This is a genomic window from Flavobacterium sp. CF136, from assembly GCF_000282055.1.
In the GTDB taxonomy this organism is placed as follows: Bacteria; Bacteroidota; Bacteroidia; order Flavobacteriales; family Flavobacteriaceae; genus Flavobacterium.
In genome coordinates this window covers 1-56,428 of sequence record NZ_AKJZ01000056.1, presented here as the reverse complement: position 1 = coordinate 56,428, position 56,428 = coordinate 1, and the positions used below count along the sequence as shown (strand labels likewise).

57 protein-coding genes and 1 tRNA gene are annotated in these 56,428 nt (G+C 33.5%); 29 read left to right on the top strand and 29 right to left on the bottom strand.

What is annotated here, in order from left to right:
• Positions 1–282 precede the first annotated feature (282 nt).
• Both purB and PMI10_RS16315 read left to right on the top strand, forming a co-directional pair.
• Positions 283–1,629, top strand: coding sequence for an adenylosuccinate lyase (purB, locus tag PMI10_RS16320; RefSeq protein ID WP_007810021.1), 1,347 nt, complete (start codon positions 283–285; stop codon positions 1,627–1,629).
• A 166-nt stretch (positions 1,630–1,795) separates the two neighbouring features.
• Positions 1,796–4,033, top strand: coding sequence for a cation:proton antiporter domain-containing protein (locus PMI10_RS16315; RefSeq protein WP_007810020.1), 2,238 nt, complete (start codon positions 1,796–1,798; stop codon positions 4,031–4,033).
• Between the two features lie 89 nt (positions 4,034–4,122).
• Here PMI10_RS16315 and PMI10_RS16310 read toward each other — a convergent pair whose 3' ends face one another.
• From PMI10_RS16310 to PMI10_RS16300, 3 genes are all read right to left on the bottom strand, one after another.
• Positions 4,123–4,761: a peroxiredoxin gene (locus PMI10_RS16310; protein ID WP_007810018.1), complete on the bottom strand. Its 639-nt coding sequence runs from the start codon at positions 4,759–4,761 to the stop codon at positions 4,123–4,125.
• Positions 4,762–4,848: 87 nt separating this feature from the next.
• The gene (locus PMI10_RS16305) at positions 4,849–6,072 is read right to left on the bottom strand and encodes an MFS transporter (protein ID WP_007810016.1); all 1,224 of its coding nucleotides are present in this window, start codon (positions 6,070–6,072) and stop codon (positions 4,849–4,851) included.
• Between the two features lie 28 nt (positions 6,073–6,100).
• Entirely contained in the window at positions 6,101–7,012 is a 912-nt protein-coding gene (locus tag PMI10_RS16300; protein ID WP_007810013.1) for an AEC family transporter, read from the bottom strand.
• A gap of 117 nt (positions 7,013–7,129) precedes the next feature.
• Here PMI10_RS16300 and PMI10_RS16295 point away from each other — a divergent pair, with 117 nt between their 5' ends.
• The 3 genes from PMI10_RS16295 to meaB all read left to right on the top strand — a co-directional run bounded on the left by PMI10_RS16295 (position 7,130) and on the right by meaB (position 9,428).
• Positions 7,130–7,537, top strand: a complete 408-nt coding sequence (locus PMI10_RS16295; protein ID WP_007810010.1) for an Rrf2 family transcriptional regulator — start codon at positions 7,130–7,132, stop codon at positions 7,535–7,537.
• A gap of 55 nt (positions 7,538–7,592) precedes the next feature.
• Positions 7,593–8,234, top strand: coding sequence for an NAD(P)-dependent oxidoreductase (locus PMI10_RS16290; protein ID WP_007810008.1), 642 nt, complete (start codon positions 7,593–7,595; stop codon positions 8,232–8,234).
• Positions 8,235–8,339: 105 nt separating this feature from the next.
• Positions 8,340–9,428, top strand: coding sequence for a methylmalonyl Co-A mutase-associated GTPase MeaB (gene meaB, locus PMI10_RS16285; RefSeq protein ID WP_007810006.1), 1,089 nt, complete (start codon positions 8,340–8,342; stop codon positions 9,426–9,428).
• A 32-nt stretch (positions 9,429–9,460) separates the two neighbouring features.
• Here the strand turns inward: meaB and PMI10_RS16280 are convergent, their stop codons facing one another.
• From PMI10_RS16280 to PMI10_RS16260, 5 genes are all read right to left on the bottom strand, one after another.
• The gene (locus PMI10_RS16280) at positions 9,461–9,691 is read right to left on the bottom strand and encodes a hypothetical protein (protein ID WP_007810004.1); all 231 of its coding nucleotides are present in this window, start codon (positions 9,689–9,691) and stop codon (positions 9,461–9,463) included.
• A 286-nt stretch (positions 9,692–9,977) separates the two neighbouring features.
• Entirely contained in the window at positions 9,978–10,769 is a 792-nt protein-coding gene (locus PMI10_RS16275) for a hypothetical protein (protein ID WP_007810000.1), read from the bottom strand.
• 270 nt (positions 10,770–11,039) lie between these two features.
• Positions 11,040–12,974 (bottom strand): LTA synthase family protein, encoded by a 1,935-nt coding sequence (locus PMI10_RS16270; RefSeq protein ID WP_007809999.1) that lies wholly within the window; start codon positions 12,972–12,974, stop codon positions 11,040–11,042.
• A gap of 51 nt (positions 12,975–13,025) precedes the next feature.
• The gene (locus PMI10_RS16265) at positions 13,026–13,253 is read right to left on the bottom strand and encodes a hypothetical protein (RefSeq protein ID WP_007809997.1); all 228 of its coding nucleotides are present in this window, start codon (positions 13,251–13,253) and stop codon (positions 13,026–13,028) included.
• A gap of 129 nt (positions 13,254–13,382) precedes the next feature.
• Positions 13,383–14,768, bottom strand: a complete 1,386-nt coding sequence (locus tag PMI10_RS16260; RefSeq protein WP_007809995.1) for an MATE family efflux transporter — start codon at positions 14,766–14,768, stop codon at positions 13,383–13,385.
• A gap of 190 nt (positions 14,769–14,958) precedes the next feature.
• Here PMI10_RS16260 and PMI10_RS16255 point away from each other — a divergent pair, with 190 nt between their 5' ends.
• A complete protein-coding gene (locus tag PMI10_RS16255) occupies positions 14,959–15,474 on the top strand; it encodes a hypothetical protein (protein ID WP_007809993.1) in 516 nt (171 codons plus the stop codon).
• Positions 15,475–15,555: 81 nt separating this feature from the next.
• Here PMI10_RS16255 and PMI10_RS16250 read toward each other — a convergent pair whose 3' ends face one another.
• Complete coding sequence (locus PMI10_RS16250; RefSeq protein WP_007809991.1) at positions 15,556–16,431, bottom strand: PPK2 family polyphosphate kinase; 876 nt, start codon at positions 16,429–16,431, stop codon at positions 15,556–15,558.
• A 209-nt stretch (positions 16,432–16,640) separates the two neighbouring features.
• On the opposite strand from PMI10_RS16250, the gene PMI10_RS16245 reads away from it, so the two are divergent.
• The 7 genes from PMI10_RS16245 (at position 16,641) to PMI10_RS16215 (ending at position 21,733) form a co-directional block, all read left to right on the top strand.
• A complete protein-coding gene (locus tag PMI10_RS16245; RefSeq protein ID WP_007809990.1) occupies positions 16,641–17,477 on the top strand; it encodes a DUF6929 family protein in 837 nt (278 codons plus the stop codon).
• A gap of 255 nt (positions 17,478–17,732) precedes the next feature.
• A complete protein-coding gene (locus PMI10_RS16240) occupies positions 17,733–18,233 on the top strand; it encodes an RNA polymerase sigma factor (protein ID WP_007809988.1) in 501 nt (166 codons plus the stop codon).
• A gap of 2 nt (positions 18,234–18,235) precedes the next feature.
• Complete coding sequence (locus tag PMI10_RS16235; protein ID WP_007809985.1) at positions 18,236–19,198, top strand: hypothetical protein; 963 nt, start codon at positions 18,236–18,238, stop codon at positions 19,196–19,198.
• A 29-nt stretch (positions 19,199–19,227) separates the two neighbouring features.
• Positions 19,228–19,593 (top strand): TonB-dependent receptor plug domain-containing protein, encoded by a 366-nt coding sequence (locus PMI10_RS16230; protein ID WP_007809982.1) that lies wholly within the window; start codon positions 19,228–19,230, stop codon positions 19,591–19,593.
• A gap of 193 nt (positions 19,594–19,786) precedes the next feature.
• On the top strand, positions 19,787–20,374 hold the full coding sequence (locus PMI10_RS16225; protein WP_007809980.1) for a phospholipid scramblase-related protein: 588 nt from the start codon (positions 19,787–19,789) through the stop codon (positions 20,372–20,374).
• A gap of 110 nt (positions 20,375–20,484) precedes the next feature.
• Positions 20,485–21,201 (top strand): 3-ketoacyl-ACP reductase, encoded by a 717-nt coding sequence (locus PMI10_RS16220; RefSeq protein WP_007809978.1) that lies wholly within the window; start codon positions 20,485–20,487, stop codon positions 21,199–21,201.
• A gap of 22 nt (positions 21,202–21,223) precedes the next feature.
• The gene (locus PMI10_RS16215; protein ID WP_007809976.1) at positions 21,224–21,733 is read left to right on the top strand and encodes a hypothetical protein; all 510 of its coding nucleotides are present in this window, start codon (positions 21,224–21,226) and stop codon (positions 21,731–21,733) included.
• Positions 21,734–21,888: 155 nt separating this feature from the next.
• Here the strand turns inward: PMI10_RS16215 and mtaB are convergent, their stop codons facing one another.
• Positions 21,889–23,223 (bottom strand): tRNA (N(6)-L-threonylcarbamoyladenosine(37)-C(2))-methylthiotransferase MtaB, encoded by a 1,335-nt coding sequence (gene mtaB, locus PMI10_RS16210; protein WP_007809974.1) that lies wholly within the window; start codon positions 23,221–23,223, stop codon positions 21,889–21,891.
• A gap of 483 nt (positions 23,224–23,706) precedes the next feature.
• Between mtaB and PMI10_RS16205 the strand changes: the two genes are divergently transcribed.
• Positions 23,707–24,225, top strand: a complete 519-nt coding sequence (locus PMI10_RS16205) for a hypothetical protein (protein ID WP_007809972.1) — start codon at positions 23,707–23,709, stop codon at positions 24,223–24,225.
• Positions 24,226–24,342: 117 nt separating this feature from the next.
• Here PMI10_RS16205 and PMI10_RS16200 read toward each other — a convergent pair whose 3' ends face one another.
• From PMI10_RS16200 to hisS, 11 genes are all read right to left on the bottom strand, one after another.
• The gene (locus tag PMI10_RS16200) at positions 24,343–25,146 is read right to left on the bottom strand and encodes a Cof-type HAD-IIB family hydrolase (protein WP_007809970.1); all 804 of its coding nucleotides are present in this window, start codon (positions 25,144–25,146) and stop codon (positions 24,343–24,345) included.
• 63 nt (positions 25,147–25,209) lie between these two features.
• Entirely contained in the window at positions 25,210–25,428 is a 219-nt protein-coding gene (locus tag PMI10_RS16195; protein WP_007809969.1) for a putative signal transducing protein, read from the bottom strand.
• 47 nt (positions 25,429–25,475) lie between these two features.
• A complete protein-coding gene (locus PMI10_RS16190; RefSeq protein WP_007809968.1) occupies positions 25,476–26,291 on the bottom strand; it encodes an alpha/beta hydrolase in 816 nt (271 codons plus the stop codon).
• 25 nt (positions 26,292–26,316) lie between these two features.
• A complete protein-coding gene (locus PMI10_RS16185; RefSeq protein WP_007809967.1) occupies positions 26,317–26,982 on the bottom strand; it encodes a DEAD/DEAH box helicase in 666 nt (221 codons plus the stop codon).
• A 101-nt stretch (positions 26,983–27,083) separates the two neighbouring features.
• Positions 27,084–28,247, bottom strand: a complete 1,164-nt coding sequence (locus tag PMI10_RS16180) for a sigma-54-dependent transcriptional regulator (protein WP_007809966.1) — start codon at positions 28,245–28,247, stop codon at positions 27,084–27,086.
• 105 nt (positions 28,248–28,352) lie between these two features.
• Complete coding sequence (locus PMI10_RS16175; protein ID WP_007809965.1) at positions 28,353–29,669, bottom strand: ABC transporter permease; 1,317 nt, start codon at positions 29,667–29,669, stop codon at positions 28,353–28,355.
• Positions 29,670–29,738: 69 nt separating this feature from the next.
• Positions 29,739–30,668 carry an ABC transporter ATP-binding protein gene (locus PMI10_RS16170; RefSeq protein ID WP_007809964.1) on the bottom strand — a complete coding sequence of 310 codons (930 nt, stop codon included), beginning with the start codon at positions 30,666–30,668 and terminating at the stop codon, positions 29,739–29,741.
• Positions 30,669–30,831: 163 nt separating this feature from the next.
• The gene (gene dnaJ, locus PMI10_RS16165; RefSeq protein WP_007809963.1) at positions 30,832–31,941 is read right to left on the bottom strand and encodes a molecular chaperone DnaJ; all 1,110 of its coding nucleotides are present in this window, start codon (positions 31,939–31,941) and stop codon (positions 30,832–30,834) included.
• 79 nt (positions 31,942–32,020) lie between these two features.
• The gene (locus PMI10_RS16160) at positions 32,021–32,599 is read right to left on the bottom strand and encodes a nucleotide exchange factor GrpE (RefSeq protein ID WP_035632003.1); all 579 of its coding nucleotides are present in this window, start codon (positions 32,597–32,599) and stop codon (positions 32,021–32,023) included.
• Between the two features lie 344 nt (positions 32,600–32,943).
• A tRNA-Trp gene (locus PMI10_RS16155) sits at positions 32,944–33,014 on the bottom strand.
• A gap of 119 nt (positions 33,015–33,133) precedes the next feature.
• Positions 33,134–34,561, bottom strand: coding sequence for a histidine--tRNA ligase (gene hisS, locus PMI10_RS16150; RefSeq protein ID WP_007809961.1), 1,428 nt, complete (start codon positions 34,559–34,561; stop codon positions 33,134–33,136).
• Positions 34,562–34,747: 186 nt separating this feature from the next.
• Between hisS and PMI10_RS16145 the strand changes: the two genes are divergently transcribed.
• Positions 34,748–35,992, top strand: coding sequence for an ABC transporter permease (locus PMI10_RS16145; protein WP_007809960.1), 1,245 nt, complete (start codon positions 34,748–34,750; stop codon positions 35,990–35,992).
• Between the two features lie 57 nt (positions 35,993–36,049).
• Here PMI10_RS16145 and prmC read toward each other — a convergent pair whose 3' ends face one another.
• Together prmC and PMI10_RS16135 are read right to left on the bottom strand one after the other, a co-directional pair.
• Positions 36,050–36,904 carry a peptide chain release factor N(5)-glutamine methyltransferase gene (gene prmC, locus PMI10_RS16140; protein WP_007809959.1) on the bottom strand — a complete coding sequence of 285 codons (855 nt, stop codon included), beginning with the start codon at positions 36,902–36,904 and terminating at the stop codon, positions 36,050–36,052.
• A 78-nt stretch (positions 36,905–36,982) separates the two neighbouring features.
• On the bottom strand, positions 36,983–37,480 hold the full coding sequence (locus PMI10_RS16135; protein ID WP_007809958.1) for a GNAT family N-acetyltransferase: 498 nt from the start codon (positions 37,478–37,480) through the stop codon (positions 36,983–36,985).
• Between the two features lie 97 nt (positions 37,481–37,577).
• On the opposite strand from PMI10_RS16135, the gene ribD reads away from it, so the two are divergent.
• The 3 genes from ribD to PMI10_RS16120 are packed head-to-tail and all read left to right on the top strand — an operon-like array spanning position 37,578 to position 39,867.
• Positions 37,578–38,630: a bifunctional diaminohydroxyphosphoribosylaminopyrimidine deaminase/5-amino-6-(5-phosphoribosylamino)uracil reductase RibD gene (gene ribD, locus PMI10_RS16130; protein ID WP_007809956.1), complete on the top strand. Its 1,053-nt coding sequence runs from the start codon at positions 37,578–37,580 to the stop codon at positions 38,628–38,630.
• A complete protein-coding gene (locus PMI10_RS16125) occupies positions 38,623–39,225 on the top strand; it encodes an HAD family hydrolase (protein WP_007809954.1) in 603 nt (200 codons plus the stop codon). The genes ribD and PMI10_RS16125 overlap by 8 nt, the downstream gene beginning before the upstream one ends.
• Before the next feature lie 9 nt (positions 39,226–39,234).
• On the top strand, positions 39,235–39,867 hold the full coding sequence (locus PMI10_RS16120) for an IMPACT family protein (protein ID WP_007809952.1): 633 nt from the start codon (positions 39,235–39,237) through the stop codon (positions 39,865–39,867).
• A 31-nt stretch (positions 39,868–39,898) separates the two neighbouring features.
• Here PMI10_RS16120 and PMI10_RS16115 read toward each other — a convergent pair whose 3' ends face one another.
• Entirely contained in the window at positions 39,899–40,303 is a 405-nt protein-coding gene (locus PMI10_RS16115) for an acyl-CoA thioesterase (protein ID WP_007809950.1), read from the bottom strand.
• Positions 40,304–40,490: 187 nt separating this feature from the next.
• On the opposite strand from PMI10_RS16115, the gene dnaA reads away from it, so the two are divergent.
• The 10 genes from dnaA to scpA all read left to right on the top strand — a co-directional run bounded on the left by dnaA (position 40,491) and on the right by scpA (position 50,655).
• The gene (dnaA, locus tag PMI10_RS16110; RefSeq protein ID WP_007809948.1) at positions 40,491–41,918 is read left to right on the top strand and encodes a chromosomal replication initiator protein DnaA; all 1,428 of its coding nucleotides are present in this window, start codon (positions 40,491–40,493) and stop codon (positions 41,916–41,918) included.
• Between the two features lie 7 nt (positions 41,919–41,925).
• Entirely contained in the window at positions 41,926–42,393 is a 468-nt protein-coding gene (locus tag PMI10_RS16105) for a low molecular weight protein-tyrosine-phosphatase (protein ID WP_007809946.1), read from the top strand.
• A gap of 75 nt (positions 42,394–42,468) precedes the next feature.
• Entirely contained in the window at positions 42,469–43,182 is a 714-nt protein-coding gene (locus tag PMI10_RS16100; RefSeq protein WP_007809944.1) for an SAM-dependent methyltransferase, read from the top strand.
• A gap of 23 nt (positions 43,183–43,205) precedes the next feature.
• Complete coding sequence (locus PMI10_RS16095) at positions 43,206–43,592, top strand: hypothetical protein (RefSeq protein WP_007809942.1); 387 nt, start codon at positions 43,206–43,208, stop codon at positions 43,590–43,592.
• Positions 43,593–43,669: 77 nt separating this feature from the next.
• A complete protein-coding gene (locus tag PMI10_RS16090; RefSeq protein WP_007809940.1) occupies positions 43,670–44,797 on the top strand; it encodes a methionine aminotransferase in 1,128 nt (375 codons plus the stop codon).
• Between the two features lie 75 nt (positions 44,798–44,872).
• Entirely contained in the window at positions 44,873–45,754 is an 882-nt protein-coding gene (locus tag PMI10_RS16085; RefSeq protein ID WP_007809938.1) for an SDR family oxidoreductase, read from the top strand.
• Positions 45,755–46,001: 247 nt separating this feature from the next.
• Entirely contained in the window at positions 46,002–46,610 is a 609-nt protein-coding gene (gene udk, locus PMI10_RS16080) for a uridine kinase (protein WP_007809936.1), read from the top strand.
• A 157-nt stretch (positions 46,611–46,767) separates the two neighbouring features.
• Positions 46,768–47,094, top strand: a complete 327-nt coding sequence (locus PMI10_RS16075; protein WP_007809933.1) for an FtsB family cell division protein — start codon at positions 46,768–46,770, stop codon at positions 47,092–47,094.
• A 17-nt stretch (positions 47,095–47,111) separates the two neighbouring features.
• The gene (locus PMI10_RS16070; RefSeq protein ID WP_007809931.1) at positions 47,112–48,476 is read left to right on the top strand and encodes a methylmalonyl-CoA mutase subunit beta; all 1,365 of its coding nucleotides are present in this window, start codon (positions 47,112–47,114) and stop codon (positions 48,474–48,476) included.
• A gap of 43 nt (positions 48,477–48,519) precedes the next feature.
• On the top strand, positions 48,520–50,655 hold the full coding sequence (gene scpA, locus PMI10_RS16065; RefSeq protein WP_007809929.1) for a methylmalonyl-CoA mutase: 2,136 nt from the start codon (positions 48,520–48,522) through the stop codon (positions 50,653–50,655).
• Positions 50,656–50,706: 51 nt separating this feature from the next.
• Here the strand turns inward: scpA and PMI10_RS16060 are convergent, their stop codons facing one another.
• From PMI10_RS16060 to dapF, 5 genes are all read right to left on the bottom strand, one after another.
• Entirely contained in the window at positions 50,707–51,354 is a 648-nt protein-coding gene (locus PMI10_RS16060) for a hypothetical protein (protein ID WP_007809927.1), read from the bottom strand.
• Between the two features lie 99 nt (positions 51,355–51,453).
• Positions 51,454–52,332 carry a DUF2279 domain-containing protein gene (locus PMI10_RS16055; protein ID WP_238539476.1) on the bottom strand — a complete coding sequence of 293 codons (879 nt, stop codon included), beginning with the start codon at positions 52,330–52,332 and terminating at the stop codon, positions 51,454–51,456.
• 44 nt (positions 52,333–52,376) lie between these two features.
• Positions 52,377–53,417, bottom strand: coding sequence for an endolytic transglycosylase MltG (gene mltG, locus PMI10_RS16050; RefSeq protein WP_007809922.1), 1,041 nt, complete (start codon positions 53,415–53,417; stop codon positions 52,377–52,379).
• A 12-nt stretch (positions 53,418–53,429) separates the two neighbouring features.
• Entirely contained in the window at positions 53,430–53,963 is a 534-nt protein-coding gene (locus tag PMI10_RS16045; protein ID WP_007809919.1) for a GNAT family N-acetyltransferase, read from the bottom strand.
• A 41-nt stretch (positions 53,964–54,004) separates the two neighbouring features.
• Positions 54,005–54,787: a diaminopimelate epimerase gene (dapF, locus tag PMI10_RS16040; protein ID WP_035631999.1), complete on the bottom strand. Its 783-nt coding sequence runs from the start codon at positions 54,785–54,787 to the stop codon at positions 54,005–54,007.
• Positions 54,788–54,922: 135 nt separating this feature from the next.
• Here dapF and PMI10_RS16035 point away from each other — a divergent pair, with 135 nt between their 5' ends.
• Positions 54,923–56,323 carry a trypsin-like peptidase domain-containing protein gene (locus PMI10_RS16035; RefSeq protein WP_007809914.1) on the top strand — a complete coding sequence of 467 codons (1,401 nt, stop codon included), beginning with the start codon at positions 54,923–54,925 and terminating at the stop codon, positions 56,321–56,323.
• The last annotated feature ends 105 nt before the right edge of the window (positions 56,324–56,428 follow it).

Below are 56,428 nucleotides of genomic sequence, written 5' to 3'. Positions count from 1 at the left end.
TTAAAATTATCTTTTATAAACATTTAAAATCTATGCTTCTATGTGTTAAATTAACTTTTTTGCTAATTACACCCAACTGGTTAATTATATTAAAATTGAATGCTTTTCATCGTCACGATGTTCATTTTAAATATAAATAGAAGATTAATTCATTCAAATCTATTTCACAGTATCAGAACTGAATTTTTTCGTAACAATTAGTGAAATTAGTGTTTGATCTTTTGTCTATTTTAATCCGCAAATTCTGTTTATATTTGCACCTTTCGAACAAACAACAGAACAATGACTACTTTAAACGAATTGAATGCTATCTCTCCAATCGACGGAAGATATAGAAATAAAACCCTTTCATTAGCACCTTTTTTCTCTGAAGAAGCTTTAATCAGATACCGTGTATTGGTTGAAATTGAATACTTTATTGCCTTGTGCGAAGTGCCATTACCACAACTAAAAGACGTAAGTCCGGATTTATTTGACAGCTTGCGTAACATCTATAAAAACTTTTCTACCAAAGACGCCCTTTGGATCAAGGAAACAGAAAAAGTTACAAATCATGATGTAAAAGCGGTTGAGTATTTTATTAAAGATGCTTTTGAAAAACTGGGTTTATCTCAATATAAAGAGTTCATTCACTTCGGATTAACATCTCAGGATATTAACAATACTGCCATTCCGCTTTCTACAAAAGAAGCTTTTGAGCAGGTTTATATGCCTTCCTTGATTTCTTTAATTTCTAAATTAAAAGAATTAAGTGTTGAATGGAAGGACATTCCAATGTTGGCACGTACGCACGGACAACCGGCTTCTCCTACTCGTTTAGGAAAAGAAATCCTGGTTTTCGTTGAACGTATAGAAGAGCAGATGCGTTTATTGTTCAATATTCCGTTTGCAGCTAAATTTGGTGGTGCAACAGGAAATTACAACGCACATCACGTAGCATATCCGCAAATCGACTGGAAAAAATTTGGAAATAAATTTGTTGAAGCTGATCTTGGCTTACATCATTCATTTCCAACAACTCAAATTGAACATTACGATCATTTTGCAGCATTCTTTGATGCTTTAAAAAGAATCAACAATATCATTATCGATTTAGATCGTGATATCTGGACATATGTTTCAATGGATTATTTTAAACAAAAAATCAAAGCAGGCGAAATTGGTTCATCTGCAATGCCACATAAAGTTAACCCGATTGATTTTGAAAATTCTGAAGGAAACTTAGGGATCGCAAATGCTATTTTTGAGCATTTATCTGCAAAATTACCGGTTTCGAGATTACAGCGTGATTTAACTGACAGTACTGTTTTACGTAATATTGGGGTTCCGATCGGGCATACCATTATTGCTTTTGAAGCTTCATTAAAAGGTCTCAACAAATTGCTTTTAAACGAAGCTAAATTTGCTGAGGATTTAGAGAAAAACTGGGCAGTTGTAGCAGAAGCAATTCAAACAATTTTACGTCGTGAGGCATATCCGAATCCTTACGAAGCTTTGAAAGGTCTGACAAGAACGAATGAAGCGATTGATAAAAAGGCAATTCATAATTTTATTGCGACATTAGAAGTTTCTGATGCTGTAAGAGCAGAATTAATGCAAATAACTCCTGCTAACTTTACAGGAATTTAAAGAAAGCCTAAAATATTTTACCAGAAAAAGCTATCTTTAACGATAGCTTTTTTTATTTAATCCGATTGGAAATTAACCCAGATTACTTAACTTTTATTTTAATGAGCTCAGTGAATTTTATTTGAAATGAAAGCTGGATTAAGCTCCTGAAAAATTACACCTTTTTATGATTGCCTTAAATGCCGTTGCAGAAACTACACACCACCTGAAACCATTAATCAGCGATCTGGGACTTATCCTGATGACCGCCGGAATTGCTGTATTATTATTTAAAAAAATGAAACAGCCACTGGTTTTAGGATATTTGATTGCAGGATTTTTAGCGGGTAATCATTTTGATTTTTTTCCTTCTATTACGGAAATGAAAAGTGTTGAAGTCTGGGCTGAAATTGGAGTAATCATCCTGCTCTTTAGTCTGGGGCTTGAATTTAGTTTTAAAAAATTAATGAAAGTTGGCGGAACAGCCTCAATTACAGCCATTACGCAAATAATTACAATGGTTATAATTGGTTATTTGGTCGGACGATGGATGGGTTGGTCACAAATGGACAGCATTTTTCTGGGAGTAATATTATCTATATCTTCAACAACGATCATCTTAAAAACCTTTGATGAGCTTGGAGTCAAGGCTCAGAAATTTGCCGGAATAGTTATCGGTTCCCTTATTGTACAGGACATTGTGGCTATTTTGATGATGGTTTTATTATCAACAATTGCTGTGAGTCAGCAATTTTCCGGAAGTGAATTAATGATGTCGGTTTTAAAACTGGTTTTTTTCCTCACAGCATGGTTTATAGGCGGTATCTTTTTTATTCCGACACTCCTTAAAAAAGCAAAACACTTATTGACAGATGAGATGTTATTGATTATTTCACTTGCATTATGTCTGACTATGGTCAGTTTTGCTGCAAATGTGGGCTTTTCCCCTGCTCTTGGAGCGTTTATTATGGGTTCTATAATTGCCGAAACTACTCAGGCGGAACATATTGAACATTTGGTAAAGCCCGTTAAGGATTTATTTGGCGCCATCTTTTTCGTATCGGTCGGAATGTTAATTGATCCTAAAATGCTCTATGAACATGCGCTTCCGGTAGCTGTTTTAACACTAGTAACTATTGTGGGGCAATCTGTAAGTTCTACAATTGGTGCATTATTATCAGGACAACCCCTTAAACAATCTGTTCAGACAGGTATGAGTTTATCGCAAATTGGTGAATTCTCTTTTATTATTGCCACATTGGGAATGACCCTAAATGTTACCAGTTCATTTTTATATCCGATTGTAGTAGCCGTTTCAGCCGTTACTACTTTTACCACTCCTTTTATGGTAAAATATGCAGTTCCTTTCTCTGAATTACTGGAACGGAAAATGCCTAAAAAATGGGTTAAAAACATCAACCGTTATAGTGTCAATGCACAAGCGATAAAATCTGTTAGTACGTGGCAAAAAGTACTGCATGCTTATGTTATTCAAATTATATTACACACTATTATTGTTGCGGCAGTTATTCTATTATCATCAAAATTTGTGGCTCCGTTAGTAGCAGATACCCGATTCGGAAACACTTTGGCCGCACTGATAACTTTAATCATAATTGCTCCGTTCTTATGGGCGCTTTCGCTGCGACGTGTTGCCATTGAAGAAGTTGAGATGTTATGGGAAGAACGTAAATACAGAGGTGCTCTTTTAATGATGATTTTAATCAGAATGAGTCTAGGGGTATTTTTTATTGGATTTTTATTAAACATTTTCTTCTCGCCTCTGGTTGCTTTTATCGCTTTGATTATTGCCATTGCTGCTTATCAAATATTCCCTAAGAAACTAAATGAGCAATATCATAAAATCGAAAGTCACTTTTTAAAGAATTTAAACGACCGGGAAAACAAAAAAATTGACAGGCGTTATGCTAATTTAATGCCCTGGGATGGACATATGTCGTTTTTTGACATTGGAAAAGAATCAAATTTGGCCGGAAAAACACTGGAAGAATTAAGCATTCGTGAACAAATGGGAATCAACATTGCTTATATAAAAAGAGGTGATGTTATGATTTCTATTCCAACTAAAAATGAACGTTTATTTCCCGGCGACGAAATTTGTGTTATTGGTACAGATGCTCAGGTCACTGAATTTGGAAAATATTTGAATCAGAATGAAATTGAAAACCCTAAAGTTGTCGAAGAATCTGAAATTGTTTTGCGACAGCTGGAAGTTTCTGATGAAGAATTCATTCAGAAAAGCATCGGTCAATTCAGGTCTAAAACCAATGGTATGGTTGTTGGAATTGAGCGAAACGGAAAACGGATTCTAAATCCTGAATCCAGCTTGACCTTAGAAAAAAATGATATTATTTGGGTTGTTGGAGATAAAAAACGAATGAGCCAATTAATAAAAAAAGCCTGATAATTGCTAAGCTACTAACTTTCTAAGTTAATACAAAGAGTTTTAAATTCTTTGTAGCTTAGAAACTTAGTAGCTTAGACACTACAAATTTATTTATTAGGCTGCGGAGTCATACGCAGATACGGTTTTATCGGTGTATGCCCTTTTGGGAATTTTGCAGGAATATCACTATCCGGAACTGCCGGTGTAATCACAACATCTTCTCCGTCTTTCCAATTCGCCGGGGTTGCCACACTGTAATTTGCCGTTAGCTGTAAACTGTCAATAACACGTAGCAATTCGTCAAAATTTCTTCCTGTTGAGGCTGGATATGTTAATGTCAATTTGATTTTTTTATCAGCGCCAATTATAAAAACGGAACGTACTGTAAATTTATCACTGGCATTTGGATGAAGCATATCATATAAAGTAGCTACTTTTTTATCCTCATCAGCAATGATTGGAAAATTTACTGTTGTATTTTGAGTTTCATTGATGTCTTTGATCCATTCTAAATGCGACTCTAGACCATCGACACTTAAAGCAATAACCTTTGTATTTCTTTTTGTAAATTCCGGAAGATAATTTGCAACTGTTCCTAATTCGGTTGTACAAACCGGAGTAAAATCTGAAGGGTGTGAAAATAAAACTCCCCATGAGTCCCCTAACCATTCATGAAAATGAATTGGCCCTTCGGTCGTTTCTGCATAAAAATCCGGAGCTATATCGCCTAATCTTAATGTTGACATAATTATATTTTTTTAGTTCCTCTAAAATTACTTAAAAAAATAATTAAAAAAAACTAAACTCTACTTTTTCTATCTATTTTAAGAAAATTATATTGTTTTTTTCTTTTGAATATTTGGCAGGAAATACGCGAGAACTCCAATTAATGGCAGATAAGAACTTATCGTGTAAACATATTCGATACTGGTTTTATCTGCAATATATCCTAAAACGGCAGAACCTAAACCTCCCATTCCAAAAGCAAAACCAAAAAACAAACCTGAAATCATTCCGACTTTTCCAGGTTTCAGTTCCTGGGCGTAAACTAAAATAGCCGAAAATGCCGAAGCTATTACAACTCCAATAATTACTGCTAAAACAGCAGTCCAAAATAAATTAGCATATGGTAAAAGCAATGTAAACGGAGCGGCTCCCAAAATCGAAAACCAAATAATATATTTTCTACCAAAATGATCTCCCAAAGGTCCTCCTATTAAAGTTCCTGCTGCAACGGAAGCCATAAAAAGAAACAAATAAAACTGCGAATCCTGAACACTTAATCCAAATTTACTAATTAAATAAAAAGTGAAATAACTTGACATGCTTGCCATATAAAAGAATTTGGAAAATATCAGCAACAATAAAACAATGATAGAAATCGTAATTTTTCTATTTGACAATTGCATCTTATCTTCCTCTAAACCGGCTTTCCCCAATGTTCTTAAACTCATATGATTAGCATACCAAACCGCAATTCTTGACAAAATCATAATTCCTAAAACTCCTGCAAGTACGAACCAGATAACATACGATTGCCCGTGTGGAGCTACTACCAATGCGACCAATAAAGGCCCGATGGCGCTTCCGGCATTTCCACCTAATTGAAATATGGATTGAGCCAGACCTCGCTTTCCTCCTGAACCTAAAAAAGCAACACGGGAAGCTTCGGGATGAAAAATTGAAGAGCCGACTCCTACCAAAGCCACTGAAACTAACAACATCCAGAATGAACTGGAAACGGACAATAATGCTAATCCGGAAATGGTAAAAATCATAGCTGCTACAAGTGAATAAGGTTTTGGTTTTTTATCTGTATAAAATCCAACGAAAGGCTGTAATAAAGAAGCCGTGACCTGAAAAACAAAGGTAATCAGTCCGACCTGAGTAAAACTTAAATTGAAATTTTGCTTTAAAATTGGATATGTCGAAGGTATTACAGATTGCATCAAGTCGTTTAATAAATGTGCAAATGCAATTGAAAATAATACCGAATAAACTGTTTTTTGAGCTAAAGTACTGCTGTCGATTGCAACAGTTTTTGTAGATGTATTCATATTCCAGAGGAAAAATTATTAATCAGATTTATATAAAACTAGTGACAAAATACCAAACAGCAAGGGTTGCGAATGAAATTGGTATTCCGAAACCAATCATCATACTGCTCAATTTTGGTTTTAATCCGTAAGTCGAAGCTAAAATGGCACCTGTAATCATTGGAGCCATAGCTGTTTCCATTATTGTAATTTTTATTGGTTCAGAATGCTGCTTGAAAATAAATACGTATAAAACTAAAATCACAAACGGAACCAGAATAAGTTTAAAAAAAAGTCCGAGTCGTAAAAATCTCCAATGCTGACTTTTTTTATCAAAATTCAGCTGTAATCCGACCGACAATAAGGCAAGCGGCGTTACCAAACTTCCGATTTTTAGCAATACAGATTGAATGTCCAAATCCAAATCATAGTCATATACATTCATTAAGCAAGCTAACACAAACATTATAAACGGCGGAAATAATATTATTTTCTTAATAATACTAAAAGTGTTCGGACTACCTTTCGAATAGAAAGCTGCTACAAAAACTCCCAATGTAGAAACTACAACAAATGTTCCGGGCTGATCGACCAAAACTGCCGTTTCTAATCCTTTTTTTCCGAACAAAGCTTCAATTATAGGATAACCAAGAAAAGAAGAATTACTCAATCCTGCCGTAAGGATTAAACAGCCAATAAGTTTATTGGACCATCCTAATCGTTTTCCTAAAAAATGAAAAAATACAAAAGCCAGTATAAACGTAAGCCAGCCCGCTCCTATTGGGAATAACAACTCATTATCCCATTTTATTTTCGGTATGTGGTATAAAGTAATAGCCGGCAGACAAAAATAAATTACAACTTTGTTTAGAAACTTGTAAATATGGGTTGGAAACCAGTTTACCCTTTGCAAAAGCAAGCCTAAAAATAAAAAGAAGAATATTAAAATAAAGTTGTTCATATGGCAGTATCATTACAAAAATAGGAATTTATAAAACATTAAGGAGTATAAAATTTTAGTTAAAATTATTTTTAATTCAATAAAAACAATTACATTTGTAACATATTTTATTACAGTATGATTTCAGGTAAGTTTGCCATAACGATTCACATTCTGACTTTACTCTCTAAATTCCCGAATGATTTTTTATCATCTGAATTTATTGCAGGAAGCATGAACCTTAACCCTGTTCTGGTCCGAAAAGAAATTGCCAATCTAAAAGCCCATCATATTGTAGAAAGTAAAGAAGGTAAAAATGGTGGCACGAAATTGTCTAAAGCGGCAACAAATATTACATTAAAAGAAATATTCGAGATGACTTTTGACAATATCAATTTAGGATATGCTAAAAATCAGCCTAATCCTGATTGTCCGGTTGGAAAAAAAATCAATCAGAATTTAGCCAAACTATACGCCGACATGAACGAAAAAGTTAGTTTGCAACTGACAAATATCACATTAGAAGATTTTTCCAATCAATTCTAACCTTTTTTTATACAAAACTGTAACATTTTTTATTACTAATTAAATTAATATATTTATGAAAATCGCAATTATTGGAGCAACAGGATTCGTCGGTTCAGCAATTTTAAATGAATTGGCAGACAGAAAACACAACATTACAGCTATCGCCAGAAACCCAAAAGACACATCAAATGTAAATTGGGTCGCTATAGATATTTTTAATACTGATGCTTTGGCAGAAACTTTAAAAGGAAATGACGTAGTAATCAGTGCCTATAACTCAGGATGGACAAATCCAAATATCTATGATGATTTTATTGCCGGTTCAAAAGCAATTCAGGAAGCAGTAAAAAAATCAGGTGTAAAACGTTATATCACTATAGGTGGCGGAGGAAGTTTGTTTGTTGCACCAGGTCTACAAGCGGTTGACACTCCTGATTTTCCAAAAGAATATTATGTAGCTGCAAGTGCTGCAAGGGATTATTTAAACATTATTAAAGAAGAAAAAGAATTGGATTGGGCATTTTTCAGCCCCGCTTTTGAGATGCATCCGGGAATCACAACAGGAAGAACAGGAAAATACCGTTTAGGCTTAGAAAATCCGGTTTTTAATGACGAACAGAGAAGTATTTTATCTGTAGAAGATTTAGCCGTAGTTATTGCAGATGAAGCAGAAACTCCAAAACACCATCAGGTTCGTTTTACGGCAGGATATTAATTATTACAGCCCAAATAAATTCACAAAAAACAGTTTCGAAAGCAATTTTCTACTTTTGAAACTGTTTTTGTTTTCAGTACTTTTACAGTACCAAAAAAAAGTATTTTGTCAAGTTTAAAAAAACAGTCGAGCAGTTTACATGAAAAAGTCGGAATTTCTTCCCCTGAAATTACCAATGTTACAGCCATCAGTCAAATACAGCAAAGAAGAAGACAGCTTCCTACTTCAAATGAATTAATTACCGGAATTTTAAATAGTAATAGAACTGCTTTAAGCCGTGCCATTACTTTAGTCGAAAGTACAAATCCTCAACATACAGAAAAAGCTAACGAAGTCATTAAAGGTTGTCTGCCTCATTCAGGCAAATCAATCCGAATTGGGATTACAGGCGTTCCCGGTGTTGGAAAAAGTACTTTTATTGAAGCTTTTGGAAAACATTTAACTTCATTAGGGAAAAAAGTTGCCGTATTGGCAGTTGATCCAAGCAGCTCTCTTTCACATGGAAGTATTTTAGGAGACAAAACCCGAATGGAAGAATTGGTTAAGGATGAAAATGCTTTTATCAGGCCAAGTGCTTCCGGAGATACTTTGGGAGGCGTAGCCAGAAAAACACGTGAATCAATTATTTTGTGTGAAGCTGCAGGTTTTGACACTATTATTATTGAAACTGTTGGTGTCGGACAAAGTGAAACTGCTGTCCACGGCATGGTAGACTTTTTTTTATTACTAAAAATTGCCGGTGCCGGCGATGAACTTCAGGGAATTAAACGTGGTATTATGGAAATGGCAGATGTTGTTGTCATTAATAAAGCAGATGGAGATAATATCAAAAAAGCAGATTTGGCTAAAGTTGAATTCAATAGAGCTTTGCATTTATTTCCTCCAAAAAAATCAGCATGGCAGCCAAAAGTTACAACCTGCAGCGCCATTACCAAAGAAGGAATTTCTGAAATTTGGGAAACGATTTCGGGTTATTTCAAAATGACAAATGAAACCGGTTATTTTCAGGAAAAAAGAAAAGAACAAAATCAATTCTGGATGATGGAAACTATTAATGAACAATTAAAAAATCATTTCTACAATCAGCCAGGTATCATGCAACTATTGGATAAAACCCAAAAAGCGGTACAAAGTAGTGAAATGTCACCTTTTGCAGCCGCTCAGTTATTATTAGAAAAGTATTTTAAAACGTAATTTAAACTTGACTATTCAACCATACAAAAATTTTAACGAATATTTCCTATTGAATTTTTAGCGGTATCATGTTTGGTTTTTAAACGTCTTTTTTCTACTGCAGACTCTATACTGGTTTGCGTTTGTAATGTAGTTTTCAAATCTGAAGCAGAATTTGATTTAACCGCTTTTTCTTTTACAATTTTACTGTCCTGGGCTTTTACATTTGTTAAGCCGCACAACACTAATGTTACTGTAAAAATTGCTGTTTTAAGGTTTTTCATATCGATTTAGTTTTAATGATTTATAGTAGATAAACAAAAGCTGTTTTTTGTTACCTCCTTTTCGGCTTTTAAATTAAAAATACTGTATAGAAATTCAAAATCAAACCATTAATATTAAACTATTTCATTTGGTAATTGATTTAAATTTTCGGCAACTTTAAAAAAATATACTCTTAAAAACAAAAAGCTGCTAAAAAATGAAATATCATCTTTTGCAGCCATTCAGTTATTATTAGAAAAATATCTTAAAGGTGATCTAAATCCATCAATTCTATCAAACAAGAATTTAACGAATATTGCCTACTGAATTTTTAGCAGTATCATGTTTTGTTTTTAAAACTCCTTTTTCTACTGTAAATCCCATACGAACCTGTGTTTTTAAGGTATCTTTCAAGCCTGAAGTTGCTTTCTCAACGATAACAAATGCTAATTCATATTCTCCGTCAGCCAGGTCTAATACAGCTTCATTTTCATTATCCTGAATTTTTAAAATATTTTTTTCAGAATCAGGTTTTGCCATTTTTCCGGTAGCGGCATAGGAAGCAGCGGCAGCCCCTCCTCCTCCTCCGGCTAAATTTCCCACACTGGAAACCGCAGCAGAAATAATAGCTCCGCCTGGCAAAGCACCTCCCAATAAAGACGAACCCTGTGACAAAGCGCCACCAGCTGCATGTAAACCCTGATTGACTTTTTCGCCAAAAGCAGCGCATTCATTTTTGCTCAATTCCTTAATGCTTTTGTCAGTGGTATTGATTCTGTACCCTTCATTAGAAGGAAACAAAACGATACATCCGCCTTCAACTAATGTTACATTTATTTTTCCGGCATTTACTTTTTCTCCAAAAGTTGCCCCTTGTGTCTGCTTTGCAATAGTAACATTCATAGAAATTCTGTTTGGCATTCCATTATTTATACCATTTATATTGCTTTTTTGAGCAGGACCATCTAAAGTGCTTTCTGAACCAGAAGTAGATTTAATCGTTTTTTCTTTTACAATTTTACCATCTTGTGCTTTTACATTTGTTAAGCAAAACACTACTAATACTGCAGTAAAAATTGTTGTTTTAAGATTTTTCATGTCGATTTAATTTTAATAGTTTATAAATAGATAAACAAAGTTTGTTTTTTGTTACCTCCTTTTTTTTTAAAAACAAATACCCCCTAAAATTTTAAAAATCAGAACATTAAAGTTACGACTATTTCATTTGACTGCTGATTTTAATTTTCGTCTGCTTTTAAAACCTGATTAAAACAAAAAAGCTGCTAAAGATGAAATTTTATCTTTAGCAGCTTTTTAATGCTTGTCGAAGGAAGTGATTAAAAACTTTAAATCTTTATGTCTTTGAACCTATTTTTTCCTAAGTTTATACTTATTCTCTCTATATAAATTCCCGGCTGTAATAACATGTGCCAAAGCATCCTTTGCTAATTCTTCGTTTAATTTTACAGGAATTAAAGTGGTGTCATTTTTAATTTCGAATTGAAGCGGTTTCAAATTTGGCTGCATAATTACAACCTGATTCTCTATTCTAAACGCATTGATATCATTAAACTGCATAATTGACCTTCCCTGAACTGTTGGATTCAATTTGTTTAAATTTCTTCCAACCATTGGTGTTTCAAACGGAACTCCTAAATAACTTAATAATGTTGGCGGAATATCAATCTGGCTTGCCAGTTTATTGTAAACAGCTCCTTTTTGAACTCCCGGTCCCATAATTAAAGCCGGAATATGAAATTTATTGATTGGCACTAAATTCTTTCCGTACGTTCTCGTATTGTGATCGGCAATAACAATAAAAATAGTATTTTTAAAATATGCCTCTTTTTTAGCCATTTCGAAGAATTTACCAATGGAGAAATCGGCATATTTCATGGCATTATTTACTGTTGCAGGCTTTTGGTCATAAGGTTTTATTCTTCCGGCAGGATATTCAAAAGGTTCGTGATTTGATGTCGAAAACATTAAAGAAAAGAAAGGTTTATCTCCTTTTGCTTTAAAATAATTATTTGCCTTAGTTACTAAATCTTCATCTGAATAACCCCAGGTTCCTTTGAAAGCATATTTATTCCCATCAGAATCAAAATCATCCTGATCTACAATATCCTGAAAACCATTTCCGTTGAAAAACGAAGCCATATTATCAAAATTCGCCATTCCTCCATAGATAAAACTGGTGTCATATCCTTTTTGTTTCAAGGCATCAGCCAAAGTAAAAAAACCTTGCTGTGAATTTCCTAATTTAACCACGCTCTCTGATGGCGATGGCAAAAATCCGGTTACAACAGCTTCTATTCCACGCACACTTCGGGTTCCTGTACAATATAAATTGGTAAATAATAACCCTTCTTTCGATAATTTATCAAATTCAGGCGTTAATGGTTTTCCTCCTAAAATCCCAACATATTCAGCACCTAAACTTTCCTGTAAAAAAATCACCAGATTATAACGCTTTTTTACAACTGAATCCGGCTGCTGTACATGAAGAAACGGAATTTCAGCATCAGTAAAATCATTTGGTCCGGCAATCATGTATTTTTTTACACGGGCAATTGCTTCGGCTTCATCCATTTTACCATACATTTTGGTGTTCCCTTCATTTTTAATTGAATATGCAGCAAAAGCAACGGTGTAAAATGAATTCAAACCTAAAGTATTTGTTAGCTGATCAGTTGAAAAAACAGCATTACTGGCATTAATTGGTCTCTTTGAAGTCAGGCTTGAACGTGCCCCAAAAAACAATAAAAAAGCAACTAACGGAAAAAGTATCAGTTTAAATTTATATTCGGTATTTGTCGTGTGGAAATACTTTTTTCCCTTTTTGAAAGCAAAATACAAGACAACTCCAAGAATCAGAAAAGTAACAATTATAGAAGTCAGATAACTTTTTAAAAGCATTCCGACAACTTCTTTTGGGTAAATCAGATAATCTAAGAAAATCTTGTTTGGACGTGTGTCGTATTGTTTTACAAAATCGGGTGAAGCCAATTCTACAAAAAGAATCAGAAACAGGAATAAAAAGCTATAAATAACCAAAAAGCTATTTGTGAATTTTATCCATTTACCAGGAAGAAATGTAATCAAAACTGCGGGAAGGAAAGACAAATAACACAGTAAAATCAAATCCATTCGCAAACCGATTGGAAAAATATACCAGAAATTGGGTGTCTCGATGACTCTGTCTTTAAATAGAAAAAATAAAAAGATTCTGCTTAAAGTTGTGATTAGCAATCCAATTGCTATGAAATTAAAAACGGGTTTTAAAAAACTTAATTTTTTCATTAGATGATTTTTAATTGAGGCAGATGCGTAGAAGTGCACAGCAGTGCGTCTCTACTCTTCGTAACGTTTTATTTCTCTGTCGTAAAATTCATTAGCCAGAACAATCAAACCTTCCATTTCGGCATTTAATTCTGCTTCATCAAGATCTTCGGCCTCTTCCATAAACTCAACCTCATCATCTTTTAAATTGATTATAAATCTCGGGTAATCAAGGTGAACGATAAAAATATCATCTGGAAAATCAGTATTATCTCCAAGTAAAAATTTAGGTAATTCCATTTTTATTATTTTTTTGTTTATTTTTTTGCCACAGATTCTCCAAATTCTCCAGATTAAAAAGTAATTAGATTTAACTTGTCAGAAATCTGTGAAATCTGTGGCTTATTTTTATTTTTTTATGCTTCAAATTTAGTTATTTGAAAATGAATTATTGATTAATTTTTTGGTTAAGTAATGAAACCGAATATACAGGAATATTGCTGCCGCAGTTAAACCTGCCAAAAGCCCGATCCAGACTCCTTCTGCTTTCCATGAGGTGTATTCTCCCAAATAATACGAAATCGGAAAACCAATTATCCAATACGCAGTAAAAGTGATATACATAGGTACTTTTACATCCTGTAATCCGCGTAAAGCGCCTAAAACAACTACCTGAATTCCATCAGAAATCTGAAAAACTGCAGCAATCAGTAATAATTTCGACGCAATTTCTATTACTTCAGTATTATCCGTAAGCTGTAGTGTGTTTTCCATATTCAAAAAGATATAAGGCAAAACATTATGAAAAGCAATGAATATTGCTGCAAAAACAACTTCAAGAATAATCGAAAGCAAAAAGATGGAACGCGCTACGACAACCAGCTTTTTATAATCCATTAATCCTTTTTGGTTACTGACACGAATCATCGAAACTACACTTAATCCCATAGCAACCATAAAAGTCATTGAGGCAAGACTTAAAGCAATTTGATTGGCTGCCTGACTTGTTTTACCAATATTACCGCAAAGCCATATCGATGCTGTAAAGAGTACTACTTCAAAAAGCATTTGCATTGCAGATGGCAAACCCAGGTTTATAATTTTTCTGATGGTTTCTTTTTTAATTTCTTCAAAGCTAAACCCTTTAAAATAAGTTTTTAACTGTTCATGCCTGGACAAAATAAGATGCATAAAAATCACCATCAGGATTCTTGAAATCACAGTTCCTAAAGCTGCACCAATAATACCCATTTTAGGAAAAATCCAAACACCATAAATCAACATATAATTGATACCTATATGAATAATATTCGCCATAATAATGGCATACATAGAATATTTGGTCATTGAAAGCCCATCAGCAAATTGCTTATATCCCTGATACATAATTAATGGAACTAATGAAAAAGCTACCCAAACCAGATATGGTTTTGCCAAAGCAATCACATCGGCCGGTTGATGTAATAACTCCATTAAAGGTTTGGCTAAAACCAATAATCCAAAAAGCATGAATCCTAAAATTGTACACAGAAACAACCCATGATGAAAGGTTGAACGAATTTTATTCTGATCTTTTTCCGCATCCGCTTCGGCTACAATTGGAGTTAAGGCAGTAGAAAATCCAATTCCTAAAGACAAAGCAATAAAAATCATACTGTTCCCTAAGGAAACTGCCGCAAGTTCGGTACTTCCTAATTTCCCAACCATTATATTATCAACAATACCTATTAATGTATGCCCTACCATTCCTAAAATAACAGGATAGGCTAATCTTAAATTATACGAAAACTCCTTTGTATACTGAACTAAATTCACTTTTAAACTTTTTAGTCGGCAAAGATAACCAGAAGCTTTGAATTCTTTGATATTATTAAAATTATATCCCTTTTATAAGGTCAAATTTTACGAATCCTAATATTATGTAACGATTTTGAATAATTATATAACAAGAAACAAAAGCATCAAGTCTAATTTTACACCATAGTAATTAAAAAAAAATACACGCATGAAAAATTTAAAAAACATCAAACTTTTGGTTTTTGCAGTAATTGCAATGATTTACACAAGTACATCATCTGCTCAGCAAACTGAAGAAATCAAAGACTACAATCAAGGCTTTAAATTAGGGTTTGGATTAAATGCCGGACTGCCAACTGACAATGCTTACGATTGGGCTTTAGGTGGTGATGTCAGGCTTCAATATGATTTATCAAAAAGAACTTCGCTAACCTTAACTACAGGTTTTACAAATTTATTTGTTGGAGATAATGCTTCCGATTTAGGATTTATTCCTGCTAAGGCCGGATTCAAAGCTTTCGTTTGGGAAGATCAATTTTATGTATTAGGAGAAGTTGGTGCTGGTTTTGCAGTAACCAACGGATATAATGACACTACTTTTTTATGGGCACCAGGAATTGGATATGCCGGTAAGCATATAGATATTAGTGTACGATATGAAGATTATCACAAATTCGAAACCAATCAGGTAGCACTTCGTGTAGCTTATGGTTTTGATTTATAAGAGCACAAATTAATATATTATTTTGTTTTTGGAAAACGAAAACCCCACAAGATTTTAAAATCTGTGGGGTTTAGTTTTTTATTACTTTTGCAATTCCTTTTTATAAATTTCGATGTTGGCTTTTATTTTATCATCTAATTCCGGCTCCTGAATGTCGGTATGTTTCTGCATTTCTTCCCAAATAATTTTTGCCACAATATAACGTGTCATTTCTTTATCATCTGCAGGAATAACATACCAGGGCGCATGCTCAGTTGAAGTTTTATTTATAGCTTCTTCATAATATTTTTGATATTCATCCCAATGGTCACGCTCTTTCAAATCGCCTGGCGAGAACTTCCAATTGTGTTTCCCTTCCTCCAGACGACGCAATAAACGCTCACGCTGTTCTTCTTTACTCAGATGCAGAAAAAACTTCATAACAATTGTTCCGTTTTCAGCAATATGTTTTTCAAAATTATTGATCTGTTCAATTCTGTTTTTCCAGAACTTCGGCGTAATATCATCAACCGAATTAATTCCGGGTAAATTCTCTGCCAAAATAAATTCCGGATGTACACGTGTTACCAAAACATTCTCGTAATGTGTACGGTTAAAAATAGCAAACTTGCCTTTTTCCGGCAAAGCAATATAATGTCGCCACAAATAATCGTGCTCTAATTCGGTTGAATTTGGCGTTTTAAAACTGTGAACTACTACGCCACGAGGATTAAATTCTTTAAAAACTTCCCGAATCAAACTATCCTTCCCTGATGTATCCATGCCTTGCAAACAAATTAAAACTGCATATTTATTATGCGAATACATCACATCCTGCAAATCACTCAATTTCGCCTGAACTTTATCCAGTTTTTCCTCTTTTTCCTCATCATCGGCTTTTATCTTTAGCAAAGTTGGAATTTTTGATAATTTTATTTCATCTGTAACTTTAAAATCATTCGGATCTATCGATTTCATATTTTTTCCATTTTTTATATTATAAATATACTATTTTTACGAAGCATATTCCTGCTATTTATTGCAATACTTTTTCAATAAATTATTTTTTTCCAAGCCATAACAAGAGCTTCCGCTGGTCGCTTTGTAATGCCAGGAAAAAATACAATTTCTCCTCAAAGTATTTTCATTGCTATCAGGGCTAAACAATCTTTTTCAAAACAACATTCATGGAAAAATTTACATTAGAAATATTATTTCAAATCATCGGGATCGGTTCGGCATCAGGATTATTTTTCAGTAACAATTCTCTTTATATCATTGGCGATAACAGCGGATTTCTATACGAATACAATATGCAGAATCAGCAATTAAGCCAACATCCTTTAATTGACAATCCTTCCCAAAATATCCCAAAAGATATAAAACCCGATTTTGAATCCATAACGCATCACAACGATACGTTATATGTTTTTGGTTCCGGATCTACCGAAAACCGAAATAAAATGATTGCATTCGATCTTAAAAGCAAAACTATTCTACAGAAAAACAATTTAGTAGACTTATATGCTTTAATGCAAAGTTTCGGCGAAATAAAACCGGAAGATTTCAATCTCGAAGGCGCTATTTTCGATGGCGAAAACTGGTATTTATTCAATCGTGGTAACGGAATTTCAAACAAAAACACCATTTTTACGATTCATGCCAAAAGTCTGGGCGAAGAATTTGCATTGGTTGCCACAAATTATAAATTGCCAAAAATAAAAGGCGTTCGCTCCAGTTTTACCGATGCTATTTTGGTTGATGACAAAATCTATTTCCTTTCAACCGCCGAAGACACACAATCTACTTATGACGATGGTGAAATCTTAGGAAGCTTTATCGGCCGAATCGATCTTAAAACCATGAAAATCGATTTTACCCAAAAAATCACTTCAATCAATAAATTCGAAGGCTTGACTTTCTATCAAAAATCAAATGACAAAATCGAGTTTTTACTTTGTGAGGATAATGACACGGAGCTTTTGGAAACGAAAATATATAAATTGAGTTTCCCGGTTAAGTAAAACAACACATTTCACTTTGTGCAATTTTGTGCAATCTTTGAGAATCTCAGTGCAATAACTTTTCGCAAAGATTCTCAAAGACTTCACAGAGATTCTCAAAGATCAAAAAAATGACAAACAATTAATAGTTAAAGAATTTTCAAATTATTTTAAACTTTTTTTCAGCTTCTTCCCAACCTTTTTATCTTTTCGGCTCTCTTTAATATAAAGACAACAATTGTGATAAACGAAACTCAAATTTCTAACTGCAAAAAAATGCACCGCGATGCACAGCGCCAGGTGTATGAGTATATGGCTCCAAAACTGTATCGCCTCTGCAAGCGATACCTAAAGAAGGAAGAAGAAATTGAAGAAGCTATGGCTGATGCATTCTATACCATATTTACAAAGATGGAACAGCTCAAGGAAGTTCAGGCTTTTGAGGCCTGGTCCAGAAAAATAACCGTGAACCACTGTTTGGCAGCCATTAAGAAGCATACAAATTTCAACATGTATCTTGATGATGTCAAATTGCTTTCTCAGCCTTTTACGGATGAAATTAACTCTTTGGAAGAAGAAGATTTACTCAATTTACTAAACCATATTCCGGACGGCTGTAAAACTGTTTTCAACCTTTTTGTTATTGAAGGTTTTGGACATAAAGAAATAGCCGGAATGCTTAACATTTCTGAAGGCACTTCAAAATCACAATTGAATGCAGCTAAAACCAAGCTAAAGGAATTAGTAAATAAATTGTATTATCAAAAAGCAAAATAGTCATGGACAATCAGGATAAAATATTCGAAAAATTTAAAGAGGCTTCGCACAACGCCGAGAGTAAAGATTTTCCGGCAATGGAAAAAGTCTGGTCTCGTGTTGAAGAAAAACTCGATAAAAAAGAAGACAAGAAAGCCATTTCGTTATGGAAAAAAATCGCAATTGCTGCATCACTTTTATTAATAATTTCTTTAGGCACTCAATTTCTAAAAACTGACAAAACGCCCAATATTGAAAATACTGATAAAGTTGTAACTAACGAAAAGGAAAAAGAATCGGTTCAGAAACCTGGTTCAGAAAAAAATAAAATGGCTGTTTCAGAAGATTCCGGAATAGTTTCAAAAGCTGAAGCTGAAAAAATCTTAAAGAATCAAATTAAACAAAAACCAACAGTTGCAATAAATGAAATACAAAGTTCTAACAGTGAGCCAATCAGCTACGGAACCTCAGCTGTAATAGCTCCTGATGAAATTTTTACTCCGGCACCATCAATTACTTCCGGTTATTTAAGCGAAGAGGACTCTGTTGAAAAAGATAAAGCTTTTGCTCCTATTGCAAAATCGGTAAAAGGAGAATCTTACCGCATTGCAGATTCTGAGGCAGAAACTCAAATGGCTAAAAAAAGTACGCCATTAGTTATAATGAACGGAAGAGCAATTTCTCACAGCAATGATGAGAAGAGAGATAAAATGATACAGGAAGAACTTCCTAATATGAACCCTGAAAATGTAGAATCGCTGGTAATATTAGACGAACCTTTATATATTATTGACGGAAATTATTATTCTGAAGATGATTTATTTGGCAAGAACCCAAAGAGTCCTTATGCCCCTTTAAATAAGCAGGAAATTAAAACCATTACCATTCTTCAGGATCTTGAAGCCACTGAAAAATATGGCGACAAAGGAAAAAAAGGAGTTGTAATAATTACTACCAAAACAGGAAAACCGGCTTCGAAGCAATAGCTTAAAATTTAATCATAAAACTTACGATAATGAAAAGTCTAAAACTTATTTCATCAGCATTTACTATGCTTATATGTTTCGTAGTTTCGGCACAGGAAAAGACAAACATCTCCACTTCAGAGGATAAAATTCCTCCTATAGAAGTTTCTTCAAATTTTGCAAAAACTGATGCTTCTCCAAGTTTCCGAATTGTATGTGCCAAAACTGTTTCAGATAAAGATGAACCGCTATACATTCTCGATGGAATTCCGATTAAAGCAAAACAATTTGCTGAAATTAATCCAAATGACATTGAAAATATTAAAGTTTTAAAAAATTCCAATGAAGCAGCTATTTGTGGGGGTTTCGGTAGAAAAGGTGTTGTTATTATTACAACAAAAAAAAGAGATTTATAAAAATATTACTGAGAAAGAACTCAATGATAAATTGAAAATTCCAGATATTATTCAGCCATAGCAATGACAAACAATTGAATATTTTAAAAACATAATTTAATTTTAATGAAGATTTAAAATCGCATTTTATTAACCAATATTTTTTTACATTTGAGTTTTCAATTCAAAAAACTTTAATTTAAAAATAAAATTAATGAACCCAATTTTAAATCAGAATTTATTTCTTGTAAAAGAGCACGTTGGCATGTTTAAAGCAGCGAACAATTACGATATTTACCATCCGGAATCTAACGAAATTATCATGAACTGCCGGGAAAACAATCTTGGTTTTTTCACGAAAGTGCTTCGTTTTACAGATTATAAAAGAATGACGCCTTTTAATGTTGAAATCACAACTCCCTCCGGAGAAAAGTTAATTACGGTTAAACGTGGTATTGCCATCTTCCGTTCGACAGTAGAAGTTCTCGATGAGAAAGATCGTTTAATTGGAACTTTCAAGCAAAAGTTTTTTTCTATTGGAGGAAAGTTCGAAATTCTGGATAAAAATCAAAGACCTTGCGCCACCCTTCAGGGAAAATGGACGGGCTGGGATTTTACATTTTCGCATGAAAACAAACAGCTTGCACAAGTAAGCAAAAAGTGGGCTGGAATTGGCAGGGAGTTTTTTACAAGTGCCGATAATTATGTCCTTCAAATAGAAGAAACTGTAGCTGCAGACAGTCCGTTAAGACAATTAATCCTTGGAGCTGTTATGTGTATTGATATGGTTCTGAAAGAATAACAAAGTTGTTAAACTTAGATTAAGAAACAGCAGAAAGCATCATTTTAGTAATCAAAAGAATTATTTTTGTGTAACTAAGAATGATGCTTTCTCATTTCAAAAATACGATCATGACAAACTTAAAAAATAAAAATGCCCTAATCACAGGCGCAGGAAAGGGAATTGGAAAAGCTATCGCCATTGCCCTGGCCAAAGAAGGTGTAAACGTAATTTTAATTTCAAGAACGCAGCTGGATGTAGATCAGTTAGCCATAAAAATTGAAAATTTTGGCGTTAAATCATTAGCATTGTCAGCAGATATTTCGGACATCAATTCAATAAATGCAGCAGTTGAAAAAGCGCTGGCCGAATTTAAAACTATTGATATTTTAATCAATAATGCAGGCATTGCCTCTTTCGGGAATTTTTTAGAATTAGAACCAGCCGAATGGGAGAAAATCATACAGGTAAACGTAATGGGTACCTATTATACAACCCGTGCTGTTTTACCAAATATGATTGAAAGACAAACAGGGGATATCATCAATATTTCGTCTACGGCAGGATTAAACGGAAATGCATTGACAAGTGCCTACAGTGCTTCTAAATTTGCAGTTCTGGGATTAACAGATTCTTTAATGCAGGAAATGAGAAAACACAATATCCGCGTTACTGCTCTAACACCCAGTACGGTCGCAACCGACATGGCAAAAGATTTGAACTTAACTGATGGAAATCCTGAAAAAGTAATGCAGTCTGAGGACATTGCCGAATTAATCATTGCCCAACTCAAATTAAACCGTAGAGTTTTTATAAAAAATAGCAGTATCTGGTCTACGAATCCGTAATTTTAAAATTAAAAACATCAATATGGAACAATATTTAAGACAATTGATTTCAATTGCATTTACAGATAAAAAAGAAATCTTCACCGGTTTTCTGATTGATTATTCGGATGATTGGATTTTACTAAAAAACAATCCCATTGATTTTGTGATTGATGGTTTTATAATTTTAAAAAATAAAAACATCGAAGCTATCGAAAGAGACGAAGAACTTGTATTTAACGAAAAAGTGATTCGCCTGAAAGGATTAAAAACAAATGCAGAAGACATCATTCCGATTAAGGATTTGAGTACGATTCTAAACTATATCAACAGTAAATATGGTATTTTTCAGATTGTAAAAAAATCACCAAAATCGGTTTATTTAGGAAAACTCATTGAGATAAACGACGAAATACTAACCATTGATTTCTTAGACATCAGAGGTGCGTTTGGTGGTGAACTAAGTTTTAATCCTGAAAAAATAAGAGTTATTGAGTTTGATTCAGATTATATCAATTCGTTGAAATTGGTTGTCGAGGAAAACGAAAAGTAATATTTCTATAAAAACAAGAAGGTTCTTTTTATTTTTTTGTCACATCGAGCGGAGTCGAGATGCTTTATTTTCATAAGGTTCTCGACTCCGCTCGAACTGACAAATGAATTTCATTATGTAAAAGACATTGACTTTTTTTATACCGTTTTTAAAACTTAAACTTCAGTTAATTTATTTAAAAACTCCAGACGAACACTTCCATCCTCATCAATTTTTGTCAAATTGATTTCTTGTAATGTATTTACCAATTCCGGATTCCATGGTGTTTTTACTTTTACATAATTTTCTGTAAAACCATGAATATATCCTTCTTTATTTTCACTTTCAAATAAAACCGTTCTATTTGATCCCAACTGGCTTTCGTAAAAAGCACGGCGTTTTTTAACAGATAATCCGCGTAGCATTTTACTGCGTTTGGCTCTCACATTAGCAGGAACAACTCCTAACATATTTGCTGCTTCGGTATTATCTCTTTCCGAATACGTAAAAACGTGCAGATAAGAAATATCCATTTCATTCAGAAAATGATATGTTTCTAAAAAATGCTCATCAGTTTCACCTGGAAAACCAACAATAACATCAACACCTATACACGCATAAGGCATTACTTCACGAATTTTATTTACTCGTTCTGTATAAACCTCCCGTAAGTAACGACGCTTCATTAATTTCAAAATATCATTGCTTCCTGATTGTAACGGAATATGAAAATGCGGTACAAAAGTTCTGCTTTTAGAAACAAATTCGATTGTTTCATTTTTCAATAAATTAGGTTCGATCGATGAGATACGCAAACGCTCAATTCCCTCAACCTTATCTAAAGCCTGTACCAAATCAAGAAAAGTATGTTCATGTTTTTTATTTCCGAACTCCCCTTTTCCGTAATCTCCTATATTTACTCCTGTCAAAACAATTTCTTTAATGTTTTGAGCTGATATTTCTTTTGCATTTTGCAAAACGTTTTCCAGAGCATCGCTTCTTGAAATCCCTCTCGCTAAAGGAATTGTACAATAGGTACATTTATAATCACAACCATCCTGAACTTTCAAAAAAGCACGGGTACGGTCACCAATAGAATAACTTCCAACATAAAAATCTGCTTCGGCAATTTCGCATGAGTGAACTTCACCCATATCGTTTTTGCTTAAATCATGAATATAATCAGTAATTTTAAATTTTTCAGTAGCACCTAAAACCAAGTCAACTCCATCAACAGCTGCCAATTCTTCAGGTTTCAATTGTGCATAACAACCCACGGCGGCAACAAAAGCCTTATCATTGAGTTTCATTGCTTTTTTTACGACCTGTTTAAACTGCTTATCAGCATTCTCTGTAACAGAACAGGTATTGATAACATATATATCAGCTACTTCTTCAAAATCAACACGATCAAAACCTTCATCATTAAAATTTCGGGCGATTGTAGAAGTTTCTGAAAAATTCAGTTTGCATCCAAGCGTATAAAAAGCAACTTTTTTTCTATTTTCCATAGGAACACACTACATTTTAAGTAGCAAGATATTATTTTACATCTTCATTAAAGAGTTTGCAAATTTACACACAAATTTCTTTAAAATAAAATCAACAATACACTATAGATCAATATTTTGCTTCAAACGCTTATTTATAAACAAGTAAATAAATATATTAAAGAATAAATTATATACTGCTTTAGAAATTCATTACGGAGATTAAAAGTTAAAAAACAGGAGAAAATACCGACAATACGCAAATAAATCCGATTAAATGCAAATAAAATACAATACGAGATATAAAATATTCTCATATTTATTTTGCTTACATAAATTTTAAACCTAAATTCACACATCGAAATTTGATAAAATATAATTTGGGAAACATACGATTATTAGATTATTAACGTTTTTACATTTTCAAGAATATAATACAATTTTCAATGGGAAAGCCGAAAACCACTATAATAGAGTAGGCAAATTTTTAAAATTTAAAACTATATGAAAGCATTTTTCCCCACGATCTGCTTAATGTTCTTAACTATTTTTAGTTCACAGGCGCAAACAAATGCAGCTGCTACAAATCCGTTTCCAACAATTAGCACACTAACAAACTGGGCTAGTTTTAACTCTCAACAACAGTTTGACATTGCCATTCGTGCTGTTGGATTTAAATTTGAAGTTAAAGAACCCGGTGAAGGGTCTACGGCGTATACCTACATTAGAAAAGTAGTTGTAAACGATGTAAACTATACAGATCGAATTGTTTACCGAATTACAAATAACAACTCTGCCAGCATTATTTCTTTAGTCACAGCTTCTACTGACTTGGTAAGTTTGTACACACCACAATTAGTGACATTTAAAAACAATAATTGCAAAACAGAAATGTCTAAAGATAAAAATACAACTTGCAGCTGTTACGAAAGTGCAAATTTTGCAATCGATCTTTGTGATGAACGCGTAAAATTGACAATGGGCGACGGAAATAAATATTTTGTTTCTGTAGCTAAAAAATAACAATTTCAGATAAATTATCATTCAGGTGGTAATAAACTCTAAATTGCTAAAAACCCCAAATTTTAAAGACTTTTAAAATTTGGGGTTTTTAATTTTATATCGGTTTTATCTGAAAATTTAATTCAAAATATAGCGCTGCACAACCTCAGCAACTCCGTCATTATTGTTTGAAGCTACAATTAGATTTGCTCTGTCACGCAATTCAGGCGTTACGTTATCTACCCAAACACCTAAACCTGCATATTCAATCATTGTTAAATCATTTCCCGCGTTTCCAACCGCAATAATTTCACTTTGATGAATATTTAGCTTAGCCGCCAAAAATTTCAAACTTGCCGCTTTATCAATTCCGTTTTGAGCTGCTTCTAAGAAAAATGGTTTAGACATAGCAACACTTAAATGAGGCATTGTTTCTTTTAAATCCTTCTCTACTTCTTTTAAATAAGCAGGATTTTCTAACAAAATACATTTTACCGCCGGCCTGTCAATAGCTTCTTTAAAACTTGATACTTTGCGATGTGCTAATCCTGTTATATCTTTTTCGATTTCAATATACTCAGAATCAGTTTCGCTGATAATTTCATTATCCAAATAGGTAATAATGTGAGTTTTCATTTTCACGCTATAATCATATAATTCGTGAATCTGCTCCTGTGTCAATTTCTGTTCAAATAAAATGAGATCGTCTTTTACGGTACTGATTATAGCTCCGTTAAATGAAATTATATATGAATTATTCAAATCTAATTCTAATTCTTTTGCATAAGCGGTCATTGCAGATGTTGGCCGGCCGGAAGCCAAAACCACATAAACACCTTTAGCCTGTGCTTCGAGAAGTACTTTTTTATTCAGTTTCGAAATTTTATGATCGTCTGTCAACAAGGTATCATCCATGTCGAGTACCAGCATTTTATATTGCATATTTTTTAGTTTTCAGTGGCGGTTTTCAGTGATTGCTGTGACTGAAAACTGTGATTTACTTATTTAGATACTCATTCGGAAATCTTCAATTACCGGATTTGCCTTTGCAAAATCTGTTTCCTGAATAAAAACCTCAACAGCCAAATCTGTTTGTCCAAAACCAGCCAAACGAGCCGATTGGATATTATCTTTTTTTACCGTTTCCAGACCTGCTTCTTCTAATCTTTCCTGTAAAGCAATTGCTAAAACTTCACTTCCTGAGAACACCTTCATTAATCCCATAACATTCTGTTTATATTATTATTTTTTATTATTTATTGTAATATTATTTATTGTAATATTATTTTTAATTTGTCCTGAAAATCCTCATTTTCATTCATTCCGATGTGACCTTGACCTTTTAAGGCACAAAAATGTCCTTTAAAATCTAACAGCTTATTTAATCGAACCGAATTTGAGCATGAAATTAATTGATCATCTATCCCGTGAAAAATATAAACAGGCCCTTTTACTTTTGGAAGATATCTGAAAGTTTCCAAATGAAATTTTTTCATGAAATTTGGAAAAAATGGCACTCTTTTACTCGATAATTCCGTGAAACTAAAATAAGGTGATTGCAGAATTAAAGCTTTTGGTTTATTTTCAGATGCTAAAACAGCTGCCAAACCGGAACCAATTGAATACCCTGCAATAATGATTTTATTTTCAGGATATCTCCCGCATAATGTTTTATAAGCTGTCGCAATATCATTGTTTAACTGCTCTTCATTTTCTATTTCTCCTTCACTTTTTCCAAAGCTTCTGTAATCTAAAATAAAAATATCGTACCCTAAATTGGTGTAGATCTTAGCAATTTTCCCCCAGGTTTCTAAAGTCCCTGCATTTCCATGAAGGTAAAAAACTAAACCTTTAGAATTTTCTGCTTTAAATAACAATCCATTTAAATTTATACCATCATAAGATTTAATATTTAATTCTTCGAACTTCTCTTGATAATCAAATTTATAATTCTTTGGAAGTCCGGCACCTTGAAAAACCATACCAACCTGATTGAAGTATACATAAGAAACAATAAGCACGTAAATAACAACAAAAAATGCTCCAAGCACAATCGTTAAAAATTTAAGCGTTTTTAATATCTCCATATAAAATTATAACTTCAACTATTTATTATTCTTCCTCTTCAATCTGATCTTCTTCCTCATCAAGTTCATCTTCCCCTTCTTCATCCAGATCAAAAATAAAAGGCTCTAATAACATTTTGTCAGCCAAAATTTCAATGCGTTCCGTTAATTCTTCAGCAAAAATAATACGCTGTGTTTTGGTAATACTGTTCGAAATACGCATGATTTTAGTTTCATGACGCAATTTCAAAATCGGATCAGCATCATCCAAAATAAACATTTTCAAACGGTTTACATTATAACCGGCGGTCGTAAACATATCGCTCAATTTGTTTGGTGTTCCGATTAAAACATCAATTCCTGTCGAAATATAGTTTTTGTCATAATCCGTGTCGCCTTTATCATGCACACCATAAACTTCAAGATTGGTATATTTTCCGTATTTCGCAAAAAGCTCAACCATTTCCAAAACTTTGGTTTTGTCTTCAACAATAATCAAAGCTCTTGGGGATTCTTCTACCTGACCAGCCAATTGCTGAATCACATTCAACACAATTGTAGTAGATTTTCCGCTTCCTTTTGGAGATAAAACAATACAGTCTGCTCCACTTTTTATCGTCGAAAAAGTTTCCTGCTGCAATATATTTGCTTCAGTCAAACCATTTTCGATTAAACCATCCTGTAGTTTTTCGTTTATTTTTTTTAATTTCATTTTTTTATGCTTTAGGCTTTAAGCTATACGCTGTAAGCAAAAATTATTTATATTTTTTAACAGCTGAAAGCCTAAAGCCTAAAGCCTATTGCGCGAAGCTTTTACTTGCTTGCGAACATTTTTACGTCCGTTTCTGAGATTTCGTTTCCTCCAAGGATAATTAGTCTTTCCACAACATTTCGAAGTTCACGGATATTTCCTGTCCAATCATATTCCTGTAATAATTTTATGGCTGGTGCCGAAAATACTTTGACAACATTTCCCTGCTCCGAAGCAATTTTCTCTGCAAAGTGTCTTATCAAAGCCGGAATATCATCACGTCTTTCGTTCAATGGCGGTACTTTGATTAAGATTACTGCCAATCTGTGATATAAATCTTCACGAAAACGACCTTCGGCAATTTCTCTTTTTAAATCTTTATTGGTTGCAGCCACAACGCGGACATCAACTTTTATATCTTTTTCAGCTCCTACCCTGGTAATCATGCTTTCCTGCAAAGCGCGTAATACTTTGGCTTGCGCCGAAAGGCTCATGTCACCAATTTCATCTAAGAAAATAGTTCCTTTATCTGCAGCTTCAAACTTTCCTGCACGATCTTTAACTGCCGATGTAAAAGCACCTTTTACGTGTCCGAACAGTTCACTTTCAATCAATTCACTCGGAATCGCCGCACAATTCACTTCAATTAACGGAAAGTTAGCACGTTCGCTTTTTTCATGCAATTGATGTGCTACTAATTCTTTTCCAGTTCCGTTTGGACCAGTAATTAAAACTCTGGCTTCAGTTTGGGCCACTTTATCAATCATCACTTTAATATGATTGATAGCGTCACTCTCTCCTACCATTTCGTAATTTTTACTGACTTTTTTCTTCAGTATTTTATTCTCGACTACAAGTTGTTTTTTATCTAAAGCGTTACGGACCGTATTTAATAACCGATTTAAATCAGGTGGTTTCGAGATATAATCAAAAGCTCCTAAGCGCATGGTATGAATGGCCGTTTCCATATCACCATGCCCGGAAATCATAACCATCGGAATTTCAGGTTTTATCTTTTTCACTTCTTCCAAAACCTCAACACCGTCCATTTTTGGCATTTTGATATCGCACAAAACCAAATCGTAATCGTTGTTTTTTATTTTTTCAAGACCTGCAACACCATCTTCAGCTTCATCTACCTGATATGTATCATTCTCTTCTGATAAAATTTTTACCAAAACTCTTCTGATCGCTGCTTCGTCTTCTATAATTAATATTTTACTCATTCTTTTTTAGTTGCTAAGGTTCTGAGTTACTAAGGTTCTAAGCTTTTTTTTTAAGAAGCTAATCTTAGCGACTTAGGAACTCAGAACCTTAGGAACTTTAAAAAATTAATATTTAAGCCATCTATACAATTCTTTCCAGGTTGGTTTTTTGCCGTACATTAAAATACCTACGCGGTAAATTTTTGCAGCGAACCAAACCACAAAGAAAAAGGTAGCAAACAATAATGATACCGAAATTGCGATTTGCCACCACGGCACTCCAAACGGAATACGCATTAACATTACAATTGGCGAGGTTAGCGGAATCATCGAAAATACTACAGCAATTGTTCCGTGCGGATCATTCACAACAGTAAAAAAACCAATATAAACACTCAAAATAAGTGGCATAATAATAGGCAGAAGAAACTGTTGAGAATCGGTTTGATTATCAACGGCAGCTCCAATTGCTGCATAAAACGAACTATATAAAAAATAGCCTCCAATAAAATAAACTACAAAACTAATTAAAATACTGGCAATAGGTAAATTCCATGCTTCTCTAATATACATTTGTGCCGATCCTGAAAATTCCTGTTGGGCAGAATGCATTAATTCTGGTGAAATCCTGGCAGTTGGCCCAATATTTACTCCAAAAAATACAGACGCTGCAAACATTAATCCCAAACCAATTATTGCCCAAATTGTAAATTGTAATAATCCTGCCAGAGAAGTCCCAATAATTTTACCAATCATCAACTGAAAAGGTTTTACCGATGAAATAATAATTTCGACAATTCTGTTCGTTTTTTCTTCGATCACACTTCGCATGACCATATTTCCGTAAATGATAATAAACATCATGATTAAATATCCAAATGCGCCTCCAATACCAATCTTGATTTCGTTTAAGCCTTTTAAACTTTCTTCACCTGATGATTTTGCCAAATGAATATTGATAGTTGCCTGTGCTTTTTGAATGGCAGTTGTATCTAATTTTGCTTTTTCAAGATTTAGCCTGGTGATTTTTGAAGCAATGACATACTGTGTTTTGTCTATAAAAGAAAGACTCGGGCTATTATTCGAAATAAACTCAATTTTGCTTTCTAAATCTTTTAAACTATCCGTTTTTGGAACAATAATTAAACCTTCAAAATTTTCTTTGGCAATGCTGTCTTTCAAAGATTTTGAATCAATTTGAGACAAGTCCAGGTATTTATATTCGCCGTCTTTTTTATTCTGTTTTACAAAATCTTCTACAAACAAACCCGTTTCGTCATGAATTGCAATTCGTTTGGTTTCGGCTTTCATCGAACTCAAATAAGCAATAAATCCGGCAATTGCCACAAACAATAACGGACTCAAAAAAGTCATAACAACAAAAGATTTATTACGGACTTTTGCAATAAATTCTCTTTTTATAATCAACGAAATGATGCTCATTTTTATTTTAGATTTTAGATTGTTGACTTTAGATTTCTGATTTTAGGTTTTCACTCTAAAATCAGAAATCTAAACTTTATTTTCAGTTACTGTCTGAATAAAAATATCGTTTACACTTGGGATTTTTTCTACAAAATGGGTCACTTGTCCACGTTGCGTCAAGAGATGTAACAATTCATTTGGCGCGGCATCTCCTATCTGGATATCTAGTTTTAAATCGTCATTTAATGATTTAAAACTAGCCGGTGAAACAGTAAATCTTTGAGTAATATCATACATCAGGCCTTCAACATTATCCGTCAGAATTCCGACCTCAAAACTATTTTTTCTAAATTGACGTTTTACATCACTTAGTTTTCCTTCAATTAATTTATTCGATTTATGGATTAAAGCGATATGATCACAAAGTTCTTCTACACTTTCCATACGATGCGTCGAGAAAATAATTGTCGCTCCCTGATCTCTCAAAGCTAAAATTTCGTCTTTAATCACATTCGCATTTACAGGGTCAAATCCTGAAAAGGGCTCATCAAAAATCAATAATTTGGGTTTATGAAGTACGCAAACCACAAACTGAATTTTCTGTGCCATTCCTTTAGAAAGTTCCTGGATCTTTTTATTCCACCAACCCTGAATTCCTAAACGATCAAACCAATATTCTAACTGCTGCTTGGCTTCGGCTTTAGAAAGCCCTTTCATTTGCGCCAGATACAAACATTGCTCGCCTACTTTCATTGAGCTGTATAAACCTCTTTCTTCCGGAAGATATCCAATTGTCTGCACATGTTTGGGATGCAATTTTTCTCCATCCAAAATTACTTCGCCACTATCCGGTAATGTAATTTGGTTTATAATTCGAATAAGAGAAGTTTTTCCAGCTCCATTAGGACCTAATAATCCATAAATACTGCCTTTTGGCACATTTAATGAAACTTCGTTAAGCGCTACATAATCACCGTATTGTTTTACGACTTTATGTACTTCGAGTAAGTTGCTCATGCTGTTTTTTAGAATTTTCTGCGTTGGTTTAACCATTGTGATTTCGCGCCTGTAAAAGTAAATAATTCGAAACGAATCTGAGTAATAATACGCAAAAAACCCATCCTAATATTTACATTTGGATGGGTTTTACATTATTTGGGCATTTTAGAAAAAGTTTAGCTTATGAAAACATATCTTTTACTTTCTCAAAAAATGATTTCTCTGATTTTTCAGGGCTTGGAACAAAATGTTCGTCGCTTAAAGCATTTTCAAAAAATTGTTTTTGCTCTTTATTCAGCGTTTTAGGAGTCCAGACATTTACATGAACTAACAAATCCCCACTTCCGTAACCGTTGATACTCGGAATTCCTTTTCCTTTTAATCTTAGGATTTTTCCGGATTGAATACCTTCTTCCAATTTAATACGAACTTTTCCGTTGATTGCTTCAATGTCTTTGGAAACCCCAAGAACTGCTTCGGGAAAACTGATATATAAATCGAAATGTATATTTTCACCTTCACGTTTCAGGAATTCGTGTTCTAATTCTTCGATCGCAACAATTAAATCCCCAGGAACGCTGTTTCCCGGAGCATCATTTCCTTTGTTAGAAACTTTAAGCTGCATTCCGTCAACAACACCTGCAGGAATTTTGATTGATACCGTTTCATCTTCCAATATCATTCCCTGTGCATCTGCTTCAGAAGGTCTTTTATCTAAAATTTGTCCGGAACCACCACAAGTTGGACAAGTTGATGCAGATTGCATTCTTCCTAAAATTGTGTTTGTAACACGCATTACCTGTCCCTGACCATTACAAGTCGAACAAGTTTTGTACGTTACGCCTTTAGCCTGAACTTTACGTTTTACTTTTACTTTTTTCTCAACTCCATTTGCAATCTCTTCTAAAGTCAATTTAACTTTAATTCTAAGATTACTTCCTTTAGCACGACGAGGGCCACCTCCGCCTCCACCGAAACCGCCAAATCCTCCGCCAAAAATATCACCAAACTGGCTGAAAATGTCATCCATATTCATACCGCCATGACCTCCGCCAAATCCGCCTGAACCATCGAATGCCTGATGTCCGTATTGGTCGTATTTCGCTTTTTTGTTAGGATCGCTTAAAACTTCATAAGCTTCTGCCGCCAATTTGAAGTTTTCTTCTGCCTCTTTGTCGCCCGGATTTTTATCAGGGTGATATTTTAATGCACTTTTTCGGTACGCTTTTTTAATTTCGGCAGCATCGGCATTTTTTGAAATGCCAAGTATTTCGTAAAAATCTTTTTTCATAATTTAGGTTAAATTCCAAATCTAAAATTCCAAACTCCAATACTTAAAAAATTGACTTTCAGAACATTCATTTGCATTTTTAGTTTCCGATAACCACTTTAGGAAAACGAATAATTTTATCTCCTAATTTGTATCCTTTTTCAATAACATCAACAATTTTACCCTTCAATTTATCAGAAGGTGCAGGAATTTGGGTAATTGCTTCAGCAAAGTCAGCATTAAAAGCATCACCTGCTCTTACTTCAACTTGCTCTAAACCTTTAGCTACCAAAGTACTTTTTAGTTTTTCGTGAATTAATTCTACTCCTTTTTTCAAATTTTCATCATCAGACTTGTTGATCTCTACAGTTGCTCTGTCAAAATCATCCAAAACAGGAAGCATTGCTAACAAAACTTCTTGATTTGCTGTTTTAAATAAATCGATACGCTCTTTTGAAGTTCTTTTTTTGTAATTTTCAAATTCGGCAAATAATCTCAAAAACTTATCTTTTTCTTTTGCCAAGTCTTGAGCCAATTGCTCTTCAACACTTAATTCTTCAACAATTAACTGCTCACCGTTGGCGTTGTTCTCTAACGTTACATCATCTAATTCCTGATCGAATTCTGTATTTTCCGTAGTCATATTACTTTTATTTTTAAAAATATTCTTAAACTTCATTTTTTATTCTTTGTTTTGGATTGCAAAAGTACTGCCAAATCTTTTAAAATGTCAAATTGTCACTTCGGTAAAAATATAGATTCTTTATGAAATAATTTTGCTTTTGAAAATTTAGTATAATTTTATGACTATTACGTTTTAGTTTAAAGTATATTTGAGTCACCAATATGTAAATAAATTATTGCCTGTCAAAATTGAATTTAAGGGTTAGCCTCGGCTTTATAAATAATTATTAATTCAAGTTTACCTTATATTAAAAAAAGCTTCGCCTATTTCAGACGAAGCTTTTTTTTTGTTTTTATTTTTATCCCTGTAAATATCTGATAAACATTAAAACCATTGTGCACGGGCGGAGGGATTCGAACCCCCATCAACGGTTTTGGAGACCGCTATTCTACCCTTGAACTACGCCCGTAACTTAAGGTCGGCAAATTAAAAGTTTTTTTTCTTCCCCAGCAACTATTTCAAGGAGAGATTTAAAAAGAAAATCCTTTAAAACTGTGTCTCTGCGGCAAAAACCTTCGCTACAAACAGTTAACCCAACAAAGCATTTTTCAATCCTTCAAAATCAACAGAAACCTGTTCTCCTGTTACTAAATTTTTAAGCGAATAACTGTTCGAAGCAATTTCCTGATCTCCTGCAATAACTGCAAACGGAATCAAACGTTTATCAGCATACTGAAACTGCTTGCCCACTTTTACGTTATCCGGATAAAGCTCTACTTTTATATTTTCTTTCCTCAATTTCTGAATTGCCTGCGAAGCATATAAAGCCTCTGCATCTCCATAATTGATAAACAATGCTTTTGATGTCGCTGCAACTGTCTCAGGGAATAATTGCAATTCTTCCAAAACCAAATAAATTCTGTCTAATCCGAAAGAAATTCCAACACCGCTCATATTTTTCAGACCAAAAATACCAGTCAAATCATCGTATCTTCCGCCGCCGCCGATAGAACCCATCGAAACCGTTTTTGGTGCCGCTACTTCAAAAATAGCTCCGGTATAATAATTTAATCCACGCGCCAAAGTCACATCAAGATCTAATGTCGCTGTCGACAATCCTAAAGTAGCCACATTGTCACAAATAAATTTAAGCTCTTCAACTCCTTTCATCCCTTCTTCTGACGAAGCCAATAAATTTGAAAGCTGACTGATTTTATCTGCAAAAGTTCCGGTAAAACTAAAAAGCGGCTGTACTTTAACCAACGCTTCTTCAGAAATTCCTTTTTCGATCATCTCTTTTTTCACACCATCTTCTCCGATCTTATCTAATTTATCTAAAGCAACCGTGAAATCGATTAATTTATCCGAAGCACCAATTACTTCAGCAATTCCGGATAATATTTTTCTGTTGTTAATTTTGATGGTAACACCTTCCAAACCTAAAGCTGTAAAAACAGTATCGTACAATTGAACCAATTCTACTTCCTGCCATAATGATTTTGATCCTACAACATCGGCATCACATTGATAAAATTCTCTATAACGTCCTCTTTGCGGTCTGTCAGCTCTCCAAACCGGCTGAATCTGATATCTTTTAAAAGGAAATTCAATTTCGTTTTGGTGTTGAACCACGTATCTTGCAAATGGAACTGTTAAGTCGTAACGCAATGCTTTTTCTGAAATTTTTCCGGTAAATTTATTTAACTCAATTCTTTGATTAAGATCAATCGTTTCAGCAGAATTAACTTGTAGAGATTCTATAGATTCCGGTAATTCAATTTTATTTTTATTGAAGAAAAAATTTCCTGAGTTCAATATTTTAAAAATCAAACGATCACCTTCTTCTCCATATTTCCCCATTAAGGTATCTGAATTTTCAAATGAAGGAGTTTCAATCGGCTGAAAACCAAATTTTTCAAAATTATTTTTTATCGTTTGAATAATATATTGACGTTTTGACACCTCTGCAGGCGAAAAATCTCTTGTTCCTTGTGGTATACTTGGTTTTGAAGCCATCTTTGTTATTTTAGGTTTTAGAGTTTAGATTCTTTTGAAATACTACATCTAAACTTCTTATACATTTATTTATTTTAGATTTTTTAAAATCCTAAATCGCCTGCAAATATCTTACTTTTTAAAATAAATAATGCGGGTTCGAAAACAAACTTGTAACAAAAAACGTATTTTCGTGACAAATTGGTCATGATGCTAAAATTATTCAAAGAAAATATCCGAATTGCGTTTGGTTCCATCAAAACACAATTATTACGTACTATTCTTACCGTATTAATTATTGCTATTGGAATCACTGCTTTGGTTGGAATCCTAACCGTCGTTACGGCATTAGAAAACACAATTTCTACCAATTTTGCATCAATGGGAGCCAATACTTTCAACATTAATCAATACGAAAATACGGTTAGAAATCGTGGTGGAAACGAGCGTGAAGTCATAAACCCGATTATTTCATATCCTGAAGCAGTTGCTTTCAAAAACAAATACAAATATCCTTTTACAGAAACCTCTCTTTCTTTTACAGCAACTACAACCGCCGAGGTTAAATATTTAGACAAAAAAACAGATCCGGAAATTACAATTGTCGGTGTCGATGAACATTTTATAAGCAATTCCGGTTTAGAAATTAATTTAGGACGCAGTTTCAATCAATTTGATATTGAAAACAATACGTATTCCTGCGTTGTGGGTTCCGATTTCGAAAAAGGTTTATTAAAAGACATCAACCCGATTGACAAAATAATTTCAATCCGAGGTGCCCGTTTTAAAGTTATTGGAGTCTTAAAAGAAAAAGGATCAACATTTGGAAACAGCCAGGATTTACGCGTTTTAATTCCGATTCAGGTAGCGCGTTCCTTATTTACTGCTCCAAATATTAATTACACCATGAGTGTCATGGTTTCTAAAAAAGAACTTTTAGACGAAGCTGTTGACAACGCCACAAGCACCATGCGAAGAGTTCGTAAACTGAGTCCGGTTCGTGACAATAATTTTGGCATAGGCCGCAGTGACGATTTAATCAACAGAATCCTCGGAATCACTAAATATTTAGGCTGGGCTTCCTGGATTATCAGTATCATTACCATTTTAGGATCGTCGATTGCTTTAATGAACATCATGATTGTTTCGGTTACAGAGCGGACACACGAAATTGGAGTTCGTAAAGCATTAGGGGCAAAAAGAATAACCGTTGCAACCCAATTTTTTATCGAAACACTATTGATTGGACAGATTGGCGGTGTAGTCGGAATTATATTAGGAATATTAGTTGGTTTTGGATTTTCAACCGCTATGGGTTTTGCTTTCGTTATTCCGTGGATAGCCATTTTTGCCGCTTTTGCAACAAGTTTCATGGTTGCAATTGTGTCAGGTTTGTACCCTGCATTAAAAGCTTCAAAACTAGATCCTATTGAGGCTTTGCGTTATGAATAAATTTTAGTTTTCAGTCGCAGTCTCAGTTTAATTGAGACTGAAAACTGCGACTGAAAACTAAATAGTCCCTTTAATCATACGATCATTATCGTAAATATCTTTTCTTAATTCGACATTGCTGAAATTCATATTCTCCAATAAATCAGTCATTTCCTGTCCCAAATACTGATTGATTTCAAAAAATAACTGTCCATTTTTCAAAAGGTTTTTTTGAGCCAGAGAAGCAATTTTTTTATAAAAAATCAAGGCATCATGATCATCCACAAAAAGAGCCAGATGTGGTTCATATTCCAATACATTCTTTTTGATCTCCGCTTTTTCCAGATTCCGGACATAAGGCGGATTCGAAACAATAATATCGAAATTATATTTTAGCGCTTCCAATTCTAAAATATCCTGAAACATAAAAGTGACCTCTACATTGTTATTTACAGCATTTTTTTTAGCAGTTTCCAATGCTTTCTTCGAAACATCAATTGCATAAACTTCTGCATTCGGGAGATTCTTCGCTAATGAAACAGCTATGCATCCGCTTCCGGTTCCGATATCTAAAATTTTAAGCTTTTTAGATTTATCTGTATTGGCATTTTCATTAATAATCCATTCGACCAATTCTTCCGTTTCCGGTCTCGGAATCAGAACATTTTCATTCACTTCAAAATCCAAACCATAAAAGTTGGTTTTCCCTAATAAATACTGAACAGGGACTTCTTTTTTTAATTGATCTAAAAAAACACTCCAAGTCGCTATATGAGTCTCAGAAAAATTCAGCCCATGATTTAATGCCAAATCAATTTGTCGCAATTTATGTCTGTCTTCTAAAATTAAATAGAAAAAACTTTCTGCTTCGTATGCATCATAAAAAGACGACAATTCCTGAATAAAGTAGGTACGATATTGTTTTATTTTCATTTTGGGATGTTGAGCATTAATTTTCAGCAAAAAGCTAATTGTATTCTACGATAATAAGTATTACGCAAACAAAATTTGTTACAATCCGTTTTGTAAATCTTTCAACATCCAGACAGGACAGGAACAATGTCCGGTATTACCCATTGGAGCATCTAAATACTCAAAACCTGATTTTTTATATAATTTTTGGGCAGCATGCATAAAAGGCATTGTTTCGATATAACATTTTTCAAAACCAAAACTTCTTGCCTTTTCCAAACATTTTTCCATCATCTTACTGCCAATCCCTAAACCACGGGTTTCCGGTAAAAAATACATCTTTTGCAATTCACAAACTTTCGGATCTCCATTTTCTAAAGGTGCAATTCCGGCACAACCTACAATTTTACCTTCGTTTTCAACTACCAAATAAACAGATTGCTGTTTATTATATTCTTCAAACATTAAATCTAAACATGGATCCTCATAAGCTGTTCCAACTTTTGGAATTTCCATTTCATCAAAAACTGATCGTATTAATTGAGCAACTTCCTGATTATCTTCTTTTTTAATTTTTCTTATGACCCAATTTTCCATATTCTTTACTTCATTTGATATAGTTACAAAAGTAAAAATAGTTTTCCGATAGTTTTCTTAACTAGACCATAAACTCAAAAATAACTACTTTTGTATTGTGAATATACATGAGAAATATATAAAACGCTGCATTGAACTGGCACAAAATGGTTTTGGAACTACCTATCCAAACCCAATGGTGGGTAGCGTGATTGTTTACGAAAATCAAATTATTGGCGAAGGCTGGCACAAAAAAGCCGGTGAACCACATGCAGAAGTAAATGCGATTAAATCTGTAAAAGACAAATCGCTGCTAAAAAAAGCTACTATTTATGTGAGTTTAGAACCTTGCAGTCATTTTGGCAAAACTCCTCCATGCTGTGATTTGATTATTGCAAATGAAATTCGGAATGTCGTAATTGGAACTGTAGACCCAAATGAAAAAGTTTCAGGAAAAGGAATCAAAAAAATAGCTGAATCCGGAGCAAATGTTATTGTTGGTGTTTTGGAAAAAGAATGCAATGAACTGAATAAACGTTTTTTTACTTTTCATAAGAAAAAGCGACCTTATATAATATTAAAATGGGCAGAAAGTAAGGATGGCTTTTTAGCACCCGAAAAAGAAATCAGCCAGGATCGAAAACCTGTTTGGATAACAAATTTACATTCAAGACAGTTGGTTCATAAATGGCGAAGCGAAGAACAGGCTATTTTGGTGGGGACACAAACTGTCATTGATGACAATCCGAAATTAAACGTTAGGGATTGGACTGGAAATAACCCGGTTAGAGTTGTTTTAGATCAAAATAACAGGATATCAAAAGACAGTTTTATTTTTGATGACACTGTTAAAACGATTGTATTTACAAAATCTGAAATTAACATTTCGGCAGAAAACACTACCTTTGAAGTAATTGATTTTAGTCAAAATATAATTCCACAAATTTTGGAAGTTTTATACCAAAATCAAATACAGTCTATTATTATAGAAGGAGGTTTACAGACTTTGCAAACTTTTATAGACCAAAATATTTGGGATGAAGCACGAGTCTTTACAGGAAAAAAAACAACTTTCGGAAAAGGAACAAAAGCTCCGATTTTATCTGGAAAAATTTCAGCTAAAATCAACATCGAAAGTGATGAATTAATACAAATTAGAAATCATGATTGATACAATAATTTTTGACTTTGGAGATATTTTTATCAATTTAGACAAACAAGCTACCATTTCCCGATTGCAAAAATTAGGCATGACCGAATGGAATTCAGAATTTGACCGTTTAAATCTTTTATTTGAAACCGGAGATATTTCGCATGAGGATTTTATTGCAGGTTTTCAAAAAGAACTTCCAAATGCTTCAAGAGAAGAAATTCTGGAAGCATGGAACGCAATTTTAGCAGATTTTCCTTTATATAGATTAGAATTCCTGCAACTGCTTTCAAAAAAATACCGATTGTTTTTATTGAGTAACACCGATTCTATCCATATTGAAACTTTCGAAAACAGAAGTGGAATTTCTTTTTACAGCGATTTTTATCAATGTTTTGAAAAAGTCTATTTTTCTTTTGAAATTGGAAAGAGAAAACCAAATGCTGACGCATTTCAATATTTAATCAACAAACACGAATTATCACCAAAGCGAACTCTATTTGTAGATGATAAAAAAGAAAATACCGATTCTGCCGCTGCATTAGGATTTCACGTTTGGAATTTACAAGTAGGTCAGGAAGATGTTATTGATTTGTTTGACAAAAAAATACTTTAGAAATTACTTTTGGAATATAACGACACCTACCAAACCATTGCTTTTGAGTCTGATGAAGTACTTTTTAAGGAAAAAGGAAGTAAGTTTTTCGGCTACGCTTTTCCCATCGATAACGAAGGCGAAGTAAAACCCATCATCGAAAGTTTAAAGAAACAACATCCGCACGCTGTACATTACTGTTATGCCTATCAACTTGGCACAGCTCCCAAAATATCTTATCGGGCAAATGATGATGGAGAACCAAACAATACTGCAGGAGCTCCAATTTACGGGCAAATTCAGTCTTTTGGACTAACTAACATTCTTGTAGTTGTGGTTCGTATTTTTGGCGGAACCAAATTAGGTGTTGGCGGATTAATCGCTGCTTATAAAACCACCGCACAAATGACACTTGAAATTTGTAAGATTATTGAAAAAACAATTGATGTTCACTTTTTAATCTCTTTTGATTATAAAAACATGAACAAAGTAATGCGTGTCATCAAAGAAAAAAAACTTGAAATTATATCTCAGGAAATGGAAATTGATGAAGATTCTGAGCTCCCAATTGGTAAAATCGTAACTAAAACGCGAAAAAAAAATGCCGAATCAGTATTCGACATTTTTGATTTAATGTTTGAAATTGATATCAATATTATATAAATTGGCATCAAAATACGCCTCATTTTAACAATTATTCAAGTGTTTTAAATAATTCTAAAATGTAATCTGGAGGAGCCGTTGGACGACTTGTTTTTAACGAAATAAATACTAAAATAAACACAGCTGTTGTTAATAACTCATTTGCCTCATTATAGATTGCGCAATCAAATTCTATCTTGACTGACGACTGACTTTTGAAAGTCGTATGAATTGTTAATAACTCATCGTAACGGGCTGATTTTTTATAGTTTATTTGCATAGACACAATTGGCAGCCCAATACCGCTTTCTTCCATGCTTTTATAGGAAATCCCTTTGTTTCTGAGCCATTCGACGCGCCCTATCTCAAAATACGGAATATAATTCCCGTGATATACAACTCCCATTTGATCAGTTTCAGAGTAACGAACCCGTACTTGAGTTTGATGATTTTTCATTATTTACAGATTAAAAAATATTAATTTAAAAAAGTTCCCTTACAACATTTTTTTTATAAAATTAGACCCCAAAATATTTTTTTTTACAGAAATTTGTTCACATATTTGTTATCCCGAAATTCGGAACAAAATGACTCCCTTTTATTAAGAGAATCTTTATCAATAATAAAAAAATTTATTTGAATTTATGACTAAAACTGCTCAATCGGTATGGGAAAACTGTTTGTCCTTTATAAAAGACAATATTCAAGATCAAGCGTACAAAACTTGGTTTGAACCAATCAAATCAGTTGAGCTAACCGACAACGCGTTATATATTCAAGTTCCAAGTAAATTTTTCTACGAATGGCTCGAAGAGCATTACGTTAAATTATTAAAAGTTGCACTTACCAAAGAACTGGGAAAAAACGCAAAGTTACTCTATAAAATTAAAATGGAAAACACTTATGGCAACAAACAACCGTTTACCGAACAGTTGCCAAGTTCCAATAGAGTCCCAATGAAACCTCAGGAGGTTGATGCTCCGTTTAAAAACTTAAACCCTGAACTTAAAAACCCTTTTGTAATACCCGGAATAAGAAATTTAAAAATTGAGTCGCAATTAAATGCGAACTATAGTTTTGACAATTTCCTTGAAGGAGATTCAAATCGTTTGGCCCGCTCTGCAGGTATGGCAGTTGCCAATAAACCGGGAGGAACATCATTTAATCCGTTATTGATTTTTGGTGGAGTTGGTTTAGGAAAAACACACTTAGCACATGCAATAGGTGTAGAAGTAAAAGACAAATACCCTGAAAAAACGGTTTTATATATTTCTGCCGAAATTTTCACACAGCAATATATTGACTCGGTAAAAAAGAACAATCGTAATGATTTCATTCATTTTTACCAATTAATTGATGTTTTGATTATTGATGATGTTCAGTTTTTATCTGGAAAATCAGGAACTCAGGATGTCTTCTTTCATATTTTTAATTACCTGCACCAAAACGGAAAACAGGTAATTTTAACTTCTGACAAAGCTCCTGTTGATATGCAGGATATTGAGCAGCGTTTATTATCCCGTTTTAAATGGGGATTATCAGCTGAATTGCACCAGCCTGATTACGAAACCCGTATCTCAATCCTTAAAAACATTTTATATCGTGATGGTGTTGAAATGCCTGAAGATATTATTGAATATGTGGCACGCAATATCAAAACAAATGTTAGAGAACTTGAAGGTGCCATCATTTCATTAATTGCACAATCCTCATTCAACAAAAAAGAAGTTACAATTGAGTTAGCTAAAAGTGTTGTAGAGAAATTTGTTAAAAATGTAAAGAGAGAAATCTCTATCGATTATATTCAAAAAATTGTATCTGATTATTTTCAGTTGGATATTGAAACACTTCAATCAAAAACCAGAAAAAGACACGTAGTTCAGGCAAGACAACTGGCTATGTTTTTTGCAAAGAAATTCACGAAAGCCTCTTTAGCAAACATTGGTTCACAAATTGGAGATCGCGACCACGCTACTGTATTACATGCTTGTAAAACAGTTGATAATTTAGTTTCTACAGACAAACAATTCAAAAAATTTGTCGAAGACATCAACAAAAAATTAACGTTGTAAACATATCATGCCGGTAAAAGTTTTAATGGTTTGTTTGGGAAATATTTGCAGGTCGCCTTTAGCTGAAGGTATTTTAGCATCAAAATTACCCAAAAACAAATTCAGAGTAGATTCTGCAGGAACCGGATCCTGGCACGTTGGTCACTCACCGGATAAACGCTCTATTGCTGTTGCCAAAAAAAACGGCTTATCTATTGATGATCAAAAAGGAAGACAGTTTAAAACTTCTGATTTTGATGAATTTGATTACATTTATGTAATGGATAATTCTAATTATAATGATGTAATTCATCTTGCAAAAACACCTGAGCACAAAGAAAAGGTTCAGCTTATCCTGAATGAATTATTTCCTGACGAAAACGTGGATGTTCCGGATCCTTACTTCGGTGTAACTAACGGTTTTGATAATGTATATCAAATGTTAGATGAAGTAACGGATATAATCGCAAAAAAACTCATCGAAAAACACTCTTAATTTATCTGTCTTTCAATTATTCTATATCTAAGTAATTGAAAGATATTTCATTTTATAATCTATAAAATAAATTACATGAAACTTCTCGGAAAACTATATTTAATTCCAACTACTATGGGCGAAAGTGATCCAATGGATGTTTTGCCGCAAACAGTAAAAAGAAGTATCGATTTTATAGATCATTATATTGTTGAAAACGAAAAAACAGCCAGAAAATCAATAAAAGCGGTTTCTCCGGAAAAAAAACAATCTGAACTGGTTCTATTCACACTTAATAAACGTACAGAGCCAAATGAGCATTTAGACTTTATAAAACCTTTATTAGAAGGAAAAAATGTTGGTTTAATGAGCGAAGCAGGATGCCCTGGAGTTGCAGATCCCGGTGCTGTGATTGTAAAACTGGCGCATGAAAAAGGAATTCAGGTTATTCCTTTAGTGGGACCTTCTTCTATTTTATTGGCCATGATGGCTTCCGGAATGAATGGTCAAAGCTTTACTTTCAATGGTTATCTGCCAATTGACAAGGACGAAAAAAAATCAGCTTTAAAGCATTTTGAAAAATTATCCCAGGATAAAAATCAATCGCAGATTTTTATTGAAACTCCTTATAGAAACAATAAATTAGTGGAAGATATTTTACAGATTGTAAATCCTGCAACACATCTTTGTATTGCGACTGATATTACGCTGCCAACAGAATTCATTAAAACCATGAGAGTTTCTGATTGGAAAAAATTAAAAGTTGATTTACATAACCGACCAACGATTTTCATTATTCATAAAATGTAAACTAACTTTAAAACATCATGTTAATGAAAAAGTTTCTAATCCTGATTTTGATTTGCTTTGTGCAAAATATATTTTCACAAGACGTTATTTCTAATAATGATGATCCGATTTATAATAGAGCTGGTATTGATATAAAACCTGAATTTCCAGGAGGAGATAATGAATTTTATAAATTTTTTAATACCAATTTTAAAAATCCAAAAGAGTGCACCAAGCAATGCAGCTTTTTAGTTGATTTTGTCGTTGAAAAAGATGGCTCATTAACTAATATTAAATCCTTGAGAGAGCTTGATTACGATATAAATTGTGAAATTATTCGTGTTTTAAACCTGTCTCCTAAATGGATTCCTGGCAAACACGATGGCAAAACATTAAGAGTACTATATTCATTTGTTATGTCATTAAAATAATTAACACAATAGGTTCTTAATATTTTAAAATAGAATTTTTATCCAGCTCACAAGTTTTCCCCAAATCAAACTTTTCCATGAGTAAACTTCCAAATGTAACAACAAGCATTTTTACAGTAATGTCTAAAATGGCAACCGAATATAATGCAATAAATCTTTCACAGGGATTTCCTAATTTTCCTGTTGATGAAAGATTAACAGACATTATAGCAAAATTAGCCAAGGAAAATGTACATCAATATACACCAATGGCAGGTTATCCGCCATTGATGAGCCAAATTGCAAAACTGATAAAAAGCTCATACAACAGGACAATTAATCCCGAAACAGAAATCTTAGTTACCACAGGAGCAACACAGGGAATTTTTACTACCATTTTAGCTTTAGTAAAAACTGGTGATGAAGTAATTATTCTGGATCCTAGCTATGATTCCTACGAATCCCCTGTTTTACTTTGTAATGCAAAACCAGTTCGTGTGGTGTTAAATGATGATTATACCCCAAATTGGGAAACGATAGAAAAAGCATGCTCTTCAAAAAGCAAGATGATAATTATCAATAATCCGCATAATCCGACAGGGAAAATTTTAAAAGAAGATGATTTTTTACAATTAGAAAAAATACTTTTAAAATATCCGGAAATAGTCATTTTATCAGATGAAGTATATGAATACATCACTTTTGAAGAAAAACATATTTCCGCCCACACCAGAGAATCATTAATAAATCGCTGTATTACGGCTTCTTCTTTCGGTAAGTCATTTCATATTACCGGGTGGAAAATTGGTTATCTTGTAGCACCTGAATATCTAATGAAGGAAATTAAAAAAGTACATCAGTTTTTAGTTTTCAGTGTAAATAGTATTTCACAAGTTGCTATAAGTCAATATTTAGATATTGTAGACGTAAATCTGTTAGGTAAATTTTATCAGGAAAAGAGGGATTATTTTCAAAAACTATTACAAAAAAGCCGATTTGAATTAAAGCCCTGTGAAGGAACTTATTTTCAGGTTGCTTCTTATGCAAACATTTCAGAAGATGACGACATTACTTTCTGCAAGAAACTAATTATTGACCACGGTGTCGCGGCAATACCTATTTCAACCTTCCATTCTGACCATAAAGACCAAAAATTAATCCGTTTTTGCTTTGCCAAAGACAACTTCACTCTTGAATCAGCAGCAAAAAAAATATGTCAGATATAAAGTTTTCATAAATTTTATAACAATATTATGCGTGCATCCTATTAAATTAATTAATTTTGTAAAAATAAAAAAAGTATGAGCTATACAGATAAAATGTTACGGGACGATGCTTTAAAAGGTAAAGTCATTGTGGTTACAGGCGGCGGAAGTGGTTTAGGAAAAGCAATGACTAAATATTTTTTAGAGTTGGGTGCTCAGGTAGCTATTACTTCAAGGGATTTAGAAAAGCTAAAAAACACTGCCACTGAGCTGGAGAATGAAACCGGAGGGAAATGTTTACCGCTTCAATGTGACGTTCGTCATTATGAAGAAGTAGAAAACATGCTTCAGGAAGTTTTAAAAACTTTTGGAAAAGTGGATGTTCTCTTGAACAACGCAGCCGGAAATTTTATTTCCCCAACAGAAAGATTATCTGCAAATGCATTTGATACTGTTATAGATATCGTACTAAAAGGTTCTAAAAACTGTACACTGGCTTTTGGAAAACATTGGATTGATACCAAACAAAAATCAGCTACGATCCTGAATATTGTAACTACATACGCCTGGACGGGTTCTGCATACGTAGTCCCTAGTGCGACGGCAAAAGCCGGAGTTTTAGCCATGACAAGAAGTCTTGCTGTCGAATGGGCAAAATACGGAATTCGTTCAAACGCAATCGCTCCGGGACCATTCCCTACTAAAGGGGCCTGGGACAGATTATTACCGGGAGATCTTGCTGAAAAGTTTGATATGGCTAAAAAAGTGCCTTTGAAACGCGTTGGCGACCATCAGGAATTAGCCAATTTAGCAGCTTATTTAGTTTCTGATTTTTCTGCTTACATAAACGGAGATGTCATTACGATTGATGGTGGAGAATGGCTAAAAGGCGCTGGACAATTTAATTTACTTGAAGCAATTCCCGAAGAACTTTGGGATCAGCTTGAAATGATGATAAAAGCAAAAAAGAATAAATAATTTTACGTGCTTACTAAATTCAGAATATTTAACTATACTGATTGCACCCAAATCCCGATAACATTGCTATCGGGATTTTTTCATTTTTTTTACCATATAAGTGATATAAGTTCAATTAAGTCCCGTTTTATTTAAATATTTTTTCGCTTACATTTACTTACATTACTTATATGGTTTAAATTCACAATATATTTATTCAATCACTTAAATTATTATTTTTGCCAAACAAACATATAATACCAAATTTATGCTCATTATTGGAATTGCAGGAGGAACAGGAAGTGGAAAAACAACAGTAGTACATCAAATCATGAACGAATTGCCAGATACTGAAGTTGGCGTAATTTCTCAGGATTCATACTATAAAGAAACCCATAATTTGTCGTTTGACGAAAGAGCATTAATCAATTTTGATCATCCGAGGTCTATTGATTTTGAATTATTAGTAAAACACCTTAAAGCTTTAAAAGCAGGTGAAACAATCGATCAGCCGGTATATTCTTTTATTCAGCACAACAGAACTGACGATACCGTTTCGACACATCCCAGAAAAGTAATGATTGTTGAAGGCATTTTAATTTTAACAAATCCCGAATTACGTGAACTTTTTGATATTAAAATTTACGTTCATGCTGATTCTGACGAAAGATTAGTTCGCCGTTTAAAACGTGACATTTCAGAACGCGGACGTGATATCGACGAAGTTTTAACACGTTATCAAAATACCTTAAAACCAATGCATGAGCAATTTATCGAGCCTTCAAAAGCATTTGCTGACATTATTATTCCTAACGACAAATACAATACCGTGGCTATCGATGTAGTTCGTGCCGTAATTAATCAACGAATTTTATAATTTTTATTGTAAATTTATTCCATAAAAATCAGGAGCTGTTTCCCGCTCTCGCCTTTATCTTTTAATGGCAGAAAAAGCCATAAAAAGGATATCGGCTCCATCGGGGCTAAAAAACGAATCGAAGTCATAAAACGTAGTCGGTTAAATATAAACTAAAATGAAAAATCCATACAAAGACAAATCATGGTTCAGATTCCTAAGCAATAAATATGTCTGGGTATTACTTTTTTTTGTCGTTTGGATGTTGTTTTTAGACAATTACTCCTATTTTGATCATCGCTTTTTAGACAATCAAATCAATGAACTCGAGGATAATAAAACCTATTATCAGGAGGAAATTAAAAAAGATCAGGAACAGATAAAACAACTCAAAAATCCTGAACAGATAGAAAAATATGCCCGCGAGAAGTATTTTATGAAAAAAGACAGCGAAGATATTTACATCATAAAATTTGAAGGAGACACTATTCAGGAAAAAGAATAAATCAGAAAAAACAAACAATGGCTACTACCCTATTCGACAATTTTAATCCGATTTCATCCAAACAATGGAAACAAAAAATTCAGTTTGAATTGGATGGAGCTGATTATAACGAAACTGTAATCTGGAATTCTCCCGAAGATATTCAGGTAAAGCCTTTTTATCACAGCGACGAATTTTCAAAACCAGCTTCAGTAGAAACAAAAGCAACAGATTTCAAAATCTGCCAGAACATCTTTGTTTACGATATCGAAAAATCGATTCAAAGAGCCATAAACACGCTTGAAAGAGGTGCTGAAAGTTTGCGTTTTACTATTCAAAACGAAAAAATTGATCTTCAAAAACTATTAGAAAACCTTCCTTTAGAAAATAAAACCGTTTACTTTAATTTAAATTTTATTTCAATCGATTTCGTAAAAAAATTAGAGGTAATTTCAATTCAGAAAAAAGCTGTTTTTTATTGTAATCTGGATCCAATTGGTCATTTTGCAAGAGAAGGAAACTGGCTTACAACTTCTGATAAAAATAATTTTGAAACCATTGATTTAATTTCAAAATCAACCAAAAATCTGTCATTAATAAGCATAGACTCAGGTTTGTATCAAAATGCAGGCGCCAATATTACACAACAAATCGGGTATAGTTTAGCTCACGCAAACGAATATTTAAACCGTCTGCCAAATATTCCGAAACAAATCGTTTTTCAGGTTGCTGTCGGAACGAATTATTTCTTCGAAATTGCTAAACTTCGTGCATTACGAATGCTTTTCAAATTAATTGCTAACGAATATAACCCGAATTTAGAATGTCATTTATTGGTTACTCCCACCAAACGCAATAAAACCATTTACGATTACAATGTAAATATGCTTCGTACCACAACCGAATGTATGTCAGCAATACTTGGCGGTGCAGATGCTGTAGCCAATTTACCTTATGATTCTTTGTATCATAAAGACAATGAATTTGGTGACCGAATTGCACGAAATCAATTACTGATTTTAAAACACGAAAGCTACTTTGACAAAGTAAACAATCCTGCCGACGGAAGTTATTATATTGAAAGTTTAACGATGCAACTAGCTGAAAAGAGTCTTGCTTTATTTAAAGATATTGAAGCAAATGGAGGATTTTTGAAACTTTTGAACGACGGAACGATTAAAAAGAAAATCCAGGAAAGTGCCAGTAAAGAGCAAGAATTATTTGATGCAAAAAAAGAAGTTTTAGTAGGCACGAATAAACATCCAAATAAAGAGGACAAAATGAAACATGATTTAGAACTGTTTCCTTTTGTAAAAATAAAACCAAGAAAAACATTAATTACTCCCATAATAGAAAAAAGATTAGCCGAAAAATTAGAGCAAGAGCGGCTAGAATTAGAATAATCATTTTCAAAGTAATTAATAAACTACTCCAAAGAGTATTTCCATGATAAGAAAAGACCTTAAACATATAAATCTTCAAAGCCTAAAGTCAGAAGTCGAAAGTCAGAAATCAGATGTCCTGACTAACAACTTTATAACCGCTGAAGGAATTGAATTAAAAGAAACCTATTCTGAAAAAGATATTGAAGATTTAGAGTTTCTTGATTTTGGAGCTGGCTTTGCACCAAATTTGCGGGGACCTTATGCGACCATGTACGTAAGACGTCCGTGGACGATTCGTCAATACGCAGGATTTTCTACAGCTGAAGAAAGCAATGCTTTTTACAGAAGAAATTTGGCAGCTGGACAAAAAGGATTATCCATTGCTTTTGATTTACCAACGCACAGAGGTTATGATTCAGATCACGAAAGAGTTGTTGGAGATGTTGGTAAAGCTGGAGTTGCCATAGATTCTGTTGAAGACATGAAAGTATTGTTTGATCAGATTCCGCTTGATGAAATGTCGGTTTCTATGACAATGAACGGCGCTGTTTTACCAATTATGGCTTTTTATATAGTTGCTGCCGAAGAACAAGGCGTTGCCATTGAAAAACTTTCAGGAACTATTCAGAATGATATTTTGAAAGAATTTATGGTGCGTAATACCTATATCTATCCACCAACACCATCAATGAAAATAATTGCAGATATTTTTGAATTTACCAGTAAGAAGATGCCAAAATTCAATTCAATATCTATTTCAGGTTATCACATGCAGGAAGCCGGTGCAACTGCCCATATTGAATTGGCCTACACACTTGCTGATGGTTTGGAATACATAAGAACCGGGTTATCAACCGGAATGACGATTGATGAGTTTGCACCACGATTATCTTTCTTCTGGGCAATTGGAATGAATCATTTTATGGAAATTGCAAAGATGAGGGCAGGAAGAATGATTTGGGCAAAATTGGTACAGCAATTTAATCCAAAAAGTGATAAATCATTAATTTTAAGAACGCATTGTCAAACGAGCGGCTGGAGTTTAACAGAACAAGATCCTTTTAATAATGTATCCAGAACTTGCACAGAAGCTGCTGCGGCTGTTTTTGGAGGAACTCAGTCTTTGCATACCAATGCACTTGATGAAGCCATTGCTTTACCAACCGATTTTTCAGCAAGAATTGCACGTAATACCCAGATTTTTTTACAGGAAGAAACCAAAATCACTAAAACGGTTGATCCATGGGCGGGGAGTTACTATGTTGAAAGCCTCACTAATGAAATGGTTGAAAAGACCTGGAAACTGATAGAAGAAGTAGAAGAATTGGGCGGAATGACAAAAGCTATCGAAGCCGGAATTCCGAAATTACGAATTGAAGAGGCTGCAGCGCGAAAACAAGCACGAATAGATAGCGGACAAGATATTATTGTTGGTGTAAATAAATTTAGATTAGATAAAGAAGATCCGTTACATATTCTGGATGTTGACAATCAAATGGTCCGCAAACAGCAAATAGAACGTCTTGAAGAAATAAAATCAAAAAGAGATACTGAAAAAGTAAATCAATCACTCGAAAAATTAATCCTTTGTGCTAAAACCGGACAGGGAAACTTACTGGAAATTGCTACCGAAGCTGCAAGAAACAGGGCAACTTTAGGGGAAATCAGCGATGCTCTGGAAAGTGTTTTTGGCAGGTTCAAAGCACAAATTAAATCCATTAGCGGTGTGTATAGTGCAGCAATAAAAAACGATGAAAGTTTTGAAAAAGCAAAACAATTAGCAGACGCTTTTGCAAAACAAGAAGGCAGACGTCCCAGAATTATGATTGCCAAAATGGGACAGGATGGACATGATCGCGGTGCAAAAGTAGTGGCAACAGGCTATGCCGATGTTGGTTTTGATGTAGACATTGGCCCACTTTTTCAAACGCCTGCTGAAGCAGCTAAACAAGCTGTTGAAAATGATGTACATATTTTAGGTGTTTCATCATTAGCTGCGGGACATAAAACATTGGTTCCTCAGGTAATCGAAGAACTTAAAAAATACGGAAGAGAAGATATCATGGTAATTGTCGGAGGTGTAATTCCGGCACAGGATTATCAATATCTATTTGACTCCGGAGCAGTTGCTGTTTTTGGTCCGGGAACTAAAATTAGCGAAGCTGCCATTAAAATATTAGAAATATTGATTGACTAAAAAGCATAAAAAAATCCCGAATTATCGGGATTTTTTGTTTTCTTGTAATTCTTAATCGTTTATTGTAGCATTACTATCTGCTTCGATAAAAGAAAGATCATAACCTCCAAAGGCTCTCATGTAACTTTTTAATGAAGTCCCATAGGCATCTCTAAAATGTCTGTTTCCTTTATTTTTGAAAAAGTTTTTTACTGATCCGGCACCACCAAGATGGGCAGCAGCTAAAATTCCGGATTCGGTAATTGCAACGCCATTAATAACTTTTCCTTCATACTTTTCAATTTCACTGCGTAAAATCCATTTGTTTTTGGACAATAATGCAATAAATGCTTTTTCTTGTAAAGCAGGATCTTTTAAAAAGGCTTTGTTGTTGTGAATACCTATAGCTCTTAAAGCTTTAGAACCAAACTGATATTTTCCCATATAACCAAGTGAATTAACCAATCGGTATTTTCCTTGAGATTCCTTAAAGGCAACAGCTTCTTTAAAACCTATAAGATGCTTTCCTGTAAATGGGATGTGTAAATTGGTTAAAATAGGATAATCATCCTCTTCCTGCGATGGAAATAAGTATTCAGATCCATCTGTTTTTTCTGTGAGAAACCACGGTTTAGTTTCCAGATTAAAGGGTTTAAAACCCAAACTCAAAAATGTAATAATAACGATCAAACTCGCATAAAAATACCACTTCTTTATCATAAATTGTTTTTCTTCAAATCGCTGTCACCTCTTTGAAATTTCTACGGTGCAAAGATAATAAATATAAAACAATGCTGATATTCAGTAATTTAACGTTTTTTAAAAATATAGAAGATGTCCTTTAAGCCCTTTATTGGCGGAGTATTCGAGCGTTGGAGCAGGAATTTTAATTGTGTTAAAAACAGAAAAAATAGTTTTTAAAAAATGCGATTTTGTTTCAATTTTCGTCAAATTTAAGTCAAAACTAAGATAAAACTGACGAAATCTTTTGGGATTTTGAGCTAAAGCAAGATTATCATTTTGTAAATTTCCTGTTAACATTCCATCAGCTCCATATCCAAAAGCGACATTTAACCACTTGGGAATTTTTGTTTCTTTTGCAAAAGAATGAAGATTAACTGATAGCCAATATGTTTGTCCGTTATAGTCTTTTAGAATCTGTTCGTTGAGTGAAGTTCCAAGCTTGTCAGGCCTTTGATTTGCATATTGAGTAGTATGAAAAGAGAATTTTGGCGTAATTCGTTGTTCTTTCCAAAGTAATTCCTGAGATACATACAATGCTGTTCCGGTTGTATTAGCTATAATATCACCTGAAGAAGCGCCCCATTCAGATGAATATCCGTCTAAAACTTCAACAGCTGCTAAAAAAGCAAAACCTATACCGGCACCATAAATTAATTGTTTTTTAGAATTTGCTCCGCTCCAGTTAAGAGCTTCAGCACCAAATCTTCCTAAATGATAAGCGGAATAAAAATGCCCCACTTTATCCATCTGAAGCCATTCATTATTATCATTTATAAAATGAAAATTTGATCTTGAATAATCGGCATACCAAATCTGATTCAAACCAATTAAAGTAGCTGAAGCTAAAGCAGCCTCAGTTACAATAACAGTATTTTGTCTCTTTATATTTAAAGTATCTGAAGGAGTTAAAAAACTTTCGATTTTGCTTTGAGCAAATATTGATTGAAAACTCAAACAATATAAAACCGATAAAATAAGGACATTTTTTAAATTCAAAACTATCTTATTACACCTTGACTGGCAATCCAGTCTGAATATTTTTTTGCATTTATAGTATGTTGCTCATAAGTAGAAGCAAATTCGTGATATCCAAAACGATCCACACTCGCACAAAAATAAATATAATCATGCTTTTCAGGATTCAAAACTGCATCAAGAGCTGTAATATCAGGCATGGCGATTGGTCCCGGAGGAAGTCCTATATTCACGTAAGTGTTATATGGAGATTTCATAATTAAATCATTATAAAAAACTCTTTTGATAACCTGATCAAAATTATTCGATTTTAATTTCAATGCATAAATCACGGTTGGGTCTGCCTGCAAAGGCATTTCTAAACGTAAACGATTTAAATAAACACCGGCAATGCGGGGCCTTTCATCTTTTTTAACCGATTCTTTATGAACAATCGAAGCTAAAATTGTAGCCTGAACGGGAGTTAATCCCTGAGCTTTGGCTTTAGCAATTCTTTTATCAGTCCAAAAATTATGGTACTCCTTAATCATTTTATCACGAAACTTTTCAGCTGATGTATTCCAATAAATTTCATAAGTATTTGGAATAAACATGGCAAAAACATTCTCTTCGTTAAAACCATTAGCTTTTAAGAAAGTAGAATCTTTAATCGCCTTCATAAGAGATAAACTGTCTGCTTCAATTTCAGAACCTACTCTCCCTGCAAAATTCTCCAGACGCTCCTGATTATTAAAAGCTAATTTTACGGGAACATTTGAACGCATTGCTCTAACCAAATCGATATTATTCATGTCTTTTTTAAGCAAAAAACGACCTGATTTTACGTTTTCAGGATAGCTTCTTTTATTAGCTACCATTTCAAAATTATCAAAATTCTTAATGTAGGGTTCTAATATTTTTTTTACATCCGTATAATCAGCTCCAGTTGGAACATACACATAAAGTTCTTTTTCTTCAAATTTAGTATTGGCACTAAAAATTCTGCTTATTAATATAAATCCGTAAATCAATAAAACCGATATTACTGCTACGGCAGTTAATGTGATAATTTTTTTTATAGTCAAAGCTGTGTAAATTTAAACTTGTTTATTAATTAACTGAAAAATTGCTTCATCCTGGTACATACCATTTAGCAAAATCCAATCTTTTTTAATTCCTGTTTTCTCAAAACCAAATTTAGTAAAAAGAGCTATACTTGCTACGTTTTCTACACTAATATTTGCATATAACTGATGCAAATTTAAATTATAAAAAGAATACTTAATTAAAAGTGCTAAAGCTTCAGAACCAATGTTTTGATTTCTGTTATCTTTATTTTGAATTACAATTCCGACTCCAGCCTTATTATTTTTAGGATCAAATTCAAATAAATCAATCAATCCTATAGCAGGAAAATCTTCATCCTGACAAATCGCAAGGCGTAATTGTTTCGCCTCATAAATATCCTGATTTGCATTTTCCAGATATTGGCGGACTAAAAAACGGCTGTACGGAGTTTGTGTGTTGCTGACTTCCCAAATGCTCTGATCATTCTCCATTGCATAAACAAACTCCAAATCATTAGGTTCTAATGCACGCAGGTAAATTGATTCGCCTTGGAGTGTTATCATCTTTAATTTTAGATTTTAGATTATCTTTCCGATTGAAAATTTTAAATCTCTATAGTCCCTTTAAATACAAACTTTGCTGGTCCGGTTAAGAAAACATTTGTATAATGATTCCCAATCTTATCAAAAGAAACAACAAGTTTTCCTCCTTCAACATTCAGGTTAATTGAAGTCTTATCAGTTTGTCCAATTGCATTCATAGCAATTGCAACAGCCGTAGCACCAGTTCCACAAGCTAAAGTTTCATCTTCAACACCTCTTTCGTAAGTACGAAGTGAAAATTCAGAGTCATTTATTTTTTTTACAAAATTAACGTTACTTCCTTTTTCTCCATATAATTCACCATAACGAATGGCTGATCCATTTTCTTTTACATTATAATGCTCTAAATCTTCAACAATTTGTATGTGATGCGGAGAGCCTGTATTTAAAAAAGTATAAGAATCATTTATTTGAACTTCATCAACATCAATCATCTGTAATGAAATAATAGCATCATCTCCTACTGAAGCATGATGTAAGCCATCAGTAGCAATAAAAGTTGTTTTATTTTCAATTACACCCAACTGATTAGCAAAAGCTACGAGACAACGTCCACCATTTCCGCACATTGAACTCTGATTTCCATCAGAATTGTAATAAACCATTTTAAAATCAGTTTCAGAATCATTTTCAAGCAAAATAAGTCCATCAGCACCGATTCCAAATCGCCTGTCGCACAAACGTTCGATTAGTTTGATATTATCTTTAGGGAAAAAATCTAAACGATTATCAATCATTACGAAATCATTTCCGGTCCCTTGATATTTATAAAATTCTATTTGCATTTTTATTCCATTAAGAAACACAAAAGTACGAACTATTAATGAAATGTTAATCATTGTTAAAGAGCGTTAAACCATTTTATTGAATAATTTTTTCAATTAATTTTACGATAAATAACTTAAACATAAATTCTAATTATGAAAAGATTTTCAACCTTATTTTTAGTATCATTATTGAGTGGTGCTACTACCCTTGGTGCTTACAAAATATTATTTGAGAGCAACAATTCTTTTTTTGGAAAAGAAAATTCTGTTGTAACTCTTGCTCCCAATTCATACGGAAAAAATGTTGCACTGGCTGCTGAAACAGTAGATTTTACTGAAGCCGCAGATAAAACGATTCATACCGTTGTTCACGTAAAAAATGTATCCCGTAGAACTGTCAGTAATCCCATGATGGAATTTTTCTATGGTTATGGTGGTCAACAACAACAAGAACAGGTTGGTACCGGTTCAGGAGTTATTATTTCAGAAGATGGCTATATCGTTACTAATAATCACGTAATCAAAGACGCTTCCGAAATTGAAATTACATTAAATAATAGAAAATCATACAAAGCAAAACTGATTGGTACCGATTCTAAAATGGATATTGCGTTATTAAAAATTGATGCAAACGAAAAACTGCCATATACTGCTTTTGCCAATTCTGATGATACAAAAATAGGTGAATGGGTTTTAGCTGTTGGAAATCCGTACAATCTGACTTCTACTGTAACTGCCGGTATTGTTTCGGCTAAAGCCAGAAACTTAGATACAAACGGAATCCAGTCTTTCATTCAGACAGATGCTGCCGTAAATCCTGGAAATAGTGGAGGCGCACTGGTAAACACACGTGGCGAATTAATTGGTATTAATACCATGATTTCTTCTCCAACTGGCAGCTATACAGGATATTCATTTGCAGTTCCTTCTAATATTGCCCGAAAAATCATTGAAGATATCATGGAATTTGGAAATGTCCAAAGGGGTATTTTAGGCGTTGAAGGTGGTGAACTAAACAGTAATGCGTCAAAAGAATTAGGGATTTCTGAAACACAGGGATTTTACATCAATAAAGTTTCTCCAAAATCCGGAGCTCAAAAATCAGGTCTGACAAAAGGCGATATTATTGTAAAATTAGACAATCAAAACATTGCAACTTATGCTGACCTTTCTGGTTACATTAATACAAAAAGACCAAATGACGTTGTTGAAGTAACTTATATCAGAGAAGGAAAAACAAAAACAATTCCGGTAACATTAACAAAAAATGAATTTTTTAGTGCCGAATTTAAAGGAATAGAATTAGAAAATATTGATGTTACAGATAAAAAGAAATTTCATATTGATTATGGTGTGAAAATTAAAAACATCACAAATGAAAATTTAATGCAATATCAAAACGAATTACAAGGAAATATTATCCTAAGTATTGATAATGTAAAAGCAACAAATGTTGAAACTGTTTCTAAACTTTTAAAACAAAAAGACGAGGGACAAAGCATCCGTCTTGAAATGATAAACAAAGGGGGAGAAATTCTTCGAATTATTATTTAGTCACAGTTTACAGTTGCAGTATTCAGTTGCATAAACTGACAATTGAAACTGAGACTAAAAACTCAAAAAAAGCCATCTTAATTTCTGAACATGCCCCAAAAAGTT

What these genes read in the sequence shown, in the direction of transcription:
- purB (WP_007810021.1), top strand. Translation starts at nt 283, where the DNA reads ATGACTACTTTAAACGAATTGAATGCTATCTCTCCAATCGACGGAAGA.
- PMI10_RS16315 (WP_007810020.1), top strand. Translation starts at nt 1,796, where the DNA reads ATGATTGCCTTAAATGCCGTTGCAGAAACTACACACCACCTGAAACCA.
- PMI10_RS16310 (WP_007810018.1), bottom strand. Translation starts at nt 4,761, where the DNA reads ATGTCAACATTAAGATTAGGCGATATAGCTCCGGATTTTTATGCAGAA.
- PMI10_RS16305 (WP_007810016.1), bottom strand. Translation starts at nt 6,072, where the DNA reads ATGAATACATCTACAAAAACTGTTGCAATCGACAGCAGTACTTTAGCT.
- PMI10_RS16300 (WP_007810013.1), bottom strand. Translation starts at nt 7,012, where the DNA reads ATGAACAACTTTATTTTAATATTCTTCTTTTTATTTTTAGGCTTGCTT.
- PMI10_RS16295 (WP_007810010.1), top strand. Translation starts at nt 7,130, where the DNA reads ATGATTTCAGGTAAGTTTGCCATAACGATTCACATTCTGACTTTACTC.
- PMI10_RS16290 (WP_007810008.1), top strand. Translation starts at nt 7,593, where the DNA reads ATGAAAATCGCAATTATTGGAGCAACAGGATTCGTCGGTTCAGCAATT.
- PMI10_RS16280 (WP_007810004.1), bottom strand. Translation starts at nt 9,691, where the DNA reads ATGAAAAACCTTAAAACAGCAATTTTTACAGTAACATTAGTGTTGTGC.
- PMI10_RS16275 (WP_007810000.1), bottom strand. Translation starts at nt 10,769, where the DNA reads ATGAAAAATCTTAAAACAACAATTTTTACTGCAGTATTAGTAGTGTTT.
- PMI10_RS16270 (WP_007809999.1), bottom strand. Translation starts at nt 12,974, where the DNA reads ATGAAAAAATTAAGTTTTTTAAAACCCGTTTTTAATTTCATAGCAATT.
- PMI10_RS16265 (WP_007809997.1), bottom strand. Translation starts at nt 13,253, where the DNA reads ATGGAATTACCTAAATTTTTACTTGGAGATAATACTGATTTTCCAGAT.
- PMI10_RS16255 (WP_007809993.1), top strand. Translation starts at nt 14,959, where the DNA reads ATGAAAAATTTAAAAAACATCAAACTTTTGGTTTTTGCAGTAATTGCA.
- PMI10_RS16250 (WP_007809991.1), bottom strand. Translation starts at nt 16,431, where the DNA reads ATGAAATCGATAGATCCGAATGATTTTAAAGTTACAGATGAAATAAAA.
- PMI10_RS16245 (WP_007809990.1), top strand. Translation starts at nt 16,641, where the DNA reads ATGGAAAAATTTACATTAGAAATATTATTTCAAATCATCGGGATCGGT.
- PMI10_RS16240 (WP_007809988.1), top strand. Translation starts at nt 17,733, where the DNA reads ATGCACCGCGATGCACAGCGCCAGGTGTATGAGTATATGGCTCCAAAA.
- PMI10_RS16235 (WP_007809985.1), top strand. Translation starts at nt 18,236, where the DNA reads ATGGACAATCAGGATAAAATATTCGAAAAATTTAAAGAGGCTTCGCAC.
- PMI10_RS16230 (WP_007809982.1), top strand. Translation starts at nt 19,228, where the DNA reads ATGAAAAGTCTAAAACTTATTTCATCAGCATTTACTATGCTTATATGT.
- PMI10_RS16225 (WP_007809980.1), top strand. Translation starts at nt 19,787, where the DNA reads ATGAACCCAATTTTAAATCAGAATTTATTTCTTGTAAAAGAGCACGTT.
- PMI10_RS16220 (WP_007809978.1), top strand. Translation starts at nt 20,485, where the DNA reads ATGACAAACTTAAAAAATAAAAATGCCCTAATCACAGGCGCAGGAAAG.
- PMI10_RS16215 (WP_007809976.1), top strand. Translation starts at nt 21,224, where the DNA reads ATGGAACAATATTTAAGACAATTGATTTCAATTGCATTTACAGATAAA.
- mtaB (WP_007809974.1), bottom strand. Translation starts at nt 23,223, where the DNA reads ATGGAAAATAGAAAAAAAGTTGCTTTTTATACGCTTGGATGCAAACTG.
- PMI10_RS16205 (WP_007809972.1), top strand. Translation starts at nt 23,707, where the DNA reads ATGAAAGCATTTTTCCCCACGATCTGCTTAATGTTCTTAACTATTTTT.
- PMI10_RS16200 (WP_007809970.1), bottom strand. Translation starts at nt 25,146, where the DNA reads ATGCAATATAAAATGCTGGTACTCGACATGGATGATACCTTGTTGACA.
- PMI10_RS16195 (WP_007809969.1), bottom strand. Translation starts at nt 25,428, where the DNA reads ATGGGATTAATGAAGGTGTTCTCAGGAAGTGAAGTTTTAGCAATTGCT.
- PMI10_RS16190 (WP_007809968.1), bottom strand. Translation starts at nt 26,291, where the DNA reads ATGGAGATATTAAAAACGCTTAAATTTTTAACGATTGTGCTTGGAGCA.
- PMI10_RS16185 (WP_007809967.1), bottom strand. Translation starts at nt 26,982, where the DNA reads ATGAAATTAAAAAAAATAAACGAAAAACTACAGGATGGTTTAATCGAA.
- PMI10_RS16180 (WP_007809966.1), bottom strand. Translation starts at nt 28,247, where the DNA reads ATGAGTAAAATATTAATTATAGAAGACGAAGCAGCGATCAGAAGAGTT.
- PMI10_RS16175 (WP_007809965.1), bottom strand. Translation starts at nt 29,669, where the DNA reads ATGAGCATCATTTCGTTGATTATAAAAAGAGAATTTATTGCAAAAGTC.
- PMI10_RS16170 (WP_007809964.1), bottom strand. Translation starts at nt 30,668, where the DNA reads ATGAGCAACTTACTCGAAGTACATAAAGTCGTAAAACAATACGGTGAT.
- dnaJ (WP_007809963.1), bottom strand. Translation starts at nt 31,941, where the DNA reads ATGAAAAAAGATTTTTACGAAATACTTGGCATTTCAAAAAATGCCGAT.
- PMI10_RS16160 (WP_035632003.1), bottom strand. Translation starts at nt 32,599, where the DNA reads ATGAAGTTTAAGAATATTTTTAAAAATAAAAGTAATATGACTACGGAA.
- hisS (WP_007809961.1), bottom strand. Translation starts at nt 34,561, where the DNA reads ATGGCTTCAAAACCAAGTATACCACAAGGAACAAGAGATTTTTCGCCT.
- PMI10_RS16145 (WP_007809960.1), top strand. Translation starts at nt 34,748, where the DNA reads ATGATGCTAAAATTATTCAAAGAAAATATCCGAATTGCGTTTGGTTCC.
- prmC (WP_007809959.1), bottom strand. Translation starts at nt 36,904, where the DNA reads ATGAAAATAAAACAATATCGTACCTACTTTATTCAGGAATTGTCGTCT.
- PMI10_RS16135 (WP_007809958.1), bottom strand. Translation starts at nt 37,480, where the DNA reads ATGGAAAATTGGGTCATAAGAAAAATTAAAAAAGAAGATAATCAGGAA.
- PMI10_RS16125 (WP_007809954.1), top strand. Translation starts at nt 38,623, where the DNA reads ATGATTGATACAATAATTTTTGACTTTGGAGATATTTTTATCAATTTA.
- PMI10_RS16115 (WP_007809950.1), bottom strand. Translation starts at nt 40,303, where the DNA reads ATGAAAAATCATCAAACTCAAGTACGGGTTCGTTACTCTGAAACTGAT.
- dnaA (WP_007809948.1), top strand. Translation starts at nt 40,491, where the DNA reads ATGACTAAAACTGCTCAATCGGTATGGGAAAACTGTTTGTCCTTTATA.
- PMI10_RS16105 (WP_007809946.1), top strand. Translation starts at nt 41,926, where the DNA reads ATGCCGGTAAAAGTTTTAATGGTTTGTTTGGGAAATATTTGCAGGTCG.
- PMI10_RS16100 (WP_007809944.1), top strand. Translation starts at nt 42,469, where the DNA reads ATGAAACTTCTCGGAAAACTATATTTAATTCCAACTACTATGGGCGAA.
- PMI10_RS16095 (WP_007809942.1), top strand. Translation starts at nt 43,206, where the DNA reads ATGAAAAAGTTTCTAATCCTGATTTTGATTTGCTTTGTGCAAAATATA.
- PMI10_RS16090 (WP_007809940.1), top strand. Translation starts at nt 43,670, where the DNA reads ATGAGTAAACTTCCAAATGTAACAACAAGCATTTTTACAGTAATGTCT.
- PMI10_RS16085 (WP_007809938.1), top strand. Translation starts at nt 44,873, where the DNA reads ATGAGCTATACAGATAAAATGTTACGGGACGATGCTTTAAAAGGTAAA.
- udk (WP_007809936.1), top strand. Translation starts at nt 46,002, where the DNA reads ATGCTCATTATTGGAATTGCAGGAGGAACAGGAAGTGGAAAAACAACA.
- PMI10_RS16075 (WP_007809933.1), top strand. Translation starts at nt 46,768, where the DNA reads ATGAAAAATCCATACAAAGACAAATCATGGTTCAGATTCCTAAGCAAT.
- PMI10_RS16070 (WP_007809931.1), top strand. Translation starts at nt 47,112, where the DNA reads ATGGCTACTACCCTATTCGACAATTTTAATCCGATTTCATCCAAACAA.
- scpA (WP_007809929.1), top strand. Translation starts at nt 48,520, where the DNA reads ATGATAAGAAAAGACCTTAAACATATAAATCTTCAAAGCCTAAAGTCA.
- PMI10_RS16060 (WP_007809927.1), bottom strand. Translation starts at nt 51,354, where the DNA reads ATGATAAAGAAGTGGTATTTTTATGCGAGTTTGATCGTTATTATTACA.
- PMI10_RS16045 (WP_007809919.1), bottom strand. Translation starts at nt 53,963, where the DNA reads ATGATAACACTCCAAGGCGAATCAATTTACCTGCGTGCATTAGAACCT.
- dapF (WP_035631999.1), bottom strand. Translation starts at nt 54,787, where the DNA reads ATGCAAATAGAATTTTATAAATATCAAGGGACCGGAAATGATTTCGTA.
- PMI10_RS16035 (WP_007809914.1), top strand. Translation starts at nt 54,923, where the DNA reads ATGAAAAGATTTTCAACCTTATTTTTAGTATCATTATTGAGTGGTGCT.